Origin of the sequence: Pseudomonas protegens, from assembly GCF_003732485.1 — a bacterium.
GTDB lineage: Bacteria > Pseudomonadota > Gammaproteobacteria > Pseudomonadales > Pseudomonadaceae > Aquipseudomonas > Aquipseudomonas protegens_B.
In genome coordinates this window covers 21,093-63,734 of record NZ_MOAK01000015.1, presented here as the reverse complement: position 1 = coordinate 63,734, position 42,642 = coordinate 21,093, and the positions used below count along the sequence as shown (strand labels likewise).

32 protein-coding genes are annotated in these 42,642 nt (G+C 66.5%); 13 read left to right on the top strand and 19 right to left on the bottom strand.

Translation table 11 applies throughout. The annotated features are described in order from the left end of the window. The 4 genes from BLX41_RS01715 to BLX41_RS01700 form a co-directional block, all read right to left on the bottom strand. Positions 1-3,054: amino acid adenylation domain-containing protein (locus BLX41_RS01715; RefSeq protein WP_259744312.1), on the bottom strand; the 3,054-nt coding region annotated here is incomplete at its 3' end. Then, positions 3,047-4,810, bottom strand: coding sequence for an ABC transporter ATP-binding protein (locus BLX41_RS01710; protein ID WP_123723515.1), 1,764 nt, complete (start codon positions 4,808-4,810; stop codon positions 3,047-3,049). The genes BLX41_RS01715 and BLX41_RS01710, both read right to left, overlap by 8 nt. After that, positions 4,807-6,558 (bottom strand): ABC transporter ATP-binding protein, encoded by a 1,752-nt coding sequence (locus tag BLX41_RS01705; protein WP_259744310.1) that lies wholly within the window; start codon positions 6,556-6,558, stop codon positions 4,807-4,809. Before BLX41_RS01705 ends, BLX41_RS01710 begins: the two co-directional genes overlap by 4 nt. Continuing rightward, positions 6,545-8,212: a (2,3-dihydroxybenzoyl)adenylate synthase gene (locus BLX41_RS01700; RefSeq protein WP_123723513.1), complete on the bottom strand. Its 1,668-nt coding sequence runs from the start codon at positions 8,210-8,212 to the stop codon at positions 6,545-6,547. The genes BLX41_RS01705 and BLX41_RS01700 overlap by 14 nt, the downstream gene beginning before the upstream one ends. A 374-nt stretch (positions 8,213-8,586) precedes the next feature. Between BLX41_RS01700 and BLX41_RS01695 the strand changes: the two genes are divergently transcribed. The 7 genes from BLX41_RS01695 (at position 8,587) to BLX41_RS01665 (ending at position 17,111) form a co-directional block, all read left to right on the top strand. After that, positions 8,587-9,489: an AraC family transcriptional regulator gene (locus BLX41_RS01695; protein WP_123723512.1), complete on the top strand. Its 903-nt coding sequence runs from the start codon at positions 8,587-8,589 to the stop codon at positions 9,487-9,489. Between the two features lie 263 nt (positions 9,490-9,752). After that, positions 9,753-11,984, top strand: a complete 2,232-nt coding sequence (locus BLX41_RS01690) for a TonB-dependent siderophore receptor (RefSeq protein ID WP_123723511.1) — start codon at positions 9,753-9,755, stop codon at positions 11,982-11,984. 16 nt (positions 11,985-12,000) lie between these two features. Next, positions 12,001-12,873, top strand: coding sequence for a PepSY-associated TM helix domain-containing protein (locus BLX41_RS01685; RefSeq protein ID WP_259744309.1), 873 nt, complete (start codon positions 12,001-12,003; stop codon positions 12,871-12,873). After that, on the top strand, positions 12,860-13,993 hold the full coding sequence (locus BLX41_RS01680) for an ABC transporter substrate-binding protein (protein WP_123723509.1): 1,134 nt from the start codon (positions 12,860-12,862) through the stop codon (positions 13,991-13,993). Before BLX41_RS01685 ends, BLX41_RS01680 begins: the two co-directional genes overlap by 14 nt. Further along, positions 13,990-15,057 (top strand): FecCD family ABC transporter permease, encoded by a 1,068-nt coding sequence (locus BLX41_RS01675; RefSeq protein ID WP_123723508.1) that lies wholly within the window; start codon positions 13,990-13,992, stop codon positions 15,055-15,057. Before BLX41_RS01680 ends, BLX41_RS01675 begins: the two co-directional genes overlap by 4 nt. Positions 15,058-15,104: 47 nt before the next feature. Then, positions 15,105-15,884: an ABC transporter ATP-binding protein gene (locus BLX41_RS01670; RefSeq protein ID WP_123723507.1), complete on the top strand. Its 780-nt coding sequence runs from the start codon at positions 15,105-15,107 to the stop codon at positions 15,882-15,884. Positions 15,885-15,887: 3 nt separating this feature from the next. Beyond that, the gene (locus BLX41_RS01665) at positions 15,888-17,111 is read left to right on the top strand and encodes an MFS transporter (RefSeq protein WP_123723506.1); all 1,224 of its coding nucleotides are present in this window, start codon (positions 15,888-15,890) and stop codon (positions 17,109-17,111) included. Positions 17,112-17,166: 55 nt separating this feature from the next. Here the strand turns inward: BLX41_RS01665 and BLX41_RS01660 are convergent, their stop codons facing one another. The 5 genes from BLX41_RS01660 to BLX41_RS01640 form a co-directional block, all read right to left on the bottom strand. Then, complete coding sequence (locus BLX41_RS01660) at positions 17,167-18,351, bottom strand: sugar transporter (RefSeq protein ID WP_123723505.1); 1,185 nt, start codon at positions 18,349-18,351, stop codon at positions 17,167-17,169. Between the two features lie 132 nt (positions 18,352-18,483). After that, positions 18,484-19,083, bottom strand: coding sequence for a TetR/AcrR family transcriptional regulator (locus BLX41_RS01655; RefSeq protein ID WP_123723504.1), 600 nt, complete (start codon positions 19,081-19,083; stop codon positions 18,484-18,486). A gap of 144 nt (positions 19,084-19,227) precedes the next feature. Then, complete coding sequence (locus tag BLX41_RS01650; RefSeq protein WP_123723503.1) at positions 19,228-20,115, bottom strand: alpha/beta fold hydrolase; 888 nt, start codon at positions 20,113-20,115, stop codon at positions 19,228-19,230. Between the two features lie 20 nt (positions 20,116-20,135). Next, positions 20,136-21,191, bottom strand: coding sequence for a sugar phosphate isomerase/epimerase family protein (locus tag BLX41_RS01645; RefSeq protein ID WP_053152314.1), 1,056 nt, complete (start codon positions 21,189-21,191; stop codon positions 20,136-20,138). A gap of 202 nt (positions 21,192-21,393) precedes the next feature. Continuing rightward, positions 21,394-23,133, bottom strand: a complete 1,740-nt coding sequence (locus BLX41_RS01640) for an amidohydrolase (protein WP_123723502.1) — start codon at positions 23,131-23,133, stop codon at positions 21,394-21,396. 106 nt (positions 23,134-23,239) lie between these two features. Between BLX41_RS01640 and BLX41_RS01635 the strand changes: the two genes are divergently transcribed. Further along, the gene (locus BLX41_RS01635) at positions 23,240-24,154 is read left to right on the top strand and encodes a LysR family transcriptional regulator (RefSeq protein ID WP_123723501.1); all 915 of its coding nucleotides are present in this window, start codon (positions 23,240-23,242) and stop codon (positions 24,152-24,154) included. Positions 24,155-24,166: 12 nt separating this feature from the next. On the opposite strand, the gene BLX41_RS01630 is transcribed toward BLX41_RS01635, so the two are convergent. After that, positions 24,167-24,646, bottom strand: a complete 480-nt coding sequence (locus BLX41_RS01630; RefSeq protein ID WP_123723500.1) for an Lrp/AsnC family transcriptional regulator — start codon at positions 24,644-24,646, stop codon at positions 24,167-24,169. A 124-nt stretch (positions 24,647-24,770) separates the two neighbouring features. Between BLX41_RS01630 and BLX41_RS01625 the strand changes: the two genes are divergently transcribed. Both BLX41_RS01625 and BLX41_RS01620 read left to right on the top strand, forming a co-directional pair. Then, complete coding sequence (locus BLX41_RS01625; protein ID WP_123723499.1) at positions 24,771-26,030, top strand: methionine gamma-lyase; 1,260 nt, start codon at positions 24,771-24,773, stop codon at positions 26,028-26,030. Between the two features lie 161 nt (positions 26,031-26,191). Continuing rightward, entirely contained in the window at positions 26,192-27,325 is a 1,134-nt protein-coding gene (locus tag BLX41_RS01620) for a branched-chain amino acid ABC transporter substrate-binding protein (RefSeq protein WP_123723498.1), read from the top strand. Between the two features lie 87 nt (positions 27,326-27,412). Here BLX41_RS01620 and BLX41_RS01615 read toward each other — a convergent pair whose 3' ends face one another. The 8 genes from BLX41_RS01615 to BLX41_RS01580 all read right to left on the bottom strand — a co-directional run bounded on the left by BLX41_RS01615 (position 27,413) and on the right by BLX41_RS01580 (position 37,855). Then, complete coding sequence (locus BLX41_RS01615) at positions 27,413-28,825, bottom strand: aspartate aminotransferase family protein (RefSeq protein WP_123723497.1); 1,413 nt, start codon at positions 28,823-28,825, stop codon at positions 27,413-27,415. A 2-nt stretch (positions 28,826-28,827) separates the two neighbouring features. After that, positions 28,828-30,276 (bottom strand): APC family permease, encoded by a 1,449-nt coding sequence (locus tag BLX41_RS01610; protein ID WP_123723496.1) that lies wholly within the window; start codon positions 30,274-30,276, stop codon positions 28,828-28,830. A gap of 93 nt (positions 30,277-30,369) precedes the next feature. Next, positions 30,370-31,860, bottom strand: coding sequence for an aldehyde dehydrogenase (locus BLX41_RS01605; protein ID WP_123723495.1), 1,491 nt, complete (start codon positions 31,858-31,860; stop codon positions 30,370-30,372). A 230-nt stretch (positions 31,861-32,090) separates the two neighbouring features. Next, on the bottom strand, positions 32,091-33,254 hold the full coding sequence (gene argE / locus BLX41_RS01600) for an acetylornithine deacetylase (protein WP_019094862.1): 1,164 nt from the start codon (positions 33,252-33,254) through the stop codon (positions 32,091-32,093). Continuing rightward, positions 33,247-33,924 carry a DUF1028 domain-containing protein gene (locus tag BLX41_RS01595; RefSeq protein WP_123723494.1) on the bottom strand — a complete coding sequence of 226 codons (678 nt, stop codon included), beginning with the start codon at positions 33,922-33,924 and terminating at the stop codon, positions 33,247-33,249. The genes argE and BLX41_RS01595 overlap by 8 nt, the downstream gene beginning before the upstream one ends. A gap of 70 nt (positions 33,925-33,994) precedes the next feature. Continuing rightward, positions 33,995-34,405, bottom strand: coding sequence for a RidA family protein (locus BLX41_RS01590; protein WP_011061806.1), 411 nt, complete (start codon positions 34,403-34,405; stop codon positions 33,995-33,997). Continuing rightward, positions 34,405-35,721, bottom strand: a complete 1,317-nt coding sequence (locus tag BLX41_RS01585; RefSeq protein ID WP_015635985.1) for a flavin-containing monooxygenase — start codon at positions 35,719-35,721, stop codon at positions 34,405-34,407. Before BLX41_RS01585 ends, BLX41_RS01590 begins: the two co-directional genes overlap by 1 nt. A gap of 238 nt (positions 35,722-35,959) precedes the next feature. Further along, positions 35,960-37,855 carry an acyl-CoA synthetase gene (locus BLX41_RS01580; RefSeq protein WP_123723493.1) on the bottom strand — a complete coding sequence of 632 codons (1,896 nt, stop codon included), beginning with the start codon at positions 37,853-37,855 and terminating at the stop codon, positions 35,960-35,962. Between the two features lie 103 nt (positions 37,856-37,958). Between BLX41_RS01580 and BLX41_RS01575 the strand changes: the two genes are divergently transcribed. Further along, positions 37,959-38,978, top strand: coding sequence for an AraC family transcriptional regulator (locus tag BLX41_RS01575; protein ID WP_123723492.1), 1,020 nt, complete (start codon positions 37,959-37,961; stop codon positions 38,976-38,978). A 177-nt stretch (positions 38,979-39,155) separates the two neighbouring features. Here BLX41_RS01575 and BLX41_RS01565 read toward each other — a convergent pair whose 3' ends face one another. Further along, entirely contained in the window at positions 39,156-40,112 is a 957-nt protein-coding gene (locus tag BLX41_RS01565) for a LysR family transcriptional regulator (RefSeq protein ID WP_015635988.1), read from the bottom strand. Positions 40,113-40,238: 126 nt separating this feature from the next. Between BLX41_RS01565 and BLX41_RS01560 the strand changes: the two genes are divergently transcribed. Next, positions 40,239-41,990 carry a DUF1302 domain-containing protein gene (locus BLX41_RS01560; RefSeq protein WP_123723490.1) on the top strand — a complete coding sequence of 584 codons (1,752 nt, stop codon included), beginning with the start codon at positions 40,239-40,241 and terminating at the stop codon, positions 41,988-41,990. A gap of 34 nt (positions 41,991-42,024) precedes the next feature. Further along, positions 42,025-42,642, top strand: a 618-nt coding sequence (locus BLX41_RS01555) for a DUF1329 domain-containing protein (protein WP_123723489.1), incomplete at its 3' end; no start/stop codon positions are given.

The following is a 42,642-nucleotide window of genomic DNA, read 5'->3' as shown; positions in this document are numbered from 1 at the left end:
TTGCCCCAGCCACTGCCGCAGGGCCTGGGTCGGCGGCAGCGGCTCGTTGGCCACCAGCACCGCCGCCAGCTGCGGCTCGCTGCCGGGCAGCACCAGGCTCAGGGCACGGCTGATGGCCGGGTGGCGTTCCAGGGCCAGGTCGATTTCCGCCAGCTCGATGCGAAAGCCGCGGACCTTGACCTGATGGTCCAGGCGCCCGAGGAACTCCAGGGTGCCGTCGGCCCAGTAGCGCCCCTGGTCGCCGGTGCGGTACCAGCGCCCGCCGTCATGCTCGACAAAGCGCTGGGCACTCAGGCTAGGCAGGCCGCGATAGCCCGCGGCAACCCCGGCGCCGCCGATCCACAGCTCGCCGGGCACCCAGTCCGGGCAATCCCGGCCCTGGCTGTCCACCACCCGGAAGCACTGGTTATCCAGGGGCCGGCCATAGGGGATCGAACGCCAGTGCCCGGGCACCGCGTCCACGTCCTGGCAGTTCGACCAGATCGCCGCCTCGGTGGCGCCGCCCAGGGCTACGAACTGCAGGTCACGCCCCGCCGCCTCTCGCAAACGGCGTGGCAGGTCGAGGCCGACCCAGTCCCCGGAAACCATGGCCAGGCGCAACGACGCCAGACCGCCAGCGTCCCGTACCTGCAAGGTCAGCATGTCCAGCAGCGCCGGCACCGAGTTCCACAGAGTGACCCGCTGTTCGCGGATCTGGCGCAGCCATTCCTGAGGCTCCTTGCGCAAAGCGTCGGCCGGCAGTACCAGGGCGCCACCGACACTCAAGAGGCCGAACAGGTCGTACACCGACAGGTCGAAATCCAGGGCCGAGACACCCAGCATCCGATCCTCGGCGCTGACCCGATAACGCCGGTTGAGCGCCTCGATGGTGTTCATCGCCGCCTGGTGCGACAGCTCCACCCCCTTGGGTTCACCGGTGGTGCCAGAGGTGAAGATCACATACGCCAGGGCATCCGCCGCAAGCGGCAAAGGCTGCACCAGGGCGGCTGCCGGGCGCGCCTGGGCCAGGGTCACCACCCGCAGTGCGGCGAGCCAGATGCCGCCGTCGCGGTGAGCCGTGTCGGTGAGTACCACACGGACCCCGGCACGCTGATAGATCATGTCGCGTCGGGCCGGCGGCTGCTCGATGCCCACCGGCACGTAGACCGCGCCGGCCGCGAGAATCCCCAGCACCGCGATCACTTGTTCGCGGCCCTTGGGCAGGGTGATCGCCACCGCCTCGCCGGGCTGCACGCCCCACTCCACCAGGGCGCCCGCCAGTTGCAGGGCTTGCCGGGCCAGCTCGGCATAACTCAGCTGGCCCTGGTCACAGATCAGCGCCAGCCGCTCGGGATGGGCCTCGGCCTGCCGGAAGAAACCCTGGTGCAACAGCCGGGCCGGGGTCGCGTGCCGGCAGTCGTTGACCGCGCTGCGCACCCGCTCCTGGTCGGCCGGCAGGGGCAACGGCGCCACCTGTTGCCAGTCATGCTCGCAAAGCCACAGCAGCAGATTGCGATAGGCCTCGAACATCTGCTCCAGCAGGCCCTCGGGGAACAGCCCCTGCACCGCATCCCAGTTCAGCAGCAGACCGTCGGCCATGGGGTAGCTCTGGTGATCCAGCCACACCTGGGGCGTCTGCGACAACGCCCAGCCGGGCTCGCCCAGTTGCTGGCGGCAAGTGTCATCGACAAAGGCCGGGCCCAGGTTGCAGGCAAACACCACCGGCGCCCCCTGACCGCCGCCCTGACGCAGGCGCGCACGCTCGCGCAGCACCTCGACCCCGGGCCAGGCGCTGTGGGCGATATCCCGGTGCAACTGAGCCTGCAGTGCCAGGGCCTGCCGGCAGAAATCCAGGGGCTGGCGCTGATCCACTTCCAGCAACACCAGATTGGAGAAGTCCGCCAGCAGGTGGGGCACGCAAGGGTGCAATTCCTGACGGTTGAACAGCGGCACGTTGAGCAGGAAATGCTGACTGGCGCTCCAGCGCCCCAGCACCTGGGCATAGGCGCAGGCCAGCACGCTGGCCAGGGTCAGGCCGTGCTGCCGGCCCTTGTGTTCCAGGACCTGCAACTGGGCTTTATCCAGGCGCATGGCCAGACGCCGGAAGCGTGGCGTACCCAGTTGCTGCGGCTCCCGGGCCAGGGGCAATTGCGGGCCGTCGGGCAAGTCCTCCAGGCGGGGCAGCCAGTAGTCCCGGGCCGCCGCCAGTTGCGGTGCCCGGGCCGCCTGTTCGGCCTTCAGGTAGTGGGCAAAGTCCCACTCCAGGGCCGGCAGTTGCTGTTCGAGACCGGCATGGATCAGGGCCAGATCCCGCAGCAGGATGCCGATGCTCAGGACATCCGCCACCAGCAGGTCGATGTTCAGGTGCAGACGGCTACGGCCTTCGGGCAGCAGGCTCAGTTGCACATCGAAGACCTCCCCGCTGCTGACCTTCAGGCAGCGGTGCGACAGGCGTTGACGAATCTGCTCCAGGGTCTGGGCCACGACCACGCTGGAGGCCTGGCGCAGATCGTGGACGCTGAGCCCGGGCCAGGGGCTCTGCGGCAGGATGCGCTGGCAGGTGTCGTTGACAAAGCAGGCCCGCAGCATCGGATGACGCTGGCACAGGCGGCGCACCGCCTGCTCCAGGCGCTGGGGTTCCAGGTCCTGGCCATCCAGTTCCTGATACAGGTGGCAACCCACGCCCCCCAGGGGCATGCCCGGATCGCGACCGAACCAGTAGGCCTGTTGCAGGGAGGTCAGTGGAAAATCAGCGTTGTCACTGGCGTCGGCTACCGCCTGCAGGCACGGCGCCGCAAGGCCGCGACGGGCCTCGATCAGCGCCCACCAGGCGTCCAGGGTCGGCTGTTGGATAAGCTCGGCAAAACTCAGGGTCACGCCCTCGGCGGCCAGCAACGCCGGCAGGCGCATGATGCTCACCGAATCGAGGCCCTGCTCGATCAGCGAAGCATCCGCCTCAAGGTCCTCGGGCTCGTAGTTGAGCAGCCGCGCAATGCCTGCGCAGAGTCTTTGGGGTGAATGACTCAGGCCGGCGTGCGCTGGATGAGCGCGTGCCAGTGCTGGGTTATCAGTCATGGTGGACGGTCCTATGGGGTACGGAAAGGGTAGGTCGCAAGCGCCAGCGATTGATCGCCTCGCGCTCGTGGAACAGTTCGCGATAACGGCCGGCAGCCGCCATCAGTTGGGCATGGGTGCCGCGCTGGGCCAGGCGGCCCTGGTCCAGCAGGAGGATCTGCCCGGCATGGGGGGCCAGGGTCGGCTTGTGGGTCACCAGCAGCACCGTGTGCTTGCGCGCCAGTTGCAGCAGGCTGCGGTTGACCCGCGCCTCGCTGATGGCGTCCAGGGCGGCGGTGGGTTCATCCAGCAGGATCAGCGTGGCGTCCTTGAGCATGACCCGGGCCAGGGCCAGGCACTGGCGTTCGCCGCCGGAGAGGCTGACACCGCCCTCGCCCACCCGGGTCTGCCAGCCCTGGGGCAGGCGCTGGGCCAGGCGGTCGAGGCCGGTGGCGTGGGCCGCGGCCATCAGTTGCGCCTCACTGGCCTCGGGGCGTCCCAGGCGCAGGTTGTCCAGCAGGCTGGCGGCCAGCGGCGGACAGTCCTGGAACATCAGGGCAATGTCCTGGTCGCGCTGCCGGGCCGAGAGCTGGCGCAGGTCCACGCTCCCCAGCAGGATCGCGCCGCTGCTGACGTCGCAAAAGCGCGCCAGCAAGCGCAGCAGGCTCGACTTGCCGGAGCCCGAGGCCCCCACCAGCAGGTTCAGGGAGCCCGGCTCCAGCTCGAAGCTGATGTCCTGCAGGATCGCTCGGCCCTGGCGAACCAGCCCCAGCTCCCGCACCTCGATCCGTTGCCCCTCCGGCACCTGGGGCACGGCCGGCTCCGGCAGGGGCGCCAGGCTCAGCAACTGACACAGGCTGTCCACGCCGTGGCGGGTCTGGCGCAAGGTGGTACCCAGGTTGACCAGGGCCCCCATGGGCTCCACCAGGCAGGTGGCGAGCACCGCCAGGGCCAGGTATTGCACGGCCCCGAGGCTGCCGCCGAGCACCCCATAGAGCCCGCACAGCAACACGGCGGTGTAGCCGGCCTGGAGCACCACCACCAGCCCCAGGGCCGCCGGAAAGGTGCGCCAATGGGCCCGGCGCTGGGCCTGACGCTGTTGCTGCAAGGCCTCGCCCAGCAGGCTGAAGCCTTCAGCGTTGCGCCCGCTGGAGCGCAGCAGCGGCTGCTGACGCAGAAACTCCAGGACCCGCGCCGCCGCTTCGCCGGCCGCCTCTTCGCTGAGGCGCTCGGCCTGCCCGCCCCAACGCACGCCCCAGTGATAGAACAACAGCAGCAACGGCACACTGGCCAGGGCGGCCAGGGCCATGGCGCGGTCGTAGAAAAACAGCGCCAGCAACAACGCCAGGGGCGTCAGCAAGGCATTGGCCATGGGCTGCAACAGGTGCGCCGGGGCACTCATGATCTGCGCCACGGTGTGGGTCACCAGGCGATTGAGCTCGGCGCCGCGACGCTCGACGAACCACTCCAGGGGCAGGCGCGCCAACTGCTGGCCGATGCGCAGATTCAACGACTGCGCTGCCGCCGCCCCGGCCCTGTAGCCGGCCAGCTGGGCATGGCGGCGCAACCACAGGCACAGCCCGGCGAACCCGGCAAAGGCCCCGGCCCAGAGCCAGGGCGCCTTGCCCGACGCGGCGTCGAAGACACAGGCAAACGCCATGGGCAGCAAGGCCAGCGCCAGGCCCTGGGCCAGGGCACTGGCCGCCATGGCCAGCAGCGCCCGGCGCAGCAGGCCGGCTTCCTTGGGCTGCAAGCTGCGTAACAGGGCAGCGATCATGACAGGGCCCTCATCAACGGGGCCGCGCCAAACTGCTCCACCGCCCACAGTCCGGCATACACCCCCTGCTGATCCAGCAAGGCCTGGTGCCGACCGCACTCCAGCAATTGCCCGCCCTGGAGCACGGCGATCTGATCGGCGTCCTGAATGCTGCTCAAGCGATGGGCGATCACCAGCACCGTGCGCCCTGCCGCCAACCGCGACAGGGCCTGCTGGATCGCCGCTTCGGATTGCGGATCGCTGGCCGCGGTGGCCTCGTCGAGCACCAGGATCGGCGCCTGGCTGAGCATGGCCCGGGCGATGCCCAGACGCTGGACCTCGCCGCCGGACAACTGCACGCCGGTCCCCAGCAAGGTGTGATAACCCTCGGGCAAGGCGCTGATGCGCTCATGGATCTGCGCGGCTCTGGCCGCCTCCTCGACCTCGGCGAGGCTGGCCTCGGGGCGCCCCAGACGCAGGTTGTCGAGGACGCTGGCGCGCAGCAGACGCACCTCTTGAAAGACAAAGGCCACCTGGCGATACAGGGTCGCGCTGTCCATGTCCCGCAGGTCGACCCCGCCGATGCGGATCGCCCCGGCGCTGACATCGGCAAAGCGCGCAAGCAAGGTGGCCAGGGTGGATTTGCCGGCCCCGGAATCCCCCACCAGGGCGGTCAGGGTGCCCGGTTGCAGGCGCAGATCGATGTCCCGCAGCACCTGGGTGCCGTCGGGGTAGCTGAAGTCCACGGCATCGAAGGTCACCAGGGCGCCTTCGGGTTCTCGGGAGAACGCCGGCTGCGCCAGCACCGGAGTGCTCAGCACCGCGCTGATGCGCCGCGCCGCCGCCCGGCCCTGGACCAGGGAATCGGCGCCATGCCCCAGGGCCGCCACCGGCGCCGCCAGGGCCGGACCCAGCAAGGCAAACGCCAGCAACTGCACAGGCTGCAACCAGCCGCCGGCAATCAGCGGCACCCCGCCCACCAGCACCAGAGCCAGCACCAGCAAGGGCGAGAGCAGCACTTCGACACTGGCGCCCAGGCCGGCCCAGCGCTCGACCCACTGGGAGAAGAAACGGCCGAAATCCTCTACGGCCTTGAAGAAGTCGTCCTGTACCCGCTCCACCCGGCCAAAGGATTTGACCATGGCGATGCTCTGCACAAAGTTCAGGGTCGCCGTCGACAGCGCGCCCATGGCCCCGCCCAGGCGCTGGCGCTCGGCGTGGTAAGCCGGGGTACGCATCACCCGCAGGCGCCACAGCGCAACCAGCGGTGGCGCCAGCACCACCAGGGTCATGGGCAGGCTCACCGTCAGCAGGTAGATCAGGCTGGCCAAGGGCACCACCAGGGCCGCCACCAGATTGTTGGGCAGGTGCGCCACCAATTGATGCAGGGCGCCGACATCCTCCAGCAACACCCGCTCGGCGCTTTGCCGATGGTCACCCAACCAGGCCAGGGGCACCCGCGCCAGATGGGCGGCGATGCGCTGGCGCAGATGGCGCTGCAGGTCACTGTCGGCCAGATGGGTAATCTGCAACCCCGCCGCCAGCCCCAACAAACGCAGGAGCAAGGCCCCGCCCCCGGCCAGCAGCCAGAAGCCCGCGCGGTCCACGTCCAGCTCGCCCGCCAGCAGCAGCGGCGCCAGTTCGGCCACGGCAATCAGCGGTAGCAGGCCCACCAGCGCCGCCAGCACCTGCAGCAGCATCGCCGCCAGCAGACGCCCGCGCACCGGTTGCAACAGTTCAGTCAATCCTGGTTGTTCAGCCACGGGCATCACTTCCCACCTGAGCTTCGGCGTCAGCACCGAAGTACAAGGCCTGGATCGCCTCACGCAGGTGTTTGCGGCTGACCTTGCCGACCCCGGTCTGGGGAAAGGCCGGGATGAATTCGAAGCGATCCGGCAGCTTGAACGCCGCCAGGCCCTGAGCCCGCAGATGGCGCAACAGTTCCGGAGCCCGGGGCGCCTGGCCACGGGGAATGACGAAGGCGCAGGTGCGCTCGCCGAGGAAGGCGTCGGGCATCGCCACCAGGGCGATGTCGGCCACCGCCGGATGGCTCAGCAGCAAGTTCTCCACTTCTTCGGCGGCGATCTTTTCGCCACCGCGGTTGATCAGGTCCTTGTCCCGCCCTTCCACCATCAGGTAGCCGTCGGCGGTGAGCTGCACCCGGTCACCGGTACGATAGAAACCGTCGGCGGTGAAGGCCTGGGCATTGTGCTCGGGATAGCGGTAATAGCCGCGGATGGTGTAGGGGCCACGGGTCAGCAACTGGCCCACCTGCCCCACCGGGACGGGCTGGTCCTGCTCGTCCACCACGCGGATTTCGTCCCCCGGCGACAGGGGCCGGCCCTGGGTGTGCAGCACCCGCTGGGGCGGGTCTTGCGGGTCGGTGTAACAGATCAGCCCTTCGGCCATGCCGAACACTTGCTGCAGGCGGCAACCGAGCACCGGCTCGATGCGTCGCGCCGCCTCGAAGCTGAGCTTGGCCCCGCCCACCTGCAACAGCTGCAACGACGGCAAACCGCGTCCGCGAGCCTGGGCCGCCTCCATCCACACCAGGGCCAGGGGCGGCACCAGGGCAGTGTGGGTCACGGCTTCGTGCTCGATCAGTTCGAAACAGACTTCCGGGCTCGGCGAGTGGCCGAGCACCACGCGCCCGCCGACCGACAAGGTGCCCATGAACCCCGGGCAGCACATGGGGAAGTTGTGGGCCATAGGCAGCACCGCCAGGTACACGCTGGCACTGGACAAGCCGCAGCGCTCGACACTGGCCCGCAGGTTGTAGAGGTATTCGTTGTGCCGACGCGGGATCAGCTTGGGAATCCCGGTGGAGCCACCGGACAACTGGAAGCAAGCCACAGCATCGGCACTCGGCGCCGGGAAAGCCGGCGACGGGGCCGGGTCATACAGGCCATCGAGGGCGGTGAATTCCTCGGCCTCGCCGGCCACTATCACCCACTCCAGGTGTGGATTGCCGGCCTTGAGATCCCGGGCCATGGCCCGGTAATCGAAGCTGGCGTCACGGTCGGCGCACAGGTAGGCCCGAGCCTGGGCGAACGCGCAGAAGCGACCGATCTCCAGATGCCGGTGAGCCGGCAAGGCGAAGATCGGCCGCACGCCGAGGCGGTACAGGGCAAAGCAGGTTTCGACGAAGGCGCTGCAATTGGGCAGTTGCAGGACCACGTTGTCGCCGGCACGCAATCCCAGACGGTACAGGCCGGCGGCCAGTTGATCGACCCGCAGGTCCAACTGCCGATAGCTCAGGCGTTGTTCGCCATCGGTCAGCGCCTCGCGCTCGGCGAAGGCCTGGGCAGCCACCCGCAGCAGGTCGCCAAAGGTTTCATCGCGCCAGTAGCCGGCCTGGCGATAGTGCTGGGCAAACGCCTCGGGCCAAGAGGGGCAATCCTGCAGATCATCGAAAGTGGACATGCTGTCTCCTGAGTTTTTTGACGCAAAAAGCGGCCCCGGACCTGAGGTGCCAGGCCCTTGGAATGAACGGGAAAACGCCGTCAGCGCTAAAGGAAATGAAGGTCCACAGGCGCTCCTGCGGGGCTGTTGCGTGGGGTGTCGTCCATGAAGGGCTGCCGTGCCTGCAAATGAGAGTGATTATTAACCGGCAATTTCCAGGGCCCGGCAATCGGCAGGACATTCGTTTGCGCGGCTTTTTCTTTTGATTGCGCGGCGAGCCCCCGGCAGGCCCCGACAGGACGGGGCCAGGAAGCTAAAGGATAATCATTCTTAATTACAGAAGCGGATTTTCCTGCTAGCTTATGGCCTCTTTTCGGGTCCACAGGGAGTTCGCCATGCTCAGCCCCCACGCTGCGCCGCAGCCTGTCCAAAGGGATTTCACCCTGCAGTTTCCCAATCCGCAGCACGCCGACACGGCGGCTGTGGTGCCGGAAATCACCTTGTCCACCGGGACTGTGCTGATGGACAGCCAGATGTGGATGCAAGAGCCGCTCTGGCAAGGTTTGAAAATCATCCTGGTGCTCAGCGGCCAGCTCAATTGCCGGGTCGAGGGCCAACCGGAAGTGGAAATTCGCGGCCCGACCCTGTGCGCCGTGGCCAACCAGGGCGAGCACTGCGGCGACCACTTGTTCGCCAGTGGCGTACCGGTGCGCTACACCACGGTGCAGCTGGACTTCCCGTCGATCCGCAATGCCGGCCTGGAACCCGAGCGCCTGCTGGACCCGCTTGGCGGCGGGCCGATGCTGTTCTGCCAGCCGGCCAGCAAGCCACTGCTGGCCCTGGCCCAGCAGATCTTCACCTGCCCGCTACAGGGCCCGACCCGCTCCTTCTACCTGGGCGGCAAGGCCCTGGAGCTCACCGCCCTGGGGGTCGAGGGCATCCTCGCCCATGCCGAGTCCCGACCGCTGCAGGACAGCCTGTGCAGCTCGGCGGACATCGAACGCATCCATGCCGCAAGGGACCTGCTGCTCAACTCATTGCAGGCTTCGCCGTCGCTGTCCGAGCTGTCGCGTCAGGTGGGCCTGAACCCGCGCAAGCTCACCGCCGGCTTTCGCCAGGTGTTCGGCACCAGCGTCTATGCCTACCTGCAGGAACAGCGCCTGGGCGAGGCTTACCGCTTGCTGGCCAGCGGCGAGACCAATGTCTCCAGCGCGGCCTATCGGGTCGGCTACAGCCCGGCGCATTTCTCCACCGCCTTTCGCAAGCGCTTCGGGGTTTCGCCCAAGTCCTTGCGCTGAGTCTGGCGGACGCTGAGTTCTGCGTTAGCTCAATTGGCGCCCCCATCGCACTGCGCATGCGCCGAGTTTCTACGGGCGCTGAGTTTCTACCTGCGCTGAATGTCTGCGTCCGCCGCACCTTGCGCCTGCCAACCCGGACGCCCTTGTCCTGCAGTACCGCAAACGAAAGAAATGGTCGCGCCAGCCAAAGTTTTAGGCCGCAGCCCATGCTCACAAATGAGATACGTTTGCATTCTCATTTAATCCCCATCACGGAGTGAAGCATGGGCACCAGCGTTGCGCACCGAAACACCTCAGGTTGGCCAGTCGATTCTGCGGTTCCTCGCCCGCCCCTGCGCCGCAGTCCGCTGGCGTGCCTGATCCACGGCCTGGCCCTGGGCCTGTCGTTGACCCAGGCAGGTAGCGCGCTGGCCGCGGACGCCGAGCGCGAGCCGCAACAGCCGCTGACCCTGGACACCAGCGTGATCAGCGCCACCCAGGTCGACTCCCCTACTGGCCAGCAAAGCGGCTACGTGGCCAAGCGCAGCCTCAGTGGCACCAAGACCGATGCTTCGCTGAGTGAAATTCCCCAGTCGATTTCCGTGGTCACCCGCGACCAGATGGATGCCCAGCAGGTGCAGTCGGTGAACGAGGCGCTGCGCTACACCGCCGGGGTCCAGGCCAATACCACCGCCGCCAGCCAGCGTTTCGACACGATCTCGATCCGCGGTTTCGACGTCACCACCGGCATGCTCCGCGATGGCCTCAAGGGCAATACCGCCCAGGCCTGGCCCAAGGTCGAAGCCTATGGCCTGGAGCGCATCGATGTGCTCAAGGGCCCGGCCTCGGTGCTGTTCGGCCAGAACTCCCCGGGGGGCGTGGTCAACCAGATCAGCAAGCGCCCGCTGGACAAACCCTTCCATGAAGTGCAGATCCAGGGCGGCAGCTTCGACCGGGCCCAGGGCCAGTTCGACTTCAGCGGCCCCCTGGACGATGAGGGGCAGTTCCTCTACCGCCTGGTGGGCCTGGAGCGCGACAGCGGCACCCAGTTCGATCACATCAAGGACGACAAGCAGTACTTCGCGCCCTCCTTCACCTGGAAGCCCAACGACGACACCAGCCTGACCCTGCTGGCCGACTACACCCAGGACACGTTCGGCGCGCCGCGGGTGTTCCTGCCGGCCCGGGGCACCCTGCTTGGCAACCCCAATGGCAAGGTCAAGCACAACGTCTTCCTCGATGAACCGGGGCTGGACAACGACCGCACCCAGTACTCACTGGGCTACCTGCTGGAGCACCGTCTGAACGATGTCTGGAGTCTCAACTCCAGCGCCCGCTACGGCCACGTCAATCTGCTGACCAACACCGCTAGCGGCAGAGCCCTGGAGCCCGATCTGCGCACGTTGAAACGCGATGCCTACCGCTTTCGCATCGTCGGCGACACCTACTCCCTGGACAACAATGCCCAGGCCCGCTGGAACCTGGGCAGCACGCAAATGGTGTCGCTGCTGGGGGTCGACTACCGGCGCACCCGCGAGGACTACTACCTGCGTGGCGGCGCTGCCTCGTCCATCGACATCTACAACCCGGTGCATGGCGGCGTGTTCAACCCCACCACCCCCTTCACCAACACCGTGCAGCGCGCCGATCAGGTCGGGGTCTACGCCCAGCAGCAGTTCACCTTCGATGAGCATTGGGTGCTCACCGTCGGCGGGCGCCAGGACCGCTCCAGCGCCCGCACCGACAATCGCCTGGAACATAGCGGCAGCAAGCAGGACGACGAGAAGTTCACCTACCGCACCGGCCTGGTGTACCTGGCGGACAACGGCCTGGCGCCCTACATCAGCTACTCCACGTCCTTCGACCCGGTACTGGGCACCAACTTCTACGGCACGCCGTACAAGCCCACCAGCGCCAAGCAATCGGAAGTGGGGGTCAAGTACCAGCCGCCGGGCATCGACAGCTACATCACCCTGTCGCTGTTCGACCTGACCCAGGAAAACGTCCTGACCACCGACCCGGCCGAACGCCTGAACAAGATCCAGACCGGCGAGATCAACGTGCGCGGCATCGAGCTTGAAGGCAAGGCCAGCCTGGCCCGGGGCCTGGACCTGCTGGCGGCGCTGACCTACAACGACGCCGAGGTGAGCAAGAGCAACAACCCGCTGGAGAAGGGCAAACGCCCCACCGACACCCCGGAAAAAATGGCCTCGCTGTGGGCCGACTACACCTTGCCCGACGGACTCCTCAGCGGCCTGGGCTTTGGCGCCGGGGTGCGTTACATCGGCTCCACCGAGGCCGATGCCGCCAACACCCAGCGCGTGCCCTCCTACACCCTGCTGGACGCGGCGGTGCACTACGACTTCGACAAGCTGATCCCGGCAGCCAAGGGCCTGCGCCTGGCGGTGAACGCCACCAACCTCACCGACAAGCGCTACTACGAAGGCTGCTCGCTGACCAATTGCAGCGCCGGTTATGACCGCAGCGTCATCGCCAGCCTGCGCTACCGCTGGTAAGCCGCCGATGCTGCCCATGCGTGAAATCTGGCTCCGGCTGCATCGCTGGCTGGCCCTGTGCCTGGGGCTGCTCCTGGCGCTGCTGGGCCTCAGTGGTTCGTTGCTGGAGCTCAAGGGTCCGATCCTGCGCTGGGAGGTCGGTGCGCCGATGCTGCAACTGGCCCCCGGCGAGCACGGCACGCTGCTGGAACAGGACGCGTGGATCAGGGCCGCCTCCGACGCCTACCCGCAGTTGCACAAAGTCTTCGGCGCGGCGCCACCGCGCCAGGGCTTTCTCGAATCGGACAATGTGATCGTCTTCGGTGCCCTCAAGGAGCGTCCCGGCACCGGCATCGCCATGATCGATCCTTATAGCGGCGAACCCCGGGGCTTCTTCGTCTTCGAGGACCTGTGGCTGGCCAAGCTGGTAGCGCTGCACCGCAGCCTGCTGTTGCCGCAGGCCTGGGGTTCGACCCTGGTGCTGGTGTGCGGCCTGGTGCTGCTGGGCTCGCTGGGCAGCGGCCTGTACCTCTGGTGGCCGGGCCGCCGCAGCTGGTGGAAAGCCGCCAGCCTGCGTCGCGGCAGCCAGGGCAGCCGGCGCCTGCGTGAATGGCATAACGTCGCGGCGGCGTGGCTGTGCCTGCCGCTGATCCTGATCGCCGGCAGCGGCGCCTGGCTGGCGCGCCCCGAACTGTTCACCTGGCTGACGGCCACGCCGATGACCGTCAAGCCGCTGTTTTCCGCCGCCCACGGGCATTTGCTGCTGGGTACACCCGGCGCCTGGCTGGCTTTTCTCTGCGGTATTTCGTTACCCCTGCTGTACATCACCGGCCTGTTGTTGTGGTGGCGCAAGCGCGTCGCCCGCCGGGCCGTTCAATCGTTCAAGGAAACCTCCCATGACACACCGTGATTTCTTGCGCCGCGCCCAGCGCGGGCTCTTGCTCGGCCTGCTGCCCCTGGGCCTGCTATGGGCCGCCACGGCCAGCGCCGCGACCCTCACCGATCTGGCCGGACGCCAGGTCCTGGTACCGGAGAAGGTCGAGCACATCCTCCTGGGTGAAGGGCGGATGATCTATTCCCTGTCGCTGCTCGAAGGCCAGAATCCCTTCGCCCGCCTCGCCGGTTGGCAAGGGGACTTTCGCGGCCTCGACGTGCAGGGTTACGAGGCCTATCACAAGGTCTTCCCCCAGGCCGACAAGGTGCCGCTGGTGGGCGGCACCTCGGCCGAGACCTTCAGCGTCGAAAAGGCCCTGGCGGTGCACCCGGACCTGGCGATCATGGCCCTGAGCGGCGGCCACGGGCCCGGCCCGGACAGCGAAGCGGTGAAACAGCTGGAGGCCGCCGGGGTGGCGGTGATTTTCGTCGACTTCAGCGACCATCCCCTGAGCAATACCGTGCCCAGCATGCGCCTGCTGGGCCAGGCCCTGGGCCGTGAGCAGCGGGCCGAGGAATTCATTGCCTTCTATCAGCAGTCCCTGGCCAAGGTCACCCAGACCCTGGCCAAGGCCGGTACCGTCAAGCAGCCGAAGATCTTCATCGACATGCTCGCCGGGCTGCAGGACTGCTGCGGCTCCCCGGGCACCGGCAACTTCGGCGAGATGATCAAGCTGGCCGGCGGCCACAACATCGCCGACGGGCGCATACCCGGCCCCATTGGTGTGCTCAACGTGGAGTACATCCTCTCCAGCGACCCGGACGTTTACGTGGCCACCGGGGTGTTTGCCGCCGGCCAGGGCGGCGTGACCCTGGGTTATTCCGCCACCTTGCAACAGGCTCGGGACAGCCTGCGCCAGGCCGCCCAGCGCCCACCGCTGAACGAGCTGCGGGCCGTGCGCCAGGGCAATGTGCATGGCCTGTGGCACATCTTCTACGACTCGCCGGAGCACCTGATCGCGGTCCAGGCCCTGGCCAAGTGGCTGCACCCTGAACTGTTCAAGGACCTGGACCCGGACCAGACCCGCCGGGAGCTGTACCAGCGCTTCATGCCGATTCCCGCCAGCGGCGTGTTCGCCACGAGCCTGAAACCATGACCCAGGCTGCCACCGACGTGGCGGACAACCTTGCCGCCGGCCATTACCAGCGACGCCACGGGCGCCGAGTGCTGCTATTGGGCGGGCTGGCCCTGGCCCTGCTGCTGTCCCTGGCCCTGGACATCACCACCGGACCTTCCGGGATGAGCCTGTCGCGCCTGCTGCAGGTGCTCTGGGACCCGGGCTCGATGCCCCGGGTCGAAGCGGTGATCGTGTGGAACGTGCGCTTGCCCTACGCCCTGATGGCGGTGCTGGTGGGCGCCGCCCTGGCCCTGGCCGGGGCGGAGATGCAGACCGTGCTCGACAACCCCCTGGCCAGCCCCTTCACCCTCGGCGTGTCCGCTGCCGCAGCCTTTGGCGCCGCCCTGGCCATCGTCCTCGGACTGGGCCTTCCCGGGGTGCCGGCGCAGTACCTGATCTCGGCCAACGCCTTCCTCTTCGCCCTGGCCTCGGTGGCCTTGCTCTACCTGCTGGCACGCTGGCGTGGCTTCGGCGTGGAAAGCCTGGTGCTGTTCGGCATCGCCCTGGTGTTCGCCTTCAACGCCCTGGTGGCCCTGCTGCAGTTCGTCGCCACCCAGGACAGCCTGCAGCAACTGGTGTTCTGGACCCTCGGCAGCCTGGCCCGGGCCTCCTGGGAAAAGCTCGGAGTGCTGGCCGTGGCGCTGTTGCTGTGCCTGCCGTTTTCCCTGCGCCAGAGCTGGGCCCTGACCGCCCTGACCCTGGGCGAGGAACGGGCCCGCAGCTTCGGCATCGACGTCGGTCGCCTGCGCCTGCTGTCGCTGCTGCGCATCAGCCTGCTGTCGGCCCTGGCGGTGTCCTTTGTCGGCACCATCGGTTTTATCGGCCTGATCGCCCCGCACATCGCCCGGCTGCTGGTGGGCGAGGACCATCGGCTGTTCCTGCCGGCCAGCGTGCTCAGCGGCGGGCTGATCCTGTCCATGGCCTCCATCGCCAGCAAGGCCCTGATCCCCGGGGTGCTGGTGCCGGTGGGCATTGTCACGGCCCTGGTGGGCATTCCGTTTTTCATGGCCATCGTCATGCGCAACCGTCGAGGTGTCCTGTGAGCCTTAACGCCCCCTCCACGCCCGGGCTGTGCACAGCCGGCCTGAACATGCATTACGGCAGCCGCCAGGTGCTCTGCGACGTCGCCCTGCCGACCTTGGCCAGGGGCAGCGTGACCGCGCTGATCGGCCCCAACGCGGCGGGCAAATCGACCCTGCTGCGGGGCATCGCCGGGTTGCAGAAAACCACCGGACAGGTGCTGCTCGATGGCGTCGACCTCAACCGCCTGCCCCAGGTGGAACGGGCGCAGCACATCGTCTACCTGCCCCAGAGCCTGCCGGAGCGCACTCGCCTGTGCGCCTTCGAGGCCGTGCTCAGCGCCGCCATGGCCGGGCATCGCAGCGCCGGTTTCGCCCCCGGCCGCCCCAGTGCCGAGGTGCTGCACCGGGTCGAACAGGTGCTCCGGGACCTGGACCTGACGGCCCTGGCCGACCGCCCCATCGATGCCCTCTCCGGCGGCCAGCGCCAGCTGGTGGGGCTGGCCCAGGCCCTGGTGCGCCAGCCTCGGGTACTGCTGCTGGACGAACCCACCAGCGCCCTGGACCTGTACCACCAGTGCCAGGTGGTGGACGCCATTACCCGGGCCACCCGCGAGCGCCAGTTGATCACCCTGGTGGTGGTCCACGACATCAACCTGGCCCTGGGTTTCAGCCAGCAGGTGGTGGTCCTGCACAACGGCCGTCTGGCCGCCGCCGGACCGGCCCTGGAAGTGGTCAACCCACAACTGCTGCGCGACGTCTATGGTGTCGACGCCAGCCTGGAACAGGTGCGCGGTCGACCGCTGGTGATGGTCGACGGCCGCCTGCCCTTTCACTCAGCCCTGGGATAAACCATGACCAACGCTCAACAGTTGCCCCTCGATACCCTGGACACGCCCCAGGCCGCACCGGCCTTCGACCTGCGCCCGCTGCTGGTGGCCAACCTGGCCTGCACCATGGCGATGATGGCGTTTGTCTCGCTGATCGGTCCCATTGCGCGGATTCTCGGCCTGGCCACCTGGCAGGCGGGGATGGCGGTGACCGTCTCCGGGGTGATCTGGATGCTACTGGCCCGGCCCTGGGGCCGGGCCAGTGACCGCCTGGGCCGACGGCAGATCCTGCTGCTGGGCACCGGCGGCTTCACCCTGGCCTTTCTCGCCCTGAGCCTATTCATCGACCTGGCGCTGTACGCCCTGCCTTCGGCACTGCTGGCGTTTGCCGGGCTGCTGCTGGGACGCGGCCTGATCGGGGTGTTCTACGCGGCGATCCCGGTGGGTGGCTACGCGCTGATCGCCGACAACATCGAGCCCGAGCACCGGGCCCGGGCCATGGCTTCCCTGGGGGCGGCCAACGCTTGCGGCCTGGTCCTGGGCCCGGCGATTGCCGCGCTGCTGGCACGCCACAGCCTGAGCCTGCCGTTCTATGTGCTGGCGCTGTTGCCGCTGCTGGGCTTCGCCTTCCTCAAGGCGCGGCTGCCACGCCAGGAACTGCACCTCAAGCAACCGCCCAAGTCGGTGAGCCTGGCGGACCCGCGCCTGCGCCGGCCGCTGGTGGTGGCGTTCATCTCGATGCTGTGCGTGGCCATGGCGCAGATCACCGTCGGCTTCTTCGCCCTCGACCGCCTGGGCATGGGCCCAGCGGACGCGGCGCAGACCGCCGGTGTCGCCCTGACCCTGGTGGGGCTGGCGTTGATTGCCTCGCAACTGGTGGTGCGCAAGCTGGAGTGGCCGCCACTGCGGATGATCCGCGTCGGCGCCCTGGTGGCCGCAACGGGCTTTGCCGCCAGCATCCTCGCCGCCCACGCTTGGGTGCTGTGGCTGGGGTTCTTTGTCTCGGCTGCCGGCATGGGCTGGATCTTCCCCTCCTTCGCTGCCCTGGCCAGCAACGCAGTGGACGCTGCCGAGCAAGGCGCCACCGCCGGTTCCGTCGGTGCGGCCCAGGGCCTGGGGGTGGTGGTCGGGCCCTTGGCAGGCACCCTGATCTACGCCGTGGAGCCGCGCCTGCCCTACCTGCTGGCGGCGCTGCTGCTCCTGTTGGTGGCGTGCTGGCCGGATCGCCGCAAGCCGGTGCACGCCTGAAGCCTGGCGCTGCCGCGGAACACAAAAGCGCCAACGGCGTCGGGCAATACCCGCCTCAATTGCCCGGCGCGACAGCGGCCATGCGGCGGACCGCCAGGCCATAGAACAGCAAGGCAAAGGTCGCCAATGCGCCCCCTGCCAGGCCGACATAGGCAAAGCCCAGCTGGCCGCCGACCCAACTGCCCAGCAGCGCACCGCCGCCAATGCCGATGTTGTAGATCCCGGAGAACATCGCCATCGCCACGTCGGTAGCGTCCGGCGCCAGCACCAGCACCTTGGATTGCAGGGCCAGGCCGAAACCCATGATCGCCATGCCCCAGACCACGCTCAGCGCCACCAGGGACCAGACATGGCCGTTGAGGGGCAGCAGCAGGCTCAGGCACAGCGCCAGCAGGGTCACCGCCGTCAGCAGGAACCCCTGGGGACTGTGACGGTGCAGCCAGCTGAACAGCAGCGAGCCGATGATCCCGGCACCGCCGAACACCAGCAGGATCAGGGTCACCACATCGCCCCCCAGGCCCGCCGCCACCTTGATGAACGGTTCGATGTAGCTGTAGGCGGTGAACTGCGCAGTGACCACCAGGGCCGTCAGCACATAGATCGCCACCAGCGCCGGGCGCTTGAACAGCAGCGGCAGGCTGCGCAGGGAGCCGGAGTTCTGACTGGGCAGCAGCGGCAAGGTGCGGATCAACCACAGCACCAGCAAGCCGGCCATGGCCGCAATCACGCTGAAGGTGGTGCGCCAGCCCAGGGCCTCGCCCAGCAGGCGCCCCAGGGGAATGCCCAGGACCATGGCCAGGGAAGTGCCGGTGGCCAGCAGACCCAGGGCCTGCACCTGCTTGCCCGGCGGCGCCAGGCGCACCGCCAGTGACGCGGTGATGGACCAGAACAGGGCATGGGCCAGGGCCACGCCGATGCGGCTGAGCATCAGCAGGCCGAAGCTGTTGGCCAGGCTGGAAAGGACATGGCTGACGATGAACAGCCCGAACAGCACCGTGAGCAACTTGCGCCGCTCGATGTTGCGGGTCAGCAGCATCACCGGCAGCGAGGTCAGGGACACGATCCAGGCGTAGATGGTGAGCATCAGCCCGACCCGCTCGGTGGGCAGATCGAAGCTGGCGCCGATGGCGCTGAGCAGGCCCACCGGCACGAACTCGGTGGTGTTGAAGACAAAGGCCGCCAGCGCCAGCGCGATGACCGGCTGCCAGTTGCCTTGGGGTGTCGCCGCGGAATCACTCATGGGGGGGCGTCATACTCTTTCGATGATGGAACGGGTCCGGGACCCGCTGAAAAAATGCACAACCCGGGCCAGCATCGCTGCTCCCGGATTGCGGGCAAAGGCTCCCAGGCGGAGCCAGGGTGCAGCGCCGCTTCAACTCCCTTGAGCGGTTCGCGCAAAGACCTGCATGGCCAGCGCCACGCCCTGCAGCAGGCGCGCCGCGCTGACGCCGTCGCGGGCTTGCACCGACAGCCCGTGGAGCACCGTAGAGTAATAATCGCCCAGGGAAGTTGCATCGCTGTGGCCGGGCAATTCACCCGCCTGCTGCGCGGCTTCCAGGCGCTGGATAATGCTTGCGGTACGCGCCCGGCGATGTTCGGCCAGCCATTCGCGCACGCTGTCGTTGTCGCTTGAGCAGTTCACCGCCGAGGCCACCACCATGCAGCCACGGGGGCCGTCGGCCCGGGTGTAGAGTGCCACCGCTTCTTGCAGCATGCGCTCGATGGCGACGTAGGCGCAGGGCTCTTGCAGGGCCAGGTCGGCGAAACCGCCTTCCTGGCTTTCGTACAGCTCGATGGCCTCGCGAAACAACGCCTCCTTGGAGCCGAAGGCGGCATAGATGCGCGCCGAGGCGATGCCCAGGGCCGCCACCAGGTCGGCCATGGAGGTGGTTTCGAAACCACGGCGCCAGAACAGTTCGAGCGCCTGGCGCAGTGCCTGGTGACGGTCGAATTCGCGGGGTCTTCCAGCCATGGGGGTCGGGTATCTCGTCGGGACAGGGAAGGCGTTCGGTTGAGCCCGAACAGCCGGTTGGCGCAGGGCGCCGGGACGAAATGATATTAGATTTGCGCCGGCCGCGGCCAATTTCCGTGGCCGCGGCCTTGCCTGCGCCCTGCCTCAGTCACGGCCCTCCTGCAGAAACGGCAGTAGCAGCGCGAGAAATTCCTCCGGTGCCTCCTCCATGATGAAGTGCCCGCAGTCCTCGACAATGGCCCCGCGCAGGTCACTGGCATGGCCCTGCAGGGTCAACAGAGGTGCATCGTTGGTGGCGTGCTCGGCACCAATGGCCAGCACCGGCATGGTCAGCGGCCGCTGCGCGCGCAGCTGATTCTGGCGCACCGTCTCGGGGATCGCCCGGTAATAGGCGAAGCCTGCGCGCAACCCGCCCGGGGCAGCGTAGGCCTCGATGTAGACTTCGGCGGCCACCGCCTCGCGGCGATGGGACCAGTGGTCGAAGATGTAATTCAGGTAGGCCCGCTCGCGCCCGGCGATCAAGGCTTCCGGCAAATCCCGCAGCTGGTTGAACATGAAGTGCCAGAGAAAGATGTTCTGCTGCGGCGCGACAAAAATCGGTGGTGCATCCGCCAGCCCGGGGATCACCGCCTCGGTCAGCGCCAGGCGCTCCACCGCCTGCGGATGGTCGCAGGCCAAGGCGTAGGCGATCCACATGCCGACGTCGTGGCCGACCACGCTGTAGCGCTCGAAACCCAACTGCCCCATCACCTGGTGCAGCACCCCGGCCACATGGCCGGTGTCGTAGCCGTGCTCCGGGCGGTCGGACTGGCCGCTGCCCGGCGGGTCCACGGCAATCGCCTGGAAGCCTTGGGCAGCCAGGGCCTGGATCACCTGACGCCAGGCGTACCAGGTCTGCGGCCAGCCGGGAATCAGCAGCACCGGCCGGCCCGTGCCGGCGATGACACAGTGGATGCGCTGGCCATCGACGCGCACATAGCGGTGAACCAGGTCGAGGCTGTCGGCCTGGAGGGTGTCAGTCAAAGCGTTCATGGTGTGTTCTCGCTGAGGGGTCAGGCAATGCCGAGCATGGCGTTGATCTGTTGGCGGTCGATCTGCGCGCCGGCGAAGTCGTCGAAGATGCGCTGGGTGACCTGGATCATGTGCCGGTTGATGAAGGCCACGCCTTCCCGGGCACCGTCTTCCTGGTCCTTGAGGCAGCACTCCCATTCCAGGGTCGCCCAGCCCGGGTAGTCGTATTGCGCCAGCTTGGAAAAGATCCCCTTGAAGTCCACCTGGCCATCGCCCAGGGAACGGAAGCGCCCGGCGCGCTCGACCCAGGCGCTGTAGCCGCCGTAGATGCCTTGGCGGCCGCTGGGATTGAACTCGGCATCCTTGACGTGAAACATGCGGATGCGCTCGTGGTAGATGTCCAGGTAACTCAGGTAGTCCAGCTGTTGCAGCACGAAGTGGCTGGGGTCGAAGAGAATGTTGCAACGCGGGTGATGGTCCACCAATTCATGGAAGCGTTCGAAGCTGGTGCCGTCGTGCAGGTCCTCGCTGGGGTGGATCTCGTAGCACAGGTTGACCCCCTGCTCGTCGCAGGCATCGAGGATCGGCCGCCAGCGCCGCGCCAGCTCGTCGAACGCCGTCTCGATCAGGCCCTCGGGGCGCTGGGGAAAAGGAAACAGATAGGGCCAGGCCAGGGACCCGGAAAAGGTCCCCAGCTCACTCAACCCCAGGCGTCGCGAAGCCTTGGCCGCCAGCTTCATCTGCTCCATGGCCCAGGCCGTTCTGGCTTGCGGATTGCCCCGCAGCGCTGGCGGGGCGAAGTTGTCGCACATCGCATCGTAGGCCGGATGCACCGCCACCAGCTGGCCGAAGATATGGCTGGTCAGCTCGCTGATCTGCAGGCCCTTCTGCGCCAGCTGGCCCTTGAGTTCATCGCAGTAGTCCTGGCTCTCGGCCGCCGTGGCGACGTCGAACAGCCGCGCGTCCCAGGCAGGGATCTGCAGCGCCTTGAAACCCAGGTCGGCGGCCCATTGGGCAATCGCCGGCAAATTGTGGAACGGCGCCGTCTCGGCGCTGAATTGCGCCAGATGCAGGCTGGGACCCTTGAGGGTTTTCATCGAACTGTTCCCTATTCTTTGTCGGTCGACAAAGAATAGGGATACGCTCTTGCCGCGTCAATCATCGCCGTGCAGAAAAGTGTTTGGCCGTGAGGCCGGTCGCCCGTAGGCGCTGGCTTGCCAGCGAAGGCGTCGCAGTGGTCGACAAGGCAAAAAAAAGCCCGCGATGAAGATCGCGGGCCCGGCCGGCATCCATGCAGCATCACGGCCGGCTATACACCTCGCGCCCGGCAAAATAGGTCTTGAGCACCTGGGTGTGCGCCAGTTGCTCCTGGGGCACCTGGAACACATCGCGGTCAAGAACGATCAGGTCGGCCTGCTTGCCCGGGGCCAGGCTGCCGATCTGCTGCTCCAGGCCAATGGCCCGCGCGGCGTTGCGGGTGTAGGCGTAGAACAGGGTTTCCCGGTCGATGCCTTCATCCTTGTTCAATACGCCCTTGGGGCCCTTGCGGCTGATGGCCTGGGCGATGGCCTTCCAGGGTTCCGGGGTGCTCACCGGCCAGTCGCTGGCGCCGGCAATGGTGGCGCCGTTCTTCAACAGCGAACGCGCCGGGTACATGAACTGGAACTGCATGGCGCTGATGTAGGGCTGGAGCAGGTCGATGCTCAACTCGTCGGCGGACGCCCAGTACAGCTGCATGGAGGCAATCACATCGAGCGGCTTGAAGCGGGCGAACTCCTTGGGGTTGACCATCTGCAGATGAGTAATGGAGTGCACCACACCACTCTGACGCTCGCGCCGTGCCTGCTCGATGCCGTTGAGGGATTCGCGCACCGCGCGGTCGCCAATGGCGTGCACGTGTACCAGCCAGCCCCGGGCGTCGGCGGCGCTGACCAACTCGCCGAAATGCGCCGGGTCGATCAGCAGTTCGCCGTCCTTCTTCGAGTTCTTGTAGGGGGTCAGCAGGGAAGCGGTCTGCGCCGGAAACTCGGCGACACCGTCGGCGAAGATCTTGATCCCCGGCAGGCTCAGATTCGGCACCCCGAGGAACTGCTGGCGCACCTGCTCCAGCACCTCCAGGTCCGCCGGGCGGCTCTTGGGATTGGCCACCATCAAGGCCGCGACCCGCAGGGTCAGCTCGCCCTTCTGCGCCAGCGCCTTGTACACCGGCAGCACACCGACGGTCCGGGCCGTGGGATGCATGGCGAACAGCGCGTCGCCGGGGGTGGCGTTGGCCGCCGGGTCCATCAGCGCGGTGATGCCCAGGCTCAGGTTAAGGTCGCGGGCGGCGCGCGCGGCGTCGAGCAACTGTTCGAAGCTCGGCGGCGGCAGTTGCGAGGTCAGGGCCGAGAGCCCGGCGTCGGCGACAAAGCCGTTGGGGCTGTGGTCGGGGTGGTGGCCGATGGTGGCCTGCGCTTCGCCCTGCAGCGCCTTGACCCGCGCGGCGTCTATGCCGCCGCGCTTGAGCATGGCGCGGTTGGCCCAGCCGGTGTGGTAGTCCCAGCCGACGAACAGAATCGGCGTGGTGGCCCATTCGCCCTGGTTGAAACGTTGCTCCAGGGCGTCCACCTGGCTCCAGTAGGTCGAAGGAAAACCGCTGACGCTGAGGATGTCGCCATGCCGGGCCTTGCCGTCATCGCGCCAACCGCGCAGGCGCCGCTCCAGCTCGTCCAGGGGCAGTTGCTGGCTTTCCAGGTCGGCAGCCTTGAGCTTCAGGCCGCCGAAGATGGCGTGGCTGTGGCTGTCGATGAACCCCGGCATCAGCACCTTGCCCTGCAGGTCGATGACCCGGGTGCCGGCCGCCTTGAGCGCCAGGATCTCGGTATCGCTGCCGACCCTGACGATCCGTCCCTGCTCTACCGCCACGGCCTGTTGCAGGGGCTGGCCCTGTTCGGCAGTGAACACCTTGCCGTTGTGCAGCAGCAGGTCCACCGCTGCCTGGCTGTGCATCGAGGCCAATACCAGCGCCGAGGCCAGCGTGATCTTCAGAGCGTTTTTCATTGTTGTTGGCACCCTTGGGTCAGAATGGACGAGAGACTAGCCAACTCATCGGCGCTTAAGAATACTGCTTCGCGCAAGACATCCTTTCCAAAGAGGCAAGACTGAAATGGACCAGCTGGGCGCCATCACCATGTTCGTGACCACCGCCGACCAGGGCAGCTTCACGCGCGCCGCCGCGTGCCTGGGCAAGACCACCTCGGCCCTGACCAAGGCGGTCAGCCACCTGGAAAGCCAGCTGGGCACCCGGCTGTTCGAGCGCTCGACCCGACGCATCGCCCTCACCGAGGCCGGGCACATCTACCTGGCCAGCGCCCGTCAGGTCCTGCGCCAGCTGCAACAGGCCCAGGAGGATATCCAGCAGTTGCAGGAACAGATGTGTGGCACCTTGCGCCTGGTGGCGCCGCCCTCCTTCGCCCCGGCCTTTCTCAATGCCGCCTGCTACCGCTTTCTGGAGCAATACCCGCATATGCGCCTGGACGTCGAGCTCACCGACGAGTTCGTCGACCTGCACAGTGGCGGCTATGACCTGGCGGTGCGGGATGGGCCGGTGGAGCTGCCGGACCTGATCGCCCGCCCGCTGACGGCCAACCGCATCCTGCTCTGTGCCAGCCCGCGCTACCTGCAACGCCGGCCGCTGCCCTTGACGCCGGAGACCTTTGCCGAGCATGACTGGCTGATCTTCCGTCATCCGGCGCTGAACCCGCATTTCTGGCGTTTCACCCTGGACGGCGTGCAACAGCGAGTGGCCCAACCGATGCCCCGGCTGACCAGCGACAATTATGATTTTCTCTTCGGTGCCCTGCTCTCGGGGCTGGGCCTGCAGCTGTGTCCGCAGTGGAGTGCGGCGCCCTATCTGCGCCGCGGCGAACTGGTGCAACTGCTGCCCGAGGCGCAACTCGACCCGGAGCAGTTTGGTTCAAGAATCCATGTGATCTATCCGGCCCATCGTCGTAATACCCGCAAGCACCAGGCATTCATCGAGTGCCTCAACCAATACCTGGACGAACAGCAATTGCATTGAGCAGTACCGGCCTCAGCTGCCGGGCTGCAACACCGGAATCAAGCGCGCCGGCTTCACCGACTTGAAGGAAAAGCTCGAGTAGATTTCCTTCACCGCCGGCAGGGTCTGCAGCACCTCCCGGGCAAACTCGCCGAAAGATTCCAGGTCCTTGGCCAGCACTTCGAGCAGAAAGTCATAGCGCCCGGAGACGTTGTGGCAGGCGATGATTTCCGGGATTTCCAGCAGACGCTGCTCGAAAGCCCGAGCCGTCTCCTGGGAGTGGGACTCCATCATCACACTGACAAAGGCAGTGACCCCAAAGCCCAGGGCCTTGGGCGAGAGGATCGCCTGATAGCCGGTGATCACCCCGCGCTCTTCGAGGATCTTCACCCTTCGCCAGCACGGCGAGGTAGTCAGGGCGACGTTGTCGGCCAGTTCGGCGGTGGTGAGCCGGGCATTGTCTTGCAGGGCGATCAGCAGGGCTTTATCCGTGCGATCCAGACCTTGGGGCATCTTTTGCCTCTTTATCTTGTTTTTATGAAGATTTATTTCAATTGTCCCGCTTTTAAGGGACCAGATTAGAATTTATTGCGCCGGATTTGAGCATAGCATTACAACAAATCCGGGAGTGTTCACCATGCACACCAAAAGCGTCGACCTTGGTTTTTCCACCCGAGCCATCCACCACGGCTATAACCCCCAGGAGCATCAGGGCGCGCTGATTCCACCGATCTACCTGACCTCCACCTTTACCTTCGCCACTGCCGAGTATGGCGCCGGCTGCTTTGCCGGCGAAGAGCCCGGCTACTTCTATACCCGCATCGGCAATCCGACCCTGGCGTTGCTGGAAGCGCGCATGGCGGCCCTGGAAAATGGCGAGGCTGCAGTGGCCTTCGGCTCCGGCATGGGCGCCATTGCCGCCACCTTGTGGACCCTGCTGCGCCCCACCGACGAAATCATCGTCTGCCGGACCTTGTACGGCTGCACCTTCGCCCTCCTGCACCACGGCCTGGCCGAGTTCGGGGTCAAGGTGCGCCATGTGGACATGAGCGACCTGGGCAACCTGCGGGCCGCCATCAGCCCTGCCACACGCATGATCTATTGCGAGTCCCCGGCCAATCCCAACATGCAGTTGGTGGACATTGCCGCGGTGGCCGAAATCGCCCGCCAGCATCCACGCATCACCTTTGCCGTGGACAACACCTATTGCACCCCCTATCTGCAGCGCCCACTGGAGCTTGGGGCCGATCTGGTCGTGCATTCGGCCACCAAATACCTCAATGGCCACGGCGATATCACCGCCGGTATCGTGGTCACCCGCCAGAGCCTGGCGGAGCGCATTCGCCTGCAGGGCCTGAAGGACCTCACCGGCGCGGTGCTCTCGCCCCAGGATGCCTTTCTCCTGATGCGCGGCCTCAAGACCCTGGCCCTGCGCATGGACCGCCACTGCAGCAACGCCCAGGCCATCGCCGAGTACCTGCAGGAACATCCGCTGGTGCAGTGGGTTGCCTACCCCGGCCTGCCGTCCTTCGCGCAATACAGCCTGGCGCAACAGCAGATGAAATTGCCCGGCGGCATGATCGCCTTTGAACTCAAGGGCGGCCTGGCCACCGGCAGCCGCTTCATGAACGCCCTGCAACTGTTCAGCCGCGCCGTAAGCCTGGGGGACGCCGAGTCCCTGGCCCAGCATCCGGCGAGCATGACCCATTCCACCTATACCCCGGAAGAACGGGCCGAACATGGCATTGCCGACGGCCTGGTGCGCCTGTCGGTGGGCCTGGAAGACATCGCCGACCTGCTGGCCGATATCGCCCAGGCCCTGGAGGCCTGTGTGGAACCCGCAGCGCCGCTGCCGGCCTTCGAGGCGGTGGTCAGGATCGGCAAGGCCCTTCCTTGAGCGGGGTCAACGCCGCCCCGGGCTGTCCGGCCTACAACCCCGAGTTGTCGATGCGTCGCTGTCTGCGGCGCCTCACGCATCCACGCATCCACGCAACATCCGCAACACCCGCAACACCCGCAACACCCTTTGAACCGTTACCCACAGGAGTGGAACAACATATGAGTCGTATCAATAACAAAGCCACCCAACTGCTCAGCGCCATGATTCTTGCCGGCCTCGCCTGCCATTCCCTGGCAGCCGACAGCATCAGGATCGGCATCGCCGGGGCCAAGACCGGCCCGGTGGCGCAATACGGAGACATGCAGTTCAGCGGCGCGCGCATGGCCATCGAGCAGATCAACGCCAAGGGTGGCGTCGACGGCAAGCAACTGGTGGCCGTGGAATACGACGATGCCTGCGACCCCAAGCAAGCGGTGGCCGTGGCCAACAAAGTGGTGAATGACGGCGTCAAGTTCGTGGTCGGACACCTGTGCTCCAGCTCCACCCAGCCGGCGTCCGACATCTACGAAGACGAAGGCATCGTGATGATTACCCCGGCCGCCACCAGCCCCGAGCTCACCGCCCGGGGCTACAAGATGGTGTTCCGCACCATCGGCCTGGACAACGCCCAGGGCCCGGCGGCGGCACGCTACATCGCTCAGCTGAAACCGGCCAATGTGGCGGTGCTGCACGACAAGCAGCAGTACGGTGAAGGCATCGCCAGCTCGGTCAAGGACATCCTCGGCAAGGAAGGCATCAAGGTGGCGATGTTCGAAGGCATCAACGTCGGCGAGCGCGACTACTCGTCGATCCTGGCCAAGCTCAAGCAGGCCAATGTCGACTTCGTGTACTTCGGCGGCTACCACCCGGAAATGGGCCTGCTGCTGCGCCAGGCCAAGGAAAAGGGCCTGACCGCACGCTTCATGGGCCCTGAAGGCGTGGGCAACGACTCGATCTCGCAGATCGCCAAGGACGCTTCCGAAGGCATGCTGGTGACCCTGCCCAAGTCCTTCGACCAGGACCCGGCCAACAAGGCCCTGGTGGAAGCCTTCGAAGCCAAGAAGGAAAACCCCAGCGGCCCGTTCGTGCTGCCGTCCTACTCGGCGGTGGAAGTGATTGCCGGGGCCATCGCCGCGGCCAAGAGCGAAGACCCGGAGAAAGTCGCCGAGGCAATCCACGCCGGCACCTTCAAGACCCCCACCGGCGACCTGAGCTTCGACGAGAAAGGCGACCTCAAGGACTTCAAGTTCGTGGTCTATGAATGGCACTACGGCAAGCCGAAAAGCGTAGCGGCGGAAAACGCCGGGCTGTAGGCAACAGCCCGCGCCGGCAAGAGCAAGACGCCGGCGCGGGCCATGGCTGTCCCCGTCGGCGCGGATTTCTCCGCGCCGCTCCCCCGATCAGGCCTTGGGCAGGGTGCCCGCCTCGATTTCCCCGGCGGTGCGTTCCACTGCGCGGCGGGTCTTGTCCACCAGCTCGTCAATGTCGCCACGGCTGGCCACCAGGGCCGGGGCCATGATCATCCGCCCGAAGGTCGAGCGAATGATCACCCCCTCTTCGAAGCCCAGGGTGCGGCAGCGCCAGGCGATGTCGTTCTCGTTGGCGAAACGCTTGCGGCTGGCCTTGTCCTCGGCGAACTGCAACGCCGCCACCAGCCCGGTGCCCTGGATCTCGCCGATCAACGGATGGTTGCCGAACACTTCACGCAGGCATTGCTGCAGGTAGGGGCCGGTATCGTTCTTGACCTGGCTCACCACCCCTTCATCGCGCAGGGCCTTGAGGTTGGCGATGGCCACGGCGGCCGCTACCGGGTGCCCGGAGTAGGTCAGGCCGTGAGCGAACACCCCGCCCTGCTCCACCAGCACCTGGGCAATGCGCTTGCTCAGCACCAGGCCGCCCATGGGGATGTAGCCCGAGGTCAGGCCCTTGGCGATGGACAGGGTATCGGGCTCGAAACCGAAGTGCTGGTGGGCGAACCACTCCCCGGTACGGCCGAAACCACCGATCACTTCGTCGGCACACAGCAGCACGTCGTACTGGCGGCAGATGCGCTGGATCTCGGGCCAGTAGCTTTCCGGCGGGAAGATCATGCCGCCCGCGCCCTGGAACGGCTCGGCGATGAAACCGGCGACATTCTCGGCCCCCAGTTCGAGGATCTTCTGCTCCAGTTGGCGGGCGCAGCGCAGGCCGAACTCGGCGGGTGTCAGGTTGCCTTCGTGGGCGAACCAGTAGGGTTCGTCGATGTGCGCCACGTCCGGGATCAACCCGCCCATGTCATGCATGAACTTCATCCCGCCCAGGGCCGTGGCTGCCAGGGTCGAGCCGTGGTAGCCATTCCAGCGGCCGATCATCACCTTCTTCTGCGGCTGGCCGAGGATCTGCCAGTAGCGGCGCACGCTGCGGATCAGCACCTCGTTGGCCTCGGAACCGGAGTTGGTGTAGATGGCGTGGCTGTAGTGCCCGGGCAGCAGGCTGAACAGCAACTCGGACAGCTCCACCACCGCCGGGTGGGTGGTGTGGAAGAACATGTTGTAGTACGGCAATTGCTCCAGCTGGGCGCTGGCGGCAGCGGCCAGGTCCTTGCGGCCATAGCCCAGGTTGGTGCACCACAGGCCGGACATGCCGTCCAGGTAGCGCTTGCCGTCGTTGTCCCACAGGTGCAGGCCCTCACCGCGGACGATCACCCGCGGGCCCTCGGCGTTCAGCGCCTTCTGGTCGAGGAAGGCATGGATATGGTGCGCGGCGTCGGCGGCCTGGTAGTCCTGGGTGCTGCGGGGCGCGGCCGGCTGCGGCTGTTGGTTGGAGGTGCTCATGGTCATTCTCCTGCACGGTAGGCGGGTTCAAGGGAAGGTTGGGTTGCCAGGGTCGGTTCGCCGGGCAGCAGCGGTTCGGGAACGAACAGCGGCTTGCGCATCACCAGCTTGATCCAGACCACGGCGATCAGCGAAATCACCCCCAGCACCACGCCGGCACTGCCGAAGATCCGCGCGGTCATCTCGGGGGATGGGGAAACGTGGTAGATCGCAAACAGCATGCCGACGATACCCAGCACCTGGGGCCAGGGGTAGAACGGCGAGCGGAACGGCCGTGGCGCATCGGGGTAGCGGCGGCGCAGGGCAATCACGTCGATGTGCACGACGATATAGGCCAGCAGCCACGCCAGGGCGGCGGCCAACAGCAGCAGGCTGATGGAATCCGGGTCCTGGCCCAGCAGCAGGATCGGCAGCCCGGTCAGCGCCGCCACGAACAGCACCGCCACCCAGGGCGTACGGCCACGGGGGCTCAAGCGCTTGAACTGGGGAAAGGCCTGGCCGTTCTGGGCCATGCCATAGAGCATCCGCGGCAGCGCCGCCAGGGACGAGTTGACCGTGCTGCAGGTGGCAGTGATCACCGCCCCCACCAGGAACAGCTTGCCGGCCTCGCCGAACACCGTGGTGGCGAACAGGAAATGCGGCAGCGGATCGCTGGCCAGTTGCGCCCGCGGCACACAGAGCAAGGCACCCAGGCAATAGAGGGTAATCACCAGGAAGATCACGCTCAGGCCGATGATCATCGAACGCGGGATATTGCGCTCCGGGTTGCGGGTTTCCTCCACCAGCGGGCAGACGAACTCGGCACCGACAAAGCCCCAGATGGCCATGGCCGCCAGCGCCAGGGCGCCGACTTGCAAGGGGTTCCAGCCCTGGTCCAGGGGCAGTTGCAGGTCGGCCTGGGCACTGCTCACGGCGCCCAGGCCCAGGGTCAGCAGGATCACCACCATCACCACCGCCAGCACCGTCTGCAGCTTGGCGAAGACGTCGATGCCAAACAGGTTGAGCAAGGTGAACACCCCGAGTACCCCATAGGCCACCAGCATCGGCGGCAACGCGCCGGGGTAGACCTTGCCGATGATCAGGTCCAGAAGCAGCAGCTCGGCGGACAGGGCGAACATCGCCACCACCATGTAGCCGGAGAAGGTCGCGAGGATCGCCGGAAAATGCCCGATGGCCACCTCGGTGTAGCTGCTCAGGCTGCCGGCCCGGGGCACCATCAGCGCCAGTTCGGAAAACGACAGGGCATAGGTCAGGGCCAGCAGGTAGGCCAGCAGCAGCGGGATGAAGAAGCCCAGCCCGGCCATCCCCGCCCCTTGCAGCATCAGCACCATCACCCCCTGGGACACCACCAGGCCGACAGCCACCGAGACCAGTGAACCCAGGCCCAGGACCCGGCGCAGGCCGCCCTTGTTGGTGGGGCTCAAGGCCCCCGTGGAGAGATTTGCAGTCATGGCACGCACTCCGTTCTTATTGTTGTTGTGGGCCTGCCGCCGGGGCGGCAGGTGCAGCGGCGCCAGCCCGGCGCCGCAGAGGGTTCACAGCGCTCAGCGCAGCTGGAACCAGGTGGTTTTCAGTTGGGTGTACTTGTCGAAGGCATGCAGCGACAGGTCGCGACCGAACCCCGACTGCCGGCCACCGCCAAACGGCACGGTGACGTCCAGGGCATCCACGGTATTGACCGACACCGTGCCGGCCCGCAAGCGCCCGGCGACCCGGTGGGCGCGGTTGAGGTCGTCGCTCCACAGCGAGGCGGCCAGGCCGTAGACGCTGTCATTGGCCAGTGCAATGGCCTGCTCCTCGTCGTCGAACGGCGTCACCGCCAGCACCGGGCCGAACACTTCTTCCCGGGCGATGGCCATCGCCGGGCCCACGCCGGTGAGGATGGTCGGCTCGATGTAGTTGTCGCTGCCATCGATGCTCAGTTGCCGGCCGCCACAGGCCAGTTGCGCGCCCTGCTCCAGGGCCGCCGCGATATGCCCCATGACGCTGGCAGTCTGGCGCGCGTCGACCATGGCCCCGGCACGGCTGGCCGGGTCCAGCGGGTTGCCCGGCCGCCAGTCCCGGGCCTTGGCCTTGAGGCGTTCCACAAACTGTTCATGGATGCTGCGCTGCACCAGCAGCCGCGAGTTGGCGGAACACACCTCGCCCTGGTTGAAGAAGATGCCGAAGGCGGCCTTCTCTGCGGCCAGGTCCAGGTCCTGGCAGTCGTCGAACACCAGGTTCGGGCTCTTGCCTCCGCATTCGAGCCAGACCTGCTTGAGGTTGGACTGCGCCGAATACTGCATGAAGAACTTGCCCACCTCGGTGGAGCCGGTGAACACCAGGCAATCCACGTCCGGGTGCAGTCCCAGGGCCCGTCCGGCTTCGCTGCCCAGGCCCGGCACCACGTTGAGCACGCCTTCCGGCAAACCGGCCTCCAGGGCCAGTTCGGCCAGGCGCAGCGCCGAGAACGGCGACTGCTCGGCGGGCTTGAGCACCACCGAGTTGCCCACCGCCAGGGCCGGCGCCAGCTTCCAGGCGGCCATGTCCAGGGGGAAGTTCCAGGGCACCACCGCGCCGATCACCCCCAGGGGCACGCGGCTGATGCTGGCGTGGCTGTTGCGGGCGCCGGGAGCCACCTGATCGTAGAGCTTGTCGATGCTTTCGGCGTACCAGGCGAAGACATTGGCCGCGCCGGGCACGTCGATGTTCCAGGCGTCCATCACCGGCTTGCCCATGTTCAGGCTGTCCAGCAGGGCCAGTTCCTCGCGGTGGGCCAGCATCAGCTCGGCCAGGCGCAGCAGGACCTTCTTGCGCTCCACCGGGGCCATGCGCGCCCAGGGCCCGTGCTCGAAGGCCCGGCGCGCGGCGGCCACCGCCAGGTCCACCTCGGCTGCGCCACAGGCGCTGACCCGGGCCAGCACCTGGCGGGTGGCCGGGTTGATGGCATCGAAGGTAGCGCCGGATTCGGCGGACAACCGCTGGCCGCCGATCAGCGCCTGGTCAATGAATGTTTGTCGGGCAGCCCGCTGCTGCCAGTAACCGAGATCGAACACGCTGCACTCCCTCATCGGCCGTTGCGACGGCCTGCTGGTTATTGGGTCCAGAGCGATGGTGCGTCACAGCGGGCCGGAGGAAAAATACTAAAAATATGTTCGAGTCCCATGAAAAAGCTCTGCAACCAGACGGCCTGGCGCCCCACGCAAAACGCCGCCATCCGGAGGTCCGGATGGCGGCGAATGGGCACTGTCCCACGGCGAGGGAGCCTGGGTTGAGCACATCCGGTTCAGGCCGGGTGCTCCAGCCAGTCGCCCAGGCGCAACAACAGGGCGTCGCAGGCGTGCAGTTGCTCAAGGCTGATGAACTCGTCCGGCTTGTGGCCCTGGTCCATGCTGCCCGGGCCGCAGACCACCGTGGGAATCCCGGCCTGGTGGAACAGCCCGCCCTCGGTGCCGAAAGCCACGGTGCCGAACTCCCGCGAGCCGCTGAGCAGCGCCAGCAGTTCGGCGGCCTCGCTGTCGGCAGCGGTGGCCAACCCCGGGTAGGCACTCAGAGGTTGCAGGGCGATCCCGGTGTCGGCCTGCACCGCCTGCATCTGCGGCAGCAGCTGTTCCCGGGCATAGCCTTGCAACTGGTCCACCACTGCCTGGGCGTCATAGCCCGGCAGGGTGCGCACCTCGAAATCGAACTGGCACTCGGCCGGCACAATGTTCAGGGCGCGACCGCCCTGGATGGTGCCCGTCTGCACCGTGGAGAACGGCGGATCGAAACGTGGGTCGTGGTGCTCGGGTTGCGCCAAGCGGCTGCCGATCTCCCCCAGCTTGCCGATCAGCCGCGCCGCGTATTCGATGGCATTGACCCCATAGGGCGCATAGGCGGAATGGCAGGCCGCGCCGCGCACCTGGCAACGCATGGCCAGCTTGCCCTTGTGGCCGAGCACCGGGCGCAGCTCGGTGGGCTCGCCGATCAGGCACAGCAGCGGTTTGTGCGGCCGCTGCTGCATTCGTTCAAGCATCGGCCGCACCCCCAGGCACCCCACCTCCTCGTCATAGGAAAAGGCCAGGTGCACCGGCAGCCGCAAGCGGCGCCGGGTCAAGCCCGGCACCGCAGCCAGCACCGAGGCAATAAAGCCTTTCATGTCGGCGGTACCGCGGCCGTACAGGCGCCCTTCGCGCTCGCTGAGGACAAAGGGCTCGACGCTCCAGGCCTGGCCGTCCACCGGCACCACGTCGGTGTGGCCGGACAGCACCACACCGCCACGATCCTCGGGGCCGATGCTGGCAAACAGGTTGGCCTTGGTCCGCTCCGGGTTGTAGATCAGCTCGCTGTGCACGCCATGGCTGGCCAGGTAATCGCGGATGAAGCCGATCAGCTCCAGGTTGGAGTCGCGGCTGACCGTGGCAAAGCCCACCAGCCGCGCCAACAACTCGCGGCTCGATTGTTCACTCATTGCCCGGCACTCCGTAGCTGGGCGCCGCCGTCGGGTCCAGGGCGCGGGTCAGGTAGTCCTGCATCTGCGGCCGGTAGGCCTGCCACAGGCCGGCGAGCTGGCCGATGGGGTCGGCGTCGGCCCAGTCCACCCGCAAGTCGACGATGGGCCAGGTCAGGTCGTCCACCACGCTCAGCGCCGCCGAATGCACCGGCCCCGCCTCGCCCCCCGCCGCCATCGCTGCCTGCATCGCCGCCAGCAGGCGCTCCACCAGCATGCCCGGGGTGTTTTCAAAGGCCTGGACCATGGCCTCGATCACCTGCGGGCCTGCCAGCAGGTTGCCGGCCGCCACGCACTGCTCCCCCGCCACCGCGTTGTGCTGGCCCAGGGCTTGCTGGCCGCTGAACAACGCGGTGCGGCCCTGGCTGTCGATCACCGTGACCTGGCGATACTGGCTCCAGCCGTTGCTGCCCAGGGCCCGATCCAGGGCGCTGGCCGGGTCGAGCTTCTGGCCCTCCAGCAGGTCGAGGATCTGCGGGCCCAGGGCCGGCAAGGTGACGTTCTGGGTCGCCACCGCGCCCACTCCGGCCCGCACCCAGGGGCAGCGTGCGCCCACGGCGATGCTGGAAGAACTGATGGCGATGCCCAGCTGGCCGGTTTCGGCGCAGCGTCCAACGATGGAAAAAGTCATGCAAACTCCCTGGCCCACAGGGCCTTGTGGCAAGCGCGGCACAAGGCCGCCGGAACCTTCGGCAACCCCCTCACTCGGGGATCACCGCGATCACGTCGATCTCCATCAGCCACTGCGGCTGGCCGAGGGCCGAGACCACCAGCCCGGTGGAGATCGGGAACACCCCCTTGAGCCACTTGCCCACCTCCTGGTACACCGGCTCGCGATAGCGCGGGTCGGTGAGGTAGGTGGTGGTCTTGACGATGTGGCTCAGATCGCTGCCGGCCTCTTCCAGCAGTTGCTTGACGTTTTTCATCGCCTGCTCGGCCTGGGCCCGCGGGTCGCCGAGGCCGACCAGCCGGCCGTCGAAGTCGGTGCCGACCTGGCCGCGCACATACACCGTGTTGCCGGCGCGCACGGCCTGGCACAGGTCGTTGTCCAGGGACTGGTTGGGGTAGGTGTCCTTGGTGTTGAACATGCGGATGCGAGTATGAGTAGGCATCAGTGGGCTCCCACGGGGCTGAGGTTGAGGGCCGGTGCTTCGGCGGTAGCCGCCGGCGGCCGGGCATCGCTGTAGGCCTGGTACTTGCGCTGGGTGGCGATGTGGTCGGCGACATGCTTGGCGTCGTGCCACACCCCCCAGATAAACGACGAGCCACGGCGCGACAGCCAGGGCAGGCCGAGGAAGTAGACCCCCGGCTCGCGGGACACGCCGCGCTGGTGCAGGGGCTTGCCCTGTTCGCTGAAGGTGTCGACCTGCAGCCAGGAAAAGTCCACGGCGTAGCCGGTGGCCCAGATGATCGAGGTGATGCCGGCCTGTTGCAGGTCGAGTTCGAGAATCGGCTGCTTGACGCAGTCCGGGTCCGGCAGGCGCCGGCGGGCTTCGGGCTCCAGGGGCAGGTCGAGGCCGTTGCGGGCGATGTAGGCATCCGCCGCGTCCAGCAATGCCAGGTAGTTCTCGTCGCCCCGGGCCAGGTTGTCCAGCAGGTCGGCCTGGAAGGTCACGTGCTCGCCGGCAAAGGCCTTGGTCAGCCCCACCAGGGTGATGCCCTGGTGCGCCAGGGCGCGGAAGTCGATGGTCTGGCCGCCGCGGGCGCCGCTGACGGCAATGGTCACGTGCTCGCGCCCCGGCTTGGCGATCTCGGCGTCCCACTCTCCCAGCACCCCGAGCCACCAGCAGAAATCCCGGTTGCGATAGGAGCGCGGCGGCCGGTCGTGGGCCCCCACCGACAGGTAGACCCGGCGCCCCGCGCGCTGCAGCTCATCGGCGATCTGCACCCCGGACGACCCCGCGCCCACCACCAGCACCGCGCCCTCGGGCAGTTGCTGCGGGTTGCGGTATTCGGCGGAGTGGATCTGCGTCAGCCGGTCATTGGCCGGGGCAATCGGCGGGATCACCGGACGCTGGAACGGCCCGGTGGCGGCCACCACCCGTTGGGCCTGGATCAGCCCCTCGGAGGTTTCCACGGTGAAGCCCGGGCGGCCGACATTGCGCAGTACCTTGCGCACTTCCACGCCGGTGCGGATCGGCGCATTGAACTTGCGCGCATAGGCTTCGAAATAGTCCGCCACCTGGTCCTTGGCCGGGAAGGCATCGGCGGCGACATCGAATTCCATCCCGGGAAAGCGGTCGTGCCAGGCCGGCCCGTTGGCCACCAGGGAATCCCAGCGCCCGGTGCGCCAGGCCTCGGCCACCCGGCTGCGCTCCAGCACCAGGTGCGGCACCCCGAGCTTGCTCAGGTGCTCGCTCATGGCCACGCCGGCCTGGCCTGCGCCCACCACCAGGGTGTCCACTTGTATGGGTTGTTCTACGGTCATGTCTGTGTCCTTCTGCGAGACGAATGGCGCCGGCCGGAAGGCTGGGCGCACGCTGTTCAGAACCCGGGGGTAAGTCGGATGCCACAGATGGTGCGACAGACGCCTGCGAAGGAAAAATATTAAAAATGTGCTCGCTGGATAAGAAAAAGCGAGGCAGCGCGCGAGCATGCGAAGCGTGCAACTTCACAACACCGGCGCTGCATCGCAAGCACTCGGGCCCGCGGCCTGGAGCCCAGGCTCAGCTTCGCTCACTGACAAAGGTGTAGCGGCTCAGAGCCTCGGCCAGTCGCGAGGTTTCATCTGTGCAGCGATAGCTCGCCACCAGGCCTTGCCTGGCGCTCTGCACCACCCTCACCTCTTGCAGCTCGATGGCCAGCAAGGCGGCTTCCTGGCGTATGACTGTCTCGATTTCAGCCATGACCAGCGCGGGCTTGAAAATCTTGCCCACTCCGGTGACGGGTAACGCGTCGGCCAGGATGATCGCCTTGGGCACCGCTGCGCGCTCGCTGATATGCCGCGTCGCGTAGTCCAGCAACTGGGCGCTGCTGATGGCACTCCCGGCGCGCACCTGCACATAGGCCACCGGTACTTCCCCGGCATGCGCGTCGGGCCGGCCCACTGCTGCACACAACGCCACATCGGGGTGCGTGGCCAGCACCTCCTCGATGTATTTGGGCTCAATGTTGTGCCCCCCGCGGATGATCAGTTCCTTCTTGCGCCCGGTGAGCCAGAAGTAACCTTCGGCATCGCAGCGCCCAAGGTCCCCGGTGTTGAACCAGCGCTGCTCGGACACACCGTCGAGGGCGACAGTATCGAACCACGCTCCCTGATCATGGGCGCTGTCCAGATAGCCGATGAAGACATTGGGACCGCTGATGCAGATCGCCCCCACCTCATCGACTTGCGCATCACGCAACCAGGCACCTCGCTCATCGAGGATCATCACCCGCATGTCCTGCCAGGGTAGGCGCAGGCCGACTGAGCCAATGCGCGACTCACCGCGCGCCGGATTGACCGACGACGCGCAAGTGCCCTCGGTCAAGCCATAGCCCTCGAGAATGCGCTGGCCTGTCTGTTGCTCGAACTTGCGCAGCAAGTCCCTGGGCATCGGCGCCGCGCCGCAGATCGCCACCGTCAGCGAGCTTGTGTCATGCCCCGCGCAGGGCACCTGCAACAGGCCGGCGTAGACCGTGGGCACAGCTGAATAGCTGCTGACCTGATGGGTTTCGACTATCTCCCAGAACCGCGGCATGAATCCCGATGTGCGAAACCCCGCCGGTGGTGCCAGCAGCACATGACCGCCCTGGGCAAATACCGCCAGGCCACAACCGATCAGCGCATTGACGTGAAACAGCGGCAACGCGGTCAGCACGGTGCGTCCTGGCCGCAGGACCGGCGCGCCGATCACCGTATCCAGTTGCCCGCAGAAGATCACTTCATTGCGCTGGCTGTGACGGGCAATTTTCGGCAAGCCGGTGGTGCCGCCGGTGCAATAGTAGGCTGCCACGTCGTTCAGGCCCGGCGGGGCAAACCGCAGGCGCTCGCCTGACTCGAGGGCCAGTTCGGCGAAGAAATCCAGGACCGGCACCCCGGCCACTTCAGCAGGCAGCGGCGCGCTCTGCCCATGGCCCGGCAGGTGCCGCATCGGGTCGACAGCCAATACGCCTTGCAGGCCGGGCAAGCGGGCAATCGCGCCCTCGACCCGCTGCCAGATCTGCGCATCCGGCTCGGGGCCTACCGTGACTATCCAGCGGACCTTGGCCGTCGCCAGCAGCTCGGCCATCTGCGTGCCGTCCAGCAAGACGTTGACCGCAAAGGCGATACCCGCGGTCTGCGCACCCCACATGGCGATATGGGTTTGCGGCAAGTTCGGCAGGATCAGCGCAACCACGTCGCCCCGCCGTACCCCCAAGCGCTCGAACAGGTTGGCTGCGCGAGTGATGTCCGCCAGCAGTTGGGCGTATGTCCAGCGCACCGGCCGCGCATGATCCTCGACCCGCAGAAAGAAGCTCAGTGCCGGGGCCTGTGGCCATTGGCTCGCGCTGCGTTCGATCAACGCATAGGTGTTGTTGATATCGGCAAAGGGCTGAGGACCCGCCTCGATCTGCAGAACGTCCTGATAGTCGCAAAGCATTTCCAAGACCTCCAATCATGAATTTTCTTGACTTGAGATGCTGGCATGAGGCGAATTAGGTTACTTGGCATTTGATAACAAGAATTTGGCATTCGGGAACAAAATGAACCGTCCCCCCTTGTTTGTCAGGGCCCCTGCCCTGACCGGCTTCACCCGACTGGTCAGCGAGCATGGCGGTGACGCCCAGGCCCTGCTGGCCCGTGTCGGAATGACCCAGGCCCAGCTCGACGACGCCCACTTCAGCCTGCCCCTGGAGAAGGTCGCGCAGTTGCTGGAGATCACCTCGCAGACCTTGTCGCTGGCGGATTTCGGCGCTCGCCTGGCGAACCTGCAGGACGTCTCCATCCTCGGGCCGCTGGCCCTCATCGTGCTCCACGCCAGCGACCTGGCCGATGCCCTGGAACGGGTCGCTCGCTACATGCCCTACCACTCCCCCGGGCTGAACCTGCGCCTGAGCGTCGAGGGCCAATATGCCGCCTGGCACCTGCAGCATGACCTGAGTGTAAGCAGGCTGGGCGACCGGCAATTGAGCGAGCTGGTCCATGGCCTTGCCCTGGCTTTCCTGCGCCGGGTTACCCACCACACCGGCAAGCAATGGCAAATCAATTTCAGGCATGACAGCCCCCTCGACGCCAAGGCCTATCGCGCCCTGTATGGCTGCCGGGTACGCATCAACCAGGCTGAAAACGCCCTGCTCTTTCCCGCCAGCTTGCTCAGTACCCCGCTGGCCAGCGCCAGCCCGGCAATGCTTGAGACCACCGAGCGCATTGTCCGCCGCCTGATCCAGAGCCACCCCCTGGACCTGGGGCGCCAGGTGGAAATACTGGTGGAACGCCTGCTGGTGACGGGCAACTGCACGCTGCCGGTCCTGGCCGGACAACTGGGCATGCCCCGGCATATGCTCCAGCGCCGCCTGCTTGCCCAAGGCTTGCGCGTGGAGGAAATCATCGATGACTTGCGCCGCAAGCGCCTTGAGTCGCTGCTGCCCCACCCGCAGATTGCCCTGACCGAAGTGGCGTTCCTGTTGGGCTACGGCGACCCCAGCTCGCTGACCCGCGCCTGTTACCGCTGGTTCGGCCAGAGCCCCAGCGCATGTCGCCAAAGGCACCTGGCGCAACCTTAGGCTCTGTACGAAAACTACCTGCGCTTCGATCAGACTGCGTTGAAGACAGGCTCGGTATGCTCATTCAGGCCACTGGACTCGGCTTCCTCGCCTGCTTTTGCCCCGCCTGATCTTTGCTCGGCGAGTTTTCGTACAGACCTTTGCGGCGGCCGGTTGAGCCCCCCCGGCACCCGCGGTTCAAGCACCCGGGAATGTCGACAGCCCGGCACTCCCCGGGGCTTCGCTGACGATCATGTCCACGGCTTGCTGGGCAATCGGTGAAAGCGTGCGTCCGGCATGGGTCACCACGGCGTAGCGGATGGTCAGCACATCCGCCGGCCAGGGCGGCTGTATGAACGGTGCCAGGTCCACCAGCAGCCCGTTGTGCAGGTCCTGGTCGAGCCACGAGCGCCAGGTCAGGAGCAACGAGTCGCTGCTCAGGGTGGTTTCGCGCAACAGGTTCAGATCGTTGGAGCTCAGGGTCCAGGGCAGCAAGGTGCCAGGTGCCAGATCGAACAGGGCATACAGCGAAGCTTCGTTGGACGGCGAAACGCCACTCCACTGGTAGTCGAGGATCTGGGCACGGGCAATCGGGCCTGCCTGGCGGGCCAGCGGGTGATCGCGGCGACAGAACACCGAGGCCGGCTGAGGCGGCAGATGGGTCACGGAAAAGCGCGGGTCGATTTCCTCGCCCGACTTGAGGCTGGCGACCACGAAATCCAGTTGCTCGGTTTCCAGCAGGTGGCACAACTGATTCCAGTACCCGACCTGGACATTGAGCACCAGCCTGGGGACCTGTTTGCGCAACCTGATGAGAATATCGACGGTGTTGAGCGTGGCCGCCATCGGGTTGATGCCCAGGCGCAGTTCCCCACCTTCGGCTCCGGCAATATCAATGGCTTGCGCCACCAGCTTCCTGGCGCAACCGAGCAGCTCATGAGCACGCCCGATCAACTGCTGCCCGGCAGCGGTGAGCATCACCGTGCGCGTATCACGATCGAAGAGCCGAACGCCCAGGTCCGCTTCCAGCGACTGGATGCTGCGGCTGAACGCCGTCTGCGACAGGTTGGCCCGAGCCGCAGCGCGGGAAAAATGCAGTTCCTCGCTCAGATAGACCAGATGGCGCACACGTTTCAGATCGATTAAGTCGTTCACTGCATTAATCCAGCCCTATCTTTGCATTGGACACTCTTAACACGCTCCCAGAAGATTCTCCACCACCAGCATCGCCCGGCAGACAACACGTACTGCCTCCAATAAAAAAAACGATGGGGAAGTTCTGTGGCGCACCAATTCCAGCTTGATCCATTCCGCTTACTGGGCCTGCCAACGCTGCTTGCACTGAGCATCAGCGCACCTGGCCAGGCCGCTACCTTCGACATCGGCGAGATCCAGGGGCAATTCGATTCTTCGTTGTCCATTGGCGCCAGCTGGGCACTGCGCAACCCGGACCGGGCCTTCATCGGCACGTGGAACGCAGGGCACGCCTCAAGCCAATCCTCCGACGACGGCCGGCTGAACTTTCGCAAGGGCGAAACCTTCTCGAAGATCTTCAAGGGCGTACACGACCTGCAGCTCAGCTACGGCGACAGCGGAGTATTCCTGCGGGGCAAGTACTGGTACGACTTCGAGCTCAAGGACGAGAGCCGGCGCTATGTGCAGATCAGCGATGAGCATCGCAAGGAAGCCGCCAAGTCCTCGGGCGCGCAGCTGCTGGACGCCTTTGTCTATCACAACTATTTCATCGCCGATCAGCCCGGCAATGCGCGCCTGGGCAAACAGGTGGTCAGTTGGGGGGAAAGTACCTTCATCGGCAATGGCATCAACGTGATCAACCCGACGGATGTCGCTGCCTTCCGGCGCCCGGGAGCCGAAATCAAGGAAGGCCTGATTCCGGTCAACATGCTGTTTCTGTCCCAGGGGCTGAGCGAAAACCTCTCTGCCGAATTTTTCTATCAACTGGAATGGGACCAGACCGTCGTCGACAACTGCGGGACCTTTTTCGGCTCCGACGTGATGGCCGATGGATGCAATACCCGCATGGGGTTCTCGCCCCCCTGGGACCCCAATGGCCAGTATCACTTCACCCGGGGTGGCGACCGCGACGCGCGCAACAGTGGCCAGTTCGGGATGGCCCTGCGCTGGCAGGTCGAGGCGCTGAACAACACCGAGTTCGGCCTGTATGCCCTGAACTACCACAGCCGCGCGCCTTTTCTCGGCGGTACGGTCGGCACCGCCCCCTTCGCGGTAAAGCCAGGGACCAGGGCGTCGAGCGCCGAGTACTTCATCGAGTACCCGGAAGACATCCGCCTCTATGGCCTGAGCTTTGCCACCACCCTGGGCACCACTGCGGTTTCCGGCGAACTGAGCTACCGGCCGAACATGCCGCTGTCACTCAACGGCAGCGACGTGACCATTGCCGCGCTCGCCGGCCCGATGGCGGCCGATCTCGGTGCGCCGATCTTCACCAGCGGCTTTGCGCAGCCGGTGCCAGGCGAAAGCTTCCACGGGTATGTGCGCAAGCCCGTGACCCAGGCGCAAATCACCCTCACCCATTTCATCGACCAGGTCTGGGCCGCCGAGCGCCTGAGCCTGATTACCGAGATCGGCTACAACCATCTGGGGGATATCAACAGCAACGCCTTGCGCTTCGGCCGGGACAGTATCTTCGGCAACGGCGAACTGCCCGATAACCGCAATTGCGCGCTGATGGCCAACCCGGTCAACCCGCAGAACTGCAACAACAAGGGCTTCTACACCGCCAACTCCTGGGGTTATCGCGGCCGCGCCATCCTCGACTATCAGAACGTGATCGCCGGGGTGAACCTCAAGCCCAGCCTGTCCTGGTCCCATGACGTGCAAGGCTACGGCCCCAACTTCAACCAAGGCAGCAAGGCCATCAGCCTCGCCCTGGACGCCGACCTTCGCAATACCTACTCGGCGAGTCTTTCCTACACCGATTTCTTCGGTGGCTCCTACAACACTTCGACTGATCGCGACTTCGTCGCCCTCAGCTTCGGCGTGAGCTTTTGAACCTGCAATCAGCAATCGAACAGGACAGGGTGCGATGAACATTTCGAAGTCGGTTTTTCACGGCAGTGCGTTGTCGCTGCTGCTTTGCACGTCGGCCATGGCCGCAGTGTCGCCCGAAGAGGCGGCCAAGCTCGAGACCACGCTGACCCCGGTGGGCGCCGAGCGCGCCGGCAATGCCGACGGCACGATCCCGGCCTGGACCGGCGGCCTGGCGAAGAATGCCGGGGCGCTCGACAGCGCCGGTTTTCTCGCCGACCCCTATGGCGGCGAGCAAGCGCTGTTCAGCATTACCCCGCAGAACGTCGAGCAGTACAAAAGCCGCCTGACCCCGGGCCAGGTCGCGATGTTCAAGCGCTACCCCGATTACCGGATGAACGTCTACCCCACTCACCGCAGCGCCAACGTACCGCCGGGCATCGTCGAGGCGGCCCGCAAGAACGCCCTGAACACCACCCTGGTTGCCGGCGGTAACGGCCTGGAGCACTTCACCAAGGCCTATCCGTTTCCGATTCCCAAGAATGGGCTGGAGGTGATCTGGAACCACATCACCCGTTATCGCGGTGACAGCGTGAAGCGCCAGATGGTGCAGATCGTGCCGGATGTCCAGGGCAACGGCACACCCGTGACCTTTGCCCACCAGTATGTGTTGCGC

Excerpts from the sequence above, each read along its gene's own strand:
- BLX41_RS01630 (WP_123723500.1), bottom strand. The coding sequence starts at position 24,646 with ATGCCCCAAGGTCTGGATCGCACGGATAAAGCCCTGCTGATCGCCCTG.
- BLX41_RS01645 (WP_053152314.1), bottom strand. The coding sequence starts at position 21,191 with ATGAAAACCCTCAAGGGTCCCAGCCTGCATCTGGCGCAATTCAGCGCC.
- BLX41_RS01695 (WP_123723512.1), top strand. The coding sequence starts at position 8,587 with ATGCTCAGCCCCCACGCTGCGCCGCAGCCTGTCCAAAGGGATTTCACC.
- BLX41_RS01665 (WP_123723506.1), top strand. The coding sequence starts at position 15,888 with ATGACCAACGCTCAACAGTTGCCCCTCGATACCCTGGACACGCCCCAG.
- argE (WP_019094862.1), bottom strand. The coding sequence starts at position 33,254 with ATGAGTGAACAATCGAGCCGCGAGTTGTTGGCGCGGCTGGTGGGCTTT.
- BLX41_RS01610 (WP_123723496.1), bottom strand. The coding sequence starts at position 30,276 with ATGACTGCAAATCTCTCCACGGGGGCCTTGAGCCCCACCAACAAGGGC.
- BLX41_RS01655 (WP_123723504.1), bottom strand. The coding sequence starts at position 19,083 with ATGGCTGGAAGACCCCGCGAATTCGACCGTCACCAGGCACTGCGCCAG.
- BLX41_RS01680 (WP_123723509.1), top strand. The coding sequence starts at position 12,860 with ATGACACACCGTGATTTCTTGCGCCGCGCCCAGCGCGGGCTCTTGCTC.
- BLX41_RS01590 (WP_011061806.1), bottom strand. The coding sequence starts at position 34,405 with ATGCCTACTCATACTCGCATCCGCATGTTCAACACCAAGGACACCTAC.
- BLX41_RS01675 (WP_123723508.1), top strand. The coding sequence starts at position 13,990 with ATGACCCAGGCTGCCACCGACGTGGCGGACAACCTTGCCGCCGGCCAT.
- BLX41_RS01625 (WP_123723499.1), top strand. The coding sequence starts at position 24,771 with ATGCACACCAAAAGCGTCGACCTTGGTTTTTCCACCCGAGCCATCCAC.
- BLX41_RS01640 (WP_123723502.1), bottom strand. The coding sequence starts at position 23,133 with ATGAAAAACGCTCTGAAGATCACGCTGGCCTCGGCGCTGGTATTGGCC.
- BLX41_RS01710 (WP_123723515.1), bottom strand. The coding sequence starts at position 4,810 with ATGATCGCTGCCCTGTTACGCAGCTTGCAGCCCAAGGAAGCCGGCCTG.
- BLX41_RS01615 (WP_123723497.1), bottom strand. The coding sequence starts at position 28,825 with ATGAGCACCTCCAACCAACAGCCGCAGCCGGCCGCGCCCCGCAGCACC.
- BLX41_RS01635 (WP_123723501.1), top strand. The coding sequence starts at position 23,240 with ATGGACCAGCTGGGCGCCATCACCATGTTCGTGACCACCGCCGACCAG.
- BLX41_RS01575 (WP_123723492.1), top strand. The coding sequence starts at position 37,959 with ATGAACCGTCCCCCCTTGTTTGTCAGGGCCCCTGCCCTGACCGGCTTC.
- BLX41_RS01685 (WP_259744309.1), top strand. The coding sequence starts at position 12,001 with ATGCGTGAAATCTGGCTCCGGCTGCATCGCTGGCTGGCCCTGTGCCTG.
- BLX41_RS01620 (WP_123723498.1), top strand. The coding sequence starts at position 26,192 with ATGAGTCGTATCAATAACAAAGCCACCCAACTGCTCAGCGCCATGATT.
- BLX41_RS01580 (WP_123723493.1), bottom strand. The coding sequence starts at position 37,855 with ATGCTTTGCGACTATCAGGACGTTCTGCAGATCGAGGCGGGTCCTCAG.
- BLX41_RS01595 (WP_123723494.1), bottom strand. The coding sequence starts at position 33,924 with ATGACTTTTTCCATCGTTGGACGCTGCGCCGAAACCGGCCAGCTGGGC.
- BLX41_RS01650 (WP_123723503.1), bottom strand. The coding sequence starts at position 20,115 with ATGAACGCTTTGACTGACACCCTCCAGGCCGACAGCCTCGACCTGGTT.
- BLX41_RS01660 (WP_123723505.1), bottom strand. The coding sequence starts at position 18,351 with ATGAGTGATTCCGCGGCGACACCCCAAGGCAACTGGCAGCCGGTCATC.
- BLX41_RS01700 (WP_123723513.1), bottom strand. The coding sequence starts at position 8,212 with ATGTCCACTTTCGATGATCTGCAGGATTGCCCCTCTTGGCCCGAGGCG.
- BLX41_RS01705 (WP_259744310.1), bottom strand. The coding sequence starts at position 6,558 with ATGCCCGTGGCTGAACAACCAGGATTGACTGAACTGTTGCAACCGGTG.
- BLX41_RS01670 (WP_123723507.1), top strand. The coding sequence starts at position 15,105 with ATGCATTACGGCAGCCGCCAGGTGCTCTGCGACGTCGCCCTGCCGACC.
- BLX41_RS01690 (WP_123723511.1), top strand. The coding sequence starts at position 9,753 with ATGGGCACCAGCGTTGCGCACCGAAACACCTCAGGTTGGCCAGTCGAT.
- BLX41_RS01585 (WP_015635985.1), bottom strand. The coding sequence starts at position 35,721 with ATGACCGTAGAACAACCCATACAAGTGGACACCCTGGTGGTGGGCGCA.